At 61.9% G+C, this 40,475-nt stretch carries 43 protein-coding genes; 25 read left to right on the top strand and 18 right to left on the bottom strand.

Annotated features, from left to right (window positions below; translation table 11 throughout):
• Positions 1-167: transketolase-like TK C-terminal-containing protein (locus tag ACW5W4_RS16905; RefSeq protein ID WP_456690160.1), on the top strand; the 167-nt coding region annotated here is incomplete at its 5' end.
• Between the two features lie 260 nt (positions 168-427).
• Positions 428-1,492 (top strand): GTP pyrophosphokinase, encoded by a 1,065-nt coding sequence (locus ACW5W4_RS16900; protein ID WP_456690159.1) that lies wholly within the window; start codon positions 428-430, stop codon positions 1,490-1,492.
• A gap of 47 nt (positions 1,493-1,539) precedes the next feature.
• On the opposite strand, the gene ACW5W4_RS16895 is transcribed toward ACW5W4_RS16900, so the two are convergent.
• The gene (locus ACW5W4_RS16895; RefSeq protein ID WP_456690158.1) at positions 1,540-2,805 is read right to left on the bottom strand and encodes a Rid family detoxifying hydrolase; all 1,266 of its coding nucleotides are present in this window, start codon (positions 2,803-2,805) and stop codon (positions 1,540-1,542) included.
• A 301-nt stretch (positions 2,806-3,106) separates the two neighbouring features.
• Here ACW5W4_RS16895 and ACW5W4_RS16890 point away from each other — a divergent pair, with 301 nt between their 5' ends.
• Both ACW5W4_RS16890 and hchA read left to right on the top strand, forming a co-directional pair.
• Entirely contained in the window at positions 3,107-3,370 is a 264-nt protein-coding gene (locus ACW5W4_RS16890) for a hypothetical protein (RefSeq protein WP_456690157.1), read from the top strand.
• Between the two features lie 244 nt (positions 3,371-3,614).
• Positions 3,615-4,478: a glyoxalase III HchA gene (gene hchA / locus ACW5W4_RS16885; protein WP_456690156.1), complete on the top strand. Its 864-nt coding sequence runs from the start codon at positions 3,615-3,617 to the stop codon at positions 4,476-4,478.
• A gap of 170 nt (positions 4,479-4,648) precedes the next feature.
• Here the strand turns inward: hchA and ACW5W4_RS16880 are convergent, their stop codons facing one another.
• Positions 4,649-5,773 (bottom strand): anhydro-N-acetylmuramic acid kinase, encoded by a 1,125-nt coding sequence (locus ACW5W4_RS16880; protein WP_456690155.1) that lies wholly within the window; start codon positions 5,771-5,773, stop codon positions 4,649-4,651.
• 65 nt (positions 5,774-5,838) lie between these two features.
• On the bottom strand, positions 5,839-7,140 hold the full coding sequence (locus ACW5W4_RS16875; protein ID WP_456690154.1) for a peptidoglycan DD-metalloendopeptidase family protein: 1,302 nt from the start codon (positions 7,138-7,140) through the stop codon (positions 5,839-5,841).
• 114 nt (positions 7,141-7,254) lie between these two features.
• Between ACW5W4_RS16875 and tyrS the strand changes: the two genes are divergently transcribed.
• Positions 7,255-8,454 (top strand): tyrosine--tRNA ligase, encoded by a 1,200-nt coding sequence (gene tyrS, locus ACW5W4_RS16870; RefSeq protein ID WP_456690153.1) that lies wholly within the window; start codon positions 7,255-7,257, stop codon positions 8,452-8,454.
• Positions 8,455-8,603: 149 nt separating this feature from the next.
• Here tyrS and ACW5W4_RS16865 read toward each other — a convergent pair whose 3' ends face one another.
• The 4 genes from ACW5W4_RS16865 to ACW5W4_RS16850 all read right to left on the bottom strand — a co-directional run bounded on the left by ACW5W4_RS16865 (position 8,604) and on the right by ACW5W4_RS16850 (position 11,780).
• A complete protein-coding gene (locus tag ACW5W4_RS16865) occupies positions 8,604-9,407 on the bottom strand; it encodes a helix-turn-helix transcriptional regulator (RefSeq protein WP_456690152.1) in 804 nt (267 codons plus the stop codon).
• Between the two features lie 11 nt (positions 9,408-9,418).
• Positions 9,419-9,958, bottom strand: coding sequence for a YbhB/YbcL family Raf kinase inhibitor-like protein (locus ACW5W4_RS16860; protein ID WP_456690151.1), 540 nt, complete (start codon positions 9,956-9,958; stop codon positions 9,419-9,421).
• Between the two features lie 287 nt (positions 9,959-10,245).
• Positions 10,246-10,803, bottom strand: a complete 558-nt coding sequence (locus ACW5W4_RS16855) for a DJ-1 family glyoxalase III (protein WP_456690150.1) — start codon at positions 10,801-10,803, stop codon at positions 10,246-10,248.
• Positions 10,804-10,844: 41 nt separating this feature from the next.
• Positions 10,845-11,780 carry a ketopantoate reductase family protein gene (locus ACW5W4_RS16850; RefSeq protein ID WP_456690149.1) on the bottom strand — a complete coding sequence of 312 codons (936 nt, stop codon included), beginning with the start codon at positions 11,778-11,780 and terminating at the stop codon, positions 10,845-10,847.
• A gap of 190 nt (positions 11,781-11,970) precedes the next feature.
• Between ACW5W4_RS16850 and ACW5W4_RS16845 the strand changes: the two genes are divergently transcribed.
• Positions 11,971-12,453 carry a YajQ family cyclic di-GMP-binding protein gene (locus ACW5W4_RS16845; RefSeq protein ID WP_041993229.1) on the top strand — a complete coding sequence of 161 codons (483 nt, stop codon included), beginning with the start codon at positions 11,971-11,973 and terminating at the stop codon, positions 12,451-12,453.
• Between the two features lie 103 nt (positions 12,454-12,556).
• Here ACW5W4_RS16845 and ACW5W4_RS16840 read toward each other — a convergent pair whose 3' ends face one another.
• The 5 genes from ACW5W4_RS16840 to ACW5W4_RS16820 form a co-directional block, all read right to left on the bottom strand.
• A complete protein-coding gene (locus tag ACW5W4_RS16840) occupies positions 12,557-13,399 on the bottom strand; it encodes a nucleoside-specific channel-forming Tsx family protein (RefSeq protein WP_456690148.1) in 843 nt (280 codons plus the stop codon).
• 155 nt (positions 13,400-13,554) lie between these two features.
• Positions 13,555-14,934 carry an AmpG family muropeptide MFS transporter gene (locus ACW5W4_RS16835; protein WP_427262628.1) on the bottom strand — a complete coding sequence of 460 codons (1,380 nt, stop codon included), beginning with the start codon at positions 14,932-14,934 and terminating at the stop codon, positions 13,555-13,557.
• Between the two features lie 375 nt (positions 14,935-15,309).
• Positions 15,310-15,858, bottom strand: coding sequence for a peptidylprolyl isomerase (locus ACW5W4_RS16830; RefSeq protein WP_456690147.1), 549 nt, complete (start codon positions 15,856-15,858; stop codon positions 15,310-15,312).
• A gap of 26 nt (positions 15,859-15,884) precedes the next feature.
• Positions 15,885-16,460: a YajG family lipoprotein gene (locus ACW5W4_RS16825; protein WP_408792576.1), complete on the bottom strand. Its 576-nt coding sequence runs from the start codon at positions 16,458-16,460 to the stop codon at positions 15,885-15,887.
• Between the two features lie 11 nt (positions 16,461-16,471).
• Positions 16,472-17,614 carry a methyltransferase gene (locus ACW5W4_RS16820; RefSeq protein ID WP_456690146.1) on the bottom strand — a complete coding sequence of 381 codons (1,143 nt, stop codon included), beginning with the start codon at positions 17,612-17,614 and terminating at the stop codon, positions 16,472-16,474.
• A 147-nt stretch (positions 17,615-17,761) separates the two neighbouring features.
• On the opposite strand from ACW5W4_RS16820, the gene ACW5W4_RS16815 reads away from it, so the two are divergent.
• From ACW5W4_RS16815 to nqrM, 9 genes are all read left to right on the top strand, one after another.
• Positions 17,762-18,076 carry a BolA family protein gene (locus ACW5W4_RS16815; protein ID WP_408792573.1) on the top strand — a complete coding sequence of 105 codons (315 nt, stop codon included), beginning with the start codon at positions 17,762-17,764 and terminating at the stop codon, positions 18,074-18,076.
• 422 nt (positions 18,077-18,498) lie between these two features.
• Positions 18,499-19,842 carry a Na(+)-translocating NADH-quinone reductase subunit A gene (locus ACW5W4_RS16810; protein ID WP_456690145.1) on the top strand — a complete coding sequence of 448 codons (1,344 nt, stop codon included), beginning with the start codon at positions 18,499-18,501 and terminating at the stop codon, positions 19,840-19,842.
• A 3-nt stretch (positions 19,843-19,845) separates the two neighbouring features.
• Positions 19,846-21,075, top strand: coding sequence for an NADH:ubiquinone reductase (Na(+)-transporting) subunit B (locus tag ACW5W4_RS16805; protein ID WP_456690144.1), 1,230 nt, complete (start codon positions 19,846-19,848; stop codon positions 21,073-21,075).
• A complete protein-coding gene (locus ACW5W4_RS16800) occupies positions 21,065-21,853 on the top strand; it encodes a Na(+)-translocating NADH-quinone reductase subunit C (RefSeq protein ID WP_427262632.1) in 789 nt (262 codons plus the stop codon). Before ACW5W4_RS16805 ends, ACW5W4_RS16800 begins: the two co-directional genes overlap by 11 nt.
• A complete protein-coding gene (locus tag ACW5W4_RS16795; RefSeq protein ID WP_408747480.1) occupies positions 21,846-22,478 on the top strand; it encodes an NADH:ubiquinone reductase (Na(+)-transporting) subunit D in 633 nt (210 codons plus the stop codon). The genes ACW5W4_RS16800 and ACW5W4_RS16795 overlap by 8 nt, the downstream gene beginning before the upstream one ends.
• A 3-nt stretch (positions 22,479-22,481) precedes the next feature.
• Complete coding sequence (nqrE, locus tag ACW5W4_RS16790; RefSeq protein ID WP_427262633.1) at positions 22,482-23,078, top strand: NADH:ubiquinone reductase (Na(+)-transporting) subunit E; 597 nt, start codon at positions 22,482-22,484, stop codon at positions 23,076-23,078.
• 18 nt (positions 23,079-23,096) lie between these two features.
• A complete protein-coding gene (gene nqrF / locus ACW5W4_RS16785; protein ID WP_456690143.1) occupies positions 23,097-24,320 on the top strand; it encodes an NADH:ubiquinone reductase (Na(+)-transporting) subunit F in 1,224 nt (407 codons plus the stop codon).
• 3 nt (positions 24,321-24,323) lie between these two features.
• Positions 24,324-25,367 carry an FAD:protein FMN transferase gene (locus ACW5W4_RS16780; RefSeq protein WP_427262635.1) on the top strand — a complete coding sequence of 348 codons (1,044 nt, stop codon included), beginning with the start codon at positions 24,324-24,326 and terminating at the stop codon, positions 25,365-25,367.
• Between the two features lie 9 nt (positions 25,368-25,376).
• Positions 25,377-25,601, top strand: coding sequence for a (Na+)-NQR maturation NqrM (nqrM, locus tag ACW5W4_RS16775; RefSeq protein ID WP_041993275.1), 225 nt, complete (start codon positions 25,377-25,379; stop codon positions 25,599-25,601).
• Between the two features lie 58 nt (positions 25,602-25,659).
• Here the strand turns inward: nqrM and ACW5W4_RS16770 are convergent, their stop codons facing one another.
• The gene (locus ACW5W4_RS16770; protein ID WP_456690142.1) at positions 25,660-25,884 is read right to left on the bottom strand and encodes a hypothetical protein; all 225 of its coding nucleotides are present in this window, start codon (positions 25,882-25,884) and stop codon (positions 25,660-25,662) included.
• A 215-nt stretch (positions 25,885-26,099) separates the two neighbouring features.
• On the opposite strand from ACW5W4_RS16770, the gene dinB reads away from it, so the two are divergent.
• The 6 genes from dinB to rlmM all read left to right on the top strand — a co-directional run bounded on the left by dinB (position 26,100) and on the right by rlmM (position 32,720).
• Complete coding sequence (dinB, locus tag ACW5W4_RS16765) at positions 26,100-27,164, top strand: DNA polymerase IV (RefSeq protein ID WP_456690141.1); 1,065 nt, start codon at positions 26,100-26,102, stop codon at positions 27,162-27,164.
• Between the two features lie 56 nt (positions 27,165-27,220).
• Complete coding sequence (locus tag ACW5W4_RS16760) at positions 27,221-29,362, top strand: methyl-accepting chemotaxis protein (RefSeq protein WP_456690140.1); 2,142 nt, start codon at positions 27,221-27,223, stop codon at positions 29,360-29,362.
• A gap of 319 nt (positions 29,363-29,681) precedes the next feature.
• The gene (locus ACW5W4_RS16755; RefSeq protein ID WP_005893350.1) at positions 29,682-30,602 is read left to right on the top strand and encodes a transcriptional regulator GcvA; all 921 of its coding nucleotides are present in this window, start codon (positions 29,682-29,684) and stop codon (positions 30,600-30,602) included.
• Positions 30,595-31,215, top strand: coding sequence for an alpha/beta family hydrolase (locus ACW5W4_RS16750; RefSeq protein WP_456690139.1), 621 nt, complete (start codon positions 30,595-30,597; stop codon positions 31,213-31,215). Before ACW5W4_RS16755 ends, ACW5W4_RS16750 begins: the two co-directional genes overlap by 8 nt.
• A gap of 31 nt (positions 31,216-31,246) precedes the next feature.
• Positions 31,247-31,633, top strand: a complete 387-nt coding sequence (locus ACW5W4_RS16745) for a DUF423 domain-containing protein (protein WP_408792560.1) — start codon at positions 31,247-31,249, stop codon at positions 31,631-31,633.
• Positions 31,626-32,720 carry a 23S rRNA (cytidine(2498)-2'-O)-methyltransferase RlmM gene (gene rlmM, locus ACW5W4_RS16740; RefSeq protein ID WP_456690138.1) on the top strand — a complete coding sequence of 365 codons (1,095 nt, stop codon included), beginning with the start codon at positions 31,626-31,628 and terminating at the stop codon, positions 32,718-32,720. Before ACW5W4_RS16745 ends, rlmM begins: the two co-directional genes overlap by 8 nt.
• A gap of 76 nt (positions 32,721-32,796) precedes the next feature.
• On the opposite strand, the gene ACW5W4_RS16735 is transcribed toward rlmM, so the two are convergent.
• The 3 genes from ACW5W4_RS16735 to ACW5W4_RS16725 form a co-directional block, all read right to left on the bottom strand.
• Complete coding sequence (locus ACW5W4_RS16735; RefSeq protein WP_456690137.1) at positions 32,797-33,759, bottom strand: hydrolase; 963 nt, start codon at positions 33,757-33,759, stop codon at positions 32,797-32,799.
• A 16-nt stretch (positions 33,760-33,775) separates the two neighbouring features.
• The gene (locus tag ACW5W4_RS16730; RefSeq protein WP_456690136.1) at positions 33,776-34,681 is read right to left on the bottom strand and encodes a chemotaxis protein; all 906 of its coding nucleotides are present in this window, start codon (positions 34,679-34,681) and stop codon (positions 33,776-33,778) included.
• Positions 34,682-34,813: 132 nt separating this feature from the next.
• Entirely contained in the window at positions 34,814-35,479 is a 666-nt protein-coding gene (locus tag ACW5W4_RS16725; RefSeq protein WP_456690135.1) for a hypothetical protein, read from the bottom strand.
• Between the two features lie 39 nt (positions 35,480-35,518).
• On the opposite strand from ACW5W4_RS16725, the gene ACW5W4_RS16720 reads away from it, so the two are divergent.
• Together ACW5W4_RS16720 and ACW5W4_RS16715 are read left to right on the top strand one after the other, a co-directional pair.
• A complete protein-coding gene (locus ACW5W4_RS16720; RefSeq protein WP_456690134.1) occupies positions 35,519-35,725 on the top strand; it encodes a YheV family putative zinc ribbon protein in 207 nt (68 codons plus the stop codon).
• A gap of 110 nt (positions 35,726-35,835) precedes the next feature.
• The gene (locus ACW5W4_RS16715; protein WP_427262645.1) at positions 35,836-36,459 is read left to right on the top strand and encodes an FKBP-type peptidyl-prolyl cis-trans isomerase; all 624 of its coding nucleotides are present in this window, start codon (positions 35,836-35,838) and stop codon (positions 36,457-36,459) included.
• Positions 36,460-36,530: 71 nt separating this feature from the next.
• Here the strand turns inward: ACW5W4_RS16715 and ACW5W4_RS16710 are convergent, their stop codons facing one another.
• Positions 36,531-36,746, bottom strand: a complete 216-nt coding sequence (locus ACW5W4_RS16710) for a SlyX family protein (RefSeq protein WP_041995546.1) — start codon at positions 36,744-36,746, stop codon at positions 36,531-36,533.
• 14 nt (positions 36,747-36,760) lie between these two features.
• Positions 36,761-37,729 (bottom strand): WD40 repeat domain-containing protein, encoded by a 969-nt coding sequence (locus ACW5W4_RS16705; RefSeq protein WP_456690133.1) that lies wholly within the window; start codon positions 37,727-37,729, stop codon positions 36,761-36,763.
• A gap of 119 nt (positions 37,730-37,848) precedes the next feature.
• Here ACW5W4_RS16705 and fkpA point away from each other — a divergent pair, with 119 nt between their 5' ends.
• On the top strand, positions 37,849-38,661 hold the full coding sequence (gene fkpA / locus ACW5W4_RS16700) for an FKBP-type peptidyl-prolyl cis-trans isomerase (protein WP_427262647.1): 813 nt from the start codon (positions 37,849-37,851) through the stop codon (positions 38,659-38,661).
• Positions 38,662-38,812: 151 nt separating this feature from the next.
• Positions 38,813-40,216, top strand: a complete 1,404-nt coding sequence (locus ACW5W4_RS16695) for a sigma-54-dependent transcriptional regulator (protein WP_456690132.1) — start codon at positions 38,813-38,815, stop codon at positions 40,214-40,216.
• Positions 40,217-40,475 lie beyond the last annotated feature (259 nt).

The following is a 40,475-nucleotide window of genomic DNA, read 5'->3' as shown; positions in this document are numbered from 1 at the left end:
GTGTCGCCATCGAAGCCGGCATCGCCGACTACTGGTACAAGTACGTGGGCTTTGGCGGCAAGATCATCGGCATGCGCACCTTCGGTGAGTCTGCCCCGGCCGAGCTCTTGTTCAAGGAATTCGGCTTTACCGTGGAAAACGTGGTTGCGACCGCTGAATCCCTGTAACAGTCCCTGTAATTCCTGAACGTTGGGCCGCGCAGGCCCAATAGCCGGAAAATAAAACGCCCTCCATCGCAAGATGGGGGGCGTTTTTTTAAATGAATTGCATTGGTTAATTTTATTGATAATATTGTAATGCAATTTATAAAGCAGTGTTTGACATGAAGTTTTTTATAATTGAATGGTACATTTTTGTTTATATAATAAAATGCCATACTTCATGATATATTTTAAATTTTTATTTATTAATATAAGAGTGTATTTTTATGAGCGCGATAGAAGTATTCAATTTTGAAGAGCATGGGCGAAAGGCAAGAGAAGAGTTCTCAAAAGTTCGCCACCAGTATGAGGCATTAGCAACAGCAATAAAATTAATAATAGAAAATGCTCTAGAACACGAAAAACTATTGATTCACTCAATTGAATGTAGGGCTAAAGATTTAGAAAGTTTAGAAAAAAAGTGCAGAAAAAACAACGCATCTAGGCCTGAGGAACCAAAATATAGCGAACCATTAAAACAGATTACAGACTTAGCAGGCGTTAGAATAATAGCTTTCTTTTTAAAAACTGTTGAAGATATTCAATTGGTTTTGGAGAGAGAGTTTGATGTGATAGAAAAAATTGATAAATCAAGTATTTTACAAGAAGAAGAAAAATTTGGTTATCAGAGTATACATTTTCTCGTGAAATTAAAGCCTAATAGAGCTAACCTTCCTGAATATAAGTTATGTGAAGGATTAGTTTGTGAAATACAGCTTAGAACTATTTTGCAGCACTCATGGGCAGAGATTGAACATGATATACAATACAAATCGGTTGCGACTATCCCTAGGTCAATTAAACGACGGTTCATGGCTTTGGCTGGCATGTTAGAAGTGGCTGATAGAGAATTTCAGGCAATCCAGAAAGAAGATATAAGAATAAGGGATGCTGCAAGATTATCTTTGGAAAAAGGTGATGTCGTTGGAATAGAAATTACTCCAGACGCTTTGAAAGCGTATTTAGATAAAAACCTAGGGAAAGATGGGAGAATGAGTGAAGGAAACTATGATTTTACCGCTACACTTTTAAAACATCTTGGCTTTGACTCTTTTGAGCAGATTCAAAAGTGTATTAGTGGCTATGATGCTGACGCTATTAGCCGCATATTATTTGGTACGAGGCAAGGACAAATAGCCCGATTTGAATTGGTGCTTTTAGCTGGCATGGGACAATTTTATATAAAAAATCATCCTTGGAGTGAAAGTGATTGGCATACAGATATGTGCGAGAGATATTTGAAGGAAATGAAAAAAGGTAAGGTTAAAATAGGTAATTACGTTCCTGTGTAAAAAAACACCGGCCTAAGCCGGTGTCCTTTTATCGTTAACGAAACATCTTACGCCTGCGGCGGGGTGCTTTCCGCATTGGACATCACCGCATCCATCTGCACCAGGGCGCCGGCGGGTAGCTCGCTCACGCCGATGACAGTGCGGGCGGGCAGGTAGGCCGGGAAGTATTTGGTGTAGATGGCATCCACGTCCGCCAGATCCGCGATGTTCTTCAGCTGGATATTGACCTTGACGATATCGTCCATCACGTGGCCGATGCTCTCCACAATAGTCTTGATATGGCCGAGACACTGGGCGGTCTGCTCTTTGATACAGCCGGTCAGCACCTTGCCGGTGGCGGGGTCGATCGGCAGCTGGCCGGCGATATGGTTGTAGTGGGAGAAGGCGACGCTCTGGCAATGGAGCGGGCTGCGCGGTGCCTTGTCGGTATTGCGGGCACGGATCACCAGCTTGTGCCTGTCTTCCACCAGCTGCGGCGGGGTGCCGTCACCGTGGGAGACGACGGCATCCATTTGCACCCGGGCACCCAGCGGCAGGGCGGAGGCCACGATCAGGCTGCGGGCCGGCAGGTAGGCGACGGCGCGGGCGATGGCCGAATCCGGGAAGAAGGTGCGGTAGACCTCGTTGACGGCCTCCAGATCGACGAGGCTGGTCAGGTAGAGGGTCACCTTGACGATATCGTCGAAGGGCACATCTATGCTCTCCAGCACGTTTTTGATATTGCGCAGGCACTGGGCTGCCTGCTCGCGGATGCCGCCGTCAACCAGGGCGCCGGTGGCGGGATCCATGGGCAGCTGGGCACCGATATTGTTGTAATGGGAGAAGGCGACGCTCTGGCTGGAGAGCGGGTCTTGCGGGGCGCGATCGCTGCTTCGGGCAAGCTTCAGCAGCGGGCAGGGGGCCTGGGGGAAGGTGCCTTCCCCGTTGGAGAGCAGGGCGTCCATCTGCACCCTGGCGCCGAGCGGCAGACCGGCCACCGCCAGCACGGTGCGGGTCGGCAGCGAGTGGGGGAAGAATTCCCGATAGACGGCATTGACGGCATCGAGGTCGGCGATGTCAGTCAGGAACAGGGTCACCTTCACCATGTCCTCCATGCCGTGGCCGATGCTCTGGACGATGGCCTGGATATTGGTGAGGCACTGTCTGGCCTGCGCCTTTATATCGCCACTCACCAGCTTGCCCGTCTTGGGATCGACCGGTAGCTGGGCGGCAATATTGTTGTAGTGGGAGAAGGCCACGCTCTGGGTACAGGGCCCCAGATCCTGGGGGGCATTAGGGGTATTTCTGGCGGATTTGATGATGGTACCACTCATGGCGATACTCCTTTTTCGTTTTGGATGTAGGGTCACGCCACTCTTCTGTGCATTGCCGGGTATCTGATCGGCGGCGGATCCGACTCGTTTTATTGAGGCAACAGTTGCCCGTACCCGGCGTAGCACGACGGGGAAAAGGAAACATTGCCATCACTGTGTCGAGCCTGAATTCGCTGTCGCCAGCGCGGTCGAACGGACGATGGAGCAAGATTGGCTTGATGATGTCAGACAGGGGGATTCTAGGGGGCGGCTATCCGGGGATGCAAACCGGGATCCGGTTTCTATGAGGTGGCTCAACAGAGTGAAATATATTCACTTTGCGATTCAATTCATGACAAAAATACCAAATAAAGGTGATGGCGATCCCGCTTTCATGTCAGGGCAGAACCAGATAGCCCCTTATTGTCATCCATCAGGGTTACTGGGTGTGAATCATCCGTTAATGACTTTGACAGGATTGCAGGTTATTGCCCCGGTTTTGCATAGCTATCTATTTATCGTGATCCCGCAGGGCTGTTCAGTGCGACCAAAATATGCCTACGGTGAGCCGAAAAACAGCCATTGAAATAACATTCAGCCCCTCTGCATGGCAATAAGTAATGACAGAGAGGCGAGGGCAACCTTTAGCCCCTGATACTGCGGAAAAATGGACGAGCCGCCACGCCGGTTATGCCATATATTTTCAGCGGTGCGAATGCGGGCTGGCAGGAGGCAACAGCAGAGGGCAAGCGTGAGGGACGCTTCCCGGTTGCCTGGCCCCTGGCAGTCAAGACGATGAGAGCGAGTCAACCCATGATGGAGAGAGTCCCATGACCGAGAAGCTGATTGACGACAAGCAACCGACCCCGGATCCGGCAGAGCAGAATGCCTTTTTCCCTTCCCCCTACTCATTGAGCCAGTTCACTTCGCGCAAGTCGGATCTGGCGGGGGCCGATTATCCCGCCCCCTATCGGGGCGGCCGCTGGAAGATCCTGTTGATCGGGGCCGATGAGCGCTATCTGCCCACCGACAATGGCACCCTGTTTTCCACCGGCAACCATCCGGTCGAGACCCTGTTGCCTATGTATCACCTCGACCAGGCGGGCTTTGCCTTTGAGGTGGCGACCCTGTCGGGCAATCCGGTCAAGTTCGAGTGGTGGGCCATGCCGACGGAGGATGAGGCGGTGGTGGGCTTCTATGGCAAATACCAGGGCCAGTTCCGCCAGCCTGCCAAACTGGCCGATCTGCTGGCGCGGGTGCTGGCCCCTGATTCGGATTACCTCGGCGTGTTCATTCCCGGCGGGCACGGCGCCCTGATGGGGCTGCCCGAGAGCGCCGAGGTCAAGGCGCTGCTGGAGTGGGCGATGGCCCACGATCGTTTCATCATCTCCCTCTGTCACGGGCCGGCGGCCTTTCTGGCGGTGGCCAATCCGCACACGTTTGCCGGCTACAAGATCTGCGTCTTCCCCGATGCGCTGGATGCCCAGACTCCGGCAATCGGCTATATGCCTGGCCACCTCACCTGGCAGTTTGGCGAGAAGCTCAAAGAGATCGGTTTTGAGATCGTCAACAGCGGTATCTCGGGGGAGGTGTGCCGAGATCGCAATCTGCTGACCGGTGACAGCCCGTTGGCTGGCAATAACCTCGGCAAGCTGGCCGCGACCACCCTGCTGGAGGCGGTGGGCCGTCGATAAGGTCGCGCCCCTCGCAAGGGGGCGCTTGGCTGAGCAGAACAGGCTGGAAGTAAAGCAACAGGGCCGTCGCATGACGGCCCTGTTTTATTGGAGGCAGGCGGGATAGAGGGCACCGAGTACGGCCGGTCGGCTGGCGCCGGTGTCAGAATGGGGGGCTGGTGCCCGGCCCTTCAGGCGGGATAGAGGGCGCCCAGCACCGCCGGGCGACTGGCGCCGGTGACCGCAGGCAGGTTGCCGGGCTGGCGCGTCATAAAGCGCTGCGCCAGCCAGGCGAAGGCCGCCCCTTCCACCCAGTCGGGGGCGAGCCCCAGCAGGGCAGTGCTGGCGATACGCCAGCGGGGCAGCAGGGCGGCGAGCTCCCCTAGCAGCGGGGCGTTATGGGCCCCGCCGCCGCAGACAAACAGCTCGGCAGGCTCCTTCGCCTCATCCACCGCGGGCAGCTGGCGGGCGATGCTGTGGCAGGTGAGAGATTGCAGGGTGCGCTGCACATCTGCGGGGGCGTATGCGCTGCCTGCCAGTTCGCCATCGAGCCAGTCGAGCGTGAACATCTCCCGCCCCGTGCTCTTGGGATAGGGGGCGGCGAAGTAGGGGTGAGCCAGCAGTTTCTCAAGCAGCTCGGGCACAAGCCGACCGCTGGCCGCCCACTGGCCACCGGCGTCGTAGCTGGCGCCGTGGGGATGATGGCGGCGATACCAGCCGTCGAGCAGGGTGTTGGCCGGGCCGGTATCGAAGCCATATACCCCTGAATCAGAGCCGCCATCGGCCTGGCCCGGCAGCACAGAGATATTGGCGATGCCGCCGAGGTTCAGCACCACCCGCAGGGCGCCGGGTTTGGCAAAAATCCCCCGATGGAAGGCGGGCACCAGGGGCGCCCCCTGACCGCCGAGGGCCATGTCCAGGGTGCGAAAATCGGCCACCACGTCGATGCCGGTCAGCGCCGCCAGCAGGGCGCTATTGCCAATCTGCAGGGTGAAGCCGAGTTGGGGGCGGTGGCGCACTGTCTGGCCGTGAGAGCCGATGGCGCGGATATCCTTGGGAGTGAGCCCCGCCTTGGCAAGCAGGGCCAGGGCGGCGGCGGCAAATTCCTGCGCCACCCGGTTGTCGGCCACCCCCAGGCGGTCTATCTCGTTCTCCCCCGGGGTGCAGAGGGCGTGCAGCTCGCGCGCCGTTGCCTCCGGCCAGGGGTGGCAGAGGGCAGCCTCGACCCTCAGCTCATCGCCGTCGATCTCGATGAGCACGGCGTCTATGCCGTCCAGGCTGGTACCGGACATGAGTCCCAGATAACGCTCTGCCATGACAAGGCTCCTTGTGGTTGAGGGGGCGCGCGAGTCGCCCGTGTCGCCGGTCGCCGAGGTGGCCGTCAAGAGGCGTCCCGGCGCTGGGCGAGCTGCAACTGCGGCTGCTCCAGCTTGGCGAGCTGCTGGCGGGCCTGAGCCTGGAATCGGCTCAGGGCGTTGCCGCTCAGGGTCTCGGCCTGGGGCAGGGTCAGGGTGCGCGGGTTCTTGTGTACGCCGGCAACCAGAAACTCGTAGTGCAGATGAGCCCCCGTGACCCGGCCCGTGCTGCCCAGGAGGCCAATGGTCTGCCCCTGCTTGACCCGCTGACCCTTGTTGACGGTGCGCTTGGAGAGGTGCAGGTACTTGGTCACATAGTTGCCGGCGTGCTTGATGAAGACATAGTTGCCGTTGAACTGGTTGTAACCGGCGGCCACCACACTCCCCGACCCCGACGCCATGATGGGGGTGCCCACGGGGGCCACGTAGTCGATGCCGTTGTGGGGGCGGATCTTGCCGGTGACCGGGTGCAGGCGGCGCGGATTGAAGTTGGAGCTGATGTACTTGAAGTTGACCGGGGCGCGCAGGAAGCTCTTGCGCATCGCCTTGCCCGCCGGGGTGTAGTAGTTGCCATCCTCGCTCAGCACGGCGCGGTAGATCTCGCCCTGGTTGATGAACTCGGCGGCCAGGATGTCGCCGGAGGCGACCCGCTCCTCATCCTGATACTTCTCCTCGAACAGCACCCGGAAGCTGTCCCCCGGTTGCAGATCCTGGGCAAAGTCGATGTCCCAGCCGAAGATGGCGGCGAGATCCAGGATCTGATCCTCCGTCATGCCCGCCTCCACGGCGGCGCCCCAGAAGCTGGAGCGGATGCTGCCCTGGGCGCTCGCCTCCCGGGTGTCGAGCTCCAGGCGCACGGCTTTGGCCACGAAGCTGTCGTCCTTGCGGCTCACCTTGAGTGCCTGCTCCAGGCTGTGGGGGTAATAGAGGCTGTGCAGCTCGCCGCCCCGGGTGAGCTTGAAGGTGATCTCCTGGCCGGGCCTGAGCAGGCGCAGGGGATCGGCGGCCTTGAGCTGATCGATGAGGTGCAGGTCCGTGGTACTCAGGCCCAGGCGCTGGAAGATGACTCCCATGTTGTCGCCGCTGCGCACCTTCACCTGTTTGGTGACATAGCTCGGCTTGGGCGGGGTGACGGTTTGGTCAAGGGCGAGGCGAGCCTGTTCGTCCGCCAGCCCATCCTCGGCGATGCCGGCGGTGCGCTCATCGACCCGGGTGGCCACGGCGCGCTCGCTTGGCCAGGCCGCCAGCATCATCACCAGTATGCTCAGAATAAGCACCATCTTGCGGTGCCAGGTAGGAAGAGAGTTGAAGGCGTGCCAAATGACCATGGGAAGCTGACGAAGTTGAGCCGAGAAGAAGGTCGGAGTTTACCGCCTTTCCAATTGGCCTGCCATTCCAGTAATATGGCTGGCCCTGTGGAATCGTGATTGGAGAGTCAAAAAATGTCCCAGCTCGAGGTGGCGCTAGCCGAGATCAAGCGCGGAGCGGAAGAAATTCTGGTGGAAGAGGAACTGGTTGCCAAGTTGAAGGAAGGGCGCCCGCTGCGCATCAAGCTGGGGATGGACCCGACGGCTCCGGACATCCACCTGGGTCATACCGTGATCCTCAACAAGCTGAAGACCTTCCAGGATCTGGGCCACGAGATCATCCTGCTGATCGGCGACTTCACCGCCATGGTGGGGGATCCGTCCGGCAAGAACAGCACCCGCCCGCCGCTCTCCGAAGAGGCGATCAAGCACAACGCCCTCACCTATGCCGAGCAGGCGTTCAAGATCCTCGACCCGGCCAAGACCCGCATCGAGTACAACTCCACCTGGCTCGGCGAGCTGGGCGCGACCGGCATGATCAAGCTGGCGGCCAAGCAGACCGTGGCCCGCATGATGGAGCGTGATGACTTCAAGAAGCGCTACAGCGGCGGCCAGTCCATCGCCATTCACGAATTCCTCTATCCGCTGCTGCAAGGCTATGACTCGGTCGCGCTCAAGGCGGACGTCGAGCTCGGCGGCACCGATCAGAAGTTCAACCTGCTGATGGGCCGCGAGCTGCAAAAAGATGCCGGCATGGCCGCCCAGTGCGTGCTGATGATGCCACTGCTGGTGGGTCTGGACGGCGTCAAGAAGATGTCCAAGTCCGCCGCCAACTACATCGGCGTGCACGATGCCCCGGGGGAGATGTTCGGCAAGATCATGTCCATCACCGACGATCTGATGTGGAACTACTACGAGCTGCTCTCCTTCCGTCCGCTCTCGGAAATCGACGAGTTCAAGGCCGGCATCGCAGCCGGGACCCTGAACCCGCGCGACGTGAAGATCTGGCTGGCGAAAGAGATCATCGCCCGCTACCACGACGAGGCGGCGGCCGAAGCGGCCCACGAGGACTTCACCCAGCGCTTCTCCAAGAACGCCATCCCGGACGAGATGCCGGAGGTCGAACTGGCCCTGGAAGGGGACGGCCTGGCCATCGCCAACCTGCTCAAAGACGCCGATCTGGTGGCCACCACCTCCGAGGCGCTGCGCATGATCAAGCAGGGCGCGGTCAAGGTGGATGGTGACAAGCTGGAAGATGGCAAGGCACTGATCGCTGCCGGTACCGCCGTCTACCAGGTCGGCAAGCGCAAGTTTGCCCGGGTGACGGTGAAGTAAGCGCTTCCCCTCTGTCAGCTGGCTCAGGCTGGCCCTGAGATCAGAAAGGCCTCCCTCGCGGAGGCCTTTTCGTTGGTGAGGTTCGGCTGTCGGCTCACTCCCGTGCTGTTTGTCCCTCTGGCAGGGAGCGACTCCCGCTCGTTGAGGTGTCAGCCTCGGTTGGCTCGACGCCCTGGGCTGGCGGGAGGACAGGTACGCAGATATTGATGGGGGGTGAGGCCAAACTCTTGCCTGAACCGGGCGGCGAAGCGGCTCGGGGAGTCGTAGCCGCAGGCGAGGGCGGTTTCAAGCGGATTGAGCCCCTGCTGCAACAGGGTGAGGGCATGGCCCATGCGCACCTGGGTCAGCAGCTGGCGAAAACTGCGCCCCTCGGCGGCCAGCTTGCGCACCATGGAGGCGCGGCTCATGGCGAAGTGGGGGGCCAGGGTCTCAAGGGTATGGTCGGCGCCGGGCTCCACGCCAAGATAGCGGGCCAGCCGCTCCCCTAGCGTCATGGTGCTGGCGGGGAAGAGCAGGTCGAGGGCATCGGCGGCGCGCAGCTCGGCATAGAAGCCTTGGATCAGCTGGATCCGGGCCGCCTCGCTGAGGTGCTTGTCCGCCATGGTGGTGACGAGATCGAAGCAGAAGGCGAGCGCCTGGGTCACGTCGAGGCGCGGATCCCTGAGCGAGTCGGCCGGGGTGGGGGTCAGCCACTGGGCGGGGGGCGGGGTCAGCAGGGTCAGCACATGGGAGCTGAATTTGCCCTGCTCTGGCTGGTTGACGAAGGTGAGCTGGTGGCCGGCCGGGATCAGCAGCCAGCTCCCCTTGTCAACGGAGAGGCGCCGCTCCTGCCACCACAATTGCTTGTGGCCCTGCTGGACCCAGATGACTGTAGGTGCATAGATGAGCACCCGGTGCAGCGGCTGCTGGCGGATGCCGAGATAGTGATGCAGCTGCAGCAAGGGGGTGCTCATCCGGCGGGCTCCTAGGGGGTGACGAAGGTGGCGGTCAGGGTGGCCTTGCCCAGCGCCATGGCATTGAGCATGTAGCCTACCATGGCGGGCGGAGTGTCTGCCTTCACCGCCAGCGTCGCCTCTGGCAGGGCCCAGGCGGTGAACTGGTAGCGATGCATGCCGTGACCCGCGGGCGGGCAGGGGCCGCCGTAGCCCTGGCTGCCAAAGTCGCTCCTCAGTTCCAACCCCTGCTTGAGGGTGCCGGAGGCGTCGGTGGCAAGTGAACCCTGGCTGGCCGGCAGGTTCACCACCAGCCAGTGCCACCAGCCGCTGCCGGTGGGGGCATCGGGATCATGGGTGGTGATGGCGAGGCTTTTGGTGCCGGCGGGCAGGTTCTGCCAGCTCAGCTGGGGGGAGCGGTTCTCCCCGCTGCAACCAAAGCCGTTGAAGCTGAACCGTTTGTCCATCAACTGGCCTTCGTGGATGTCAGTGCTGCTCAGGGTCATGGCGGTGGCGGGCAGGGCTGCCAGGCAGAGCAGGGGCAGCAGGGCGGTCGACTTGGGCAATCTCATGGTGTGGTTCCTCGTGTGATGATGGGTTCACTTTAGCGAGACGAGGCCACAAAAAAGTCACACCTTGGCTCAACCTTGGTCAAAAACAGGGCTTTGATGAGCCTGTCTGTCATCTCTCTGGATCGGTGAAGAAGGGAGCATGAAAGGGCGCCGCCCGCCTCGGGGGACCTGTTTCACCATGACGGGGGGAGGCACAGGTCTTTCGGCAAGGAGTCCCTGCCTTGGCTGGCGGATGGTCGACTCGCACTGGCTGCGCCATCCGCCATCCGTCATCGCCGCATGGGCGATCACAGCACCATGGGGCCGGCCACGGCATCGGCCGCCTCGGCGCCCCGCAGCACCCGCACTAGAGCGAGGGCAAACTCGATGGCGGTGCCGGGACCCTGACTGGTCACCAGTCGAGACACACTGTCGATGACGACGCGCTCCTGGCTGAGCTGGGGGGCGGGGATGCGGGCCCAGAAGCTGGGATGACAGGTAACCCTGGCCTCCCCCAGCAGACCATGGGGCAGCAGCACCACGGCGGGGGCGGCGCACAGGGCCGCGCGCCAGCGGCCCGCCTCGGCCTGGGCCCGCAGCAGGGCGATGGCTGTGGGGTTATCCCGAATGCACTCGCTGCCGGGCAGGCCGCCGGGCACGACGATCAACTCGAACGCCCCTGGGGGCAGCTCGTCGAGGTGGCAGTCTGCCATCAGCTGCACGCCGCGGGAGGCGCGGATGAGGCGCTGACCGGCCGGGCAGCAGGAGGCGAGTACCACCTCGATGCCGGCGCGCACCAGCACGTCCTGGGTGGCGACGGTTTCTATCTCTTCCGAGCCGGGGGCGACCAGCAGCAAGACGCTCATGGGGTGACTCCTGTGAGGGACATGGGGCGAGCAGTCAAAGCTTAGTCCTGGCCCTGGCTGCGATCCTTGATGGCCTGATAGAGTCCCTGATTGACCGGCACCATGATGCCGTGTCGGGCGGCGCTGGCCAGCAGGAAGCCGGTGATGGCTTCTATCTCCGTCTCCTTGCCCTGCTCCAGATCCTGGTGCATGGAGGAGTAGTTGTCGGCGGTGAGCCCGGCGACCGATTGCACCCGCCGCGCCAGCTCCTCCGCCGTGGTGGCGATCCCCTCGGCGTTCATGACATCGGCCACCTCGATGCAGATCTGCTGCAGGGTGTCGGCAAAGCGCGGACCTGTCAGCTCGCCATTCTTGATGCGATAGAGGGCGGTGAGGGGGTTGATGGCGCAGTTGATGGCGAGCTTGTGCCACTGACGGCTGAGGATCTGCTCATCCCAGCTCGCCTGACCCAGGGCCTGGGCCAGTCGATCGGCCAGGGGAGCGAACGGGCGTCCCGCCTCGTTGACCGGGCCGAGCCAGGTCTCGCCCCGGCCGGTGTGACGAAACACGAAGTGGCCCTGCTGCAGGGCGCCATGGCTGGTGACGCCGGCGATGACGGGGTTGTCGGGGAACAGCTCGACCACGCGCTCGGCCACCCCCATGCCGTTGTGCAGCAGGACGATGGGCACCCGTTTGTCCAGCTTGCCTTTGAGCGGGAGCAGGGCCGGGATCACCTGGTCCGCCTTGGTCATCACCAGCAGGCGGCGGATGGCCGGGCGATCGGCCACGAAGGCGCGTGGGAGGGCGATGAGGGCATGCTGGCCATCCAGGCCGGTGAAATCGACGGCCGGGTGCAGGGTGGCTCTGTGGCGCTCGCGCAGCAGCAGCTGGGTGGGTTGGCCGGATTGGGTCAGCAGGGTGGCGAACACGCCGCCGAGTGCGCCACAACCGAGCAGGGACCAGGAGGGAGGAGGGGGAAGTTGGGATCCGCTTGGCATGATATGACTCGATCATCAGGGTGGGCCGTCCAGCCTGGGAGGGCGCCCCAGGGGGTGGAGGTGGACACTCATGGGTCTCACCTGTCGGCAATGGCAAGGATTCTAACAGAGCGTCTTTATCGAAATCAGCAAATTTGCCGGTTTTCTGGTAGATTTGGCCGCCAATAATGCAACATGAGGAGCCCCGGCCATGCCGTCATTCGATATTGTCTCTGAAGTCAAAATGAACGAGGTGTTGAACGCGGTCGACAACGCCAATCGTGAACTGGCCACCCGATTCGATTTTCGTGGTGTGGAAGCCAGCTTCGAGTTGAACAAGGAAGAGGTGAAACTGGAGGCGGATGCCGATTTCCAGCTCAAGCAGATGGTCGAGATGCTGCGGGGCGCCCTGCTCAAGCGCAACATCGAGAACAGTTCCATGGAGGTGGGCGACAGCGTTCACTCCGGCAAGCGTTTCCACCTGACCGTGAAGTTCAAGCAGGGGATCGAGAAAGAGACCGCCAAGAAGCTGGTGAAGCTCATCAAGGATTCCAAGATCAAGGTGCAGGTCGCCATCCAGGGTGACGAGGTGCGGGTCACCGGCAAGAAGCGCGACGATCTGCAGGAGACCATGGCCCTGGTGCGCGGCGCCGAGCTGGGTCAGCCGATGCAGTTCCAGAATTTCCGCGACTGACGTCGGATAAAGAGGGGATGACCCTCTTTATTTGGTCGAACCGACGCAAAAAAAACCGGAGCCTGGGCTCCGGTTTTTTTGTCTCTGTGAGTGACTGGTTCGATTAGAACTTGTAGGTCACGGAGAAGTAGTGGCTGAAGCCAGAGCTCTTCCAGGGGGTGCCATCCCAAGCGGTGGAACCATCTTTAGTACCATAGGCATCCATGAAGTACTTCAGGCCATAGCCGACGGCGTAGCGGTCTGAGTGCCAGTAGATGCCGTGGAAGGTCGCCATGTTGTCACTGGTGCGATCGGCACGGCTGTGTTTGTCCATATCGAAGGCGTAATCCAGGTAACCCTGGTAAGAGACGAAACTGCCGTTGCCGAAGGTGTAGAAGGGTTTGAACCAGTTCATGGCGAACCAGTAGCCGTTCCAGTCACCTTCTTCCTCGGTGAAGAATTTGTTTTCGGTGGAGTGGCGAGCATACAAGTTCATGCCCACTTTGCCGAACCAAGGTACCTGCACATCCGCACCCAGACCAATCATGTTCTCCATCTGGTTGTCGCCGATGTTGTTCAGAGAGGCGATATACACCTCTTGCACCGGGCCAAAGGAGAGATCCTTGCCAGTCAACGCATCCAGAGACATACGGGGCGCAAACTTCATGAAGAGGTTCTGATCTCTGTGCTTATCGCTGTGGCGGGAGTCGAAGATATCGAATACATCGACATAGCCATACAGATCAAACAGACCGGAGCGACCACCGAATTCCATTTCTAAATAGGTGTCGTTGTAATCTTCGGCACCGGCAGTGAACGGACGCTGGTCGATGGTGTGCATCACGTTGAACTGCATCCACTTGTAATCGTTCTTGTGGATGTCGCCGCTATAGTCAGCAGCCATAGCCGGAGTGGCGGAAGCCGCCAGCAGACCAGCAGCGATCAGAGTCTTGGTAAATTTGGCCATTTTATTGGTCTCTTGTGCGTTAGTTGAGGTTTTCCGTAGCCTGCCCACAAGGAGCGGAGGGATTCTAGCCAAATAAATTCAGCGGATAAACGCTCAAGAGGGAACTTTCTCTGGAAGTGTGAATCTAATCACCCCTAATTTTGCGCAAACGCTTGCTATTTGTCCGGTTTCGGTGACAAGGCCATGTTTCGTCTGGCAACCATTGCGATCAGCAGCAGCACCGGGATGCCGAGCAGGCTGGTGGTGACGAAGAAGGTGCTGTAGCCGAACTGCTCGACGAAACGGCCGGAAAACCCGGCAAGCAGCTTGGGCAGCAGCAGCATCACAGAGCTGAACAGGGCGTACTGGGTCGCCGAGAAGGCGACATTGGTCAGGCTCGACAGATAGGTGATGAAGGCGGCCGTGGCGATGCCGGCGCTGAGGTTGTCCAGGGAGATGATCAGGGTCAGCAGCTCCAGGTTGTGGCCGAGCTGGTTGAGCAGGGCGAACAGGAGATTGGTGCTGGCGGTGAGCAGGGCCCCCAGCATCAGGATGCGCAGGGTGCCAAAGCGCATCACCAGGATCCCCCCCAGGCTGGCCCCCACCAGGGTCATGATGACGCCGTACACCTTGGTGATGGTGGCCACCTCCGTCTTGCTGAACTGCATGTCCACATAGAAGCTGTTGGACATGACCCCCATCACCACATCCGAGATGCGATAGCAGGCGATGAGCCCCAGGATCAGCAGGGCCGAGCGGCCATGGCGGGCAAAGAAGTCGGCGAAGGGGCACCAGATGGCCTCATAGGCCCAGGCGCCGAGTCCCGCCAGGGGGGTGGGCCAGCCATGTTGCAGCAGGAGGGCCTTGCGCTGGGCCTGCTGCCTGTCCTGGCTCGCCACATCGATGTCGGGCTCGTGACAGCAGAGGGTGGTGACCAGACCTATGCTCATCATCCCCGCCATCAGCAGATAGGTGAGCTGCCAGCCGCGGTAATCATAGACGCTGTTGCTGCCGAGCCAGGCCGCCAGCGCCAGGGCGCCCGCTCCCGCCATGATCATGGCGAGCCGATAACCCGTCATGTAGGAGGCGGCCATGGCCGCCTGCAGGCGTTCGGGGGCCGACTCGATGCGGTAGGCATCGATGACGATGTCCTGGGTGGCGGAGGCGAACGCCACCAGCAGGGCGAACAGGGCGAGCTGGGCCAGCTGGGTCTTGGGATCGCAGAAGGACATGCCGACCAGGGCCGCGGCGATCAGCAGCTGGGAGAAGAGCATCCAGCTGCGGCGCCGGCCGAGCAGGCGCGACAGCAGGGGCAGGGCCAGCCTGTCCACCAGGGGAGACCACAGCCACTTGACCCCATAGGCGAGAGCGACCCAGCTCATGTAGCCGATGTCGGTCAGGCTCACCTCGGCTTCTCGCAGCCAGAAGGAGAGGGTGCCGAACACCAGCAGCAGCGGCAGACCGGAGGAGAACCCCATGGCAAACAGAATAAGGACGCGGGGCTCGAGATAGACCCGCAGGGATTCTCTCCAGCTTGGTTTGCTGACAGCGTTCAAGTGCCTGACTCCTCGAAAAAAGTGAGCCATTTTGGCAGGTTCATGGTGCCGCGCCAAGGCGGGTGCTCAGATTGCGGGGATATTGTGGGGAGAAAGAGGGCGCCGATCTGCCCGGGTCTTGCCGCCGTTGCGCCGGCAAATGGGGCTGGGCCTGTGGTGGGAGGTGGCCTGGGGGCGGCCTCGTCATCGGCAGGGTTGCGGTCAGAGGGGGACGGCCGGGGGCGTCTCTCCCGTGTGCCAGAAATTGGCGACTGGCCTTAGATTGGCGGGGCAGGGTCTGGCGGCCGTGAGGGATAGGGCTGAGTCGATGCTGCTCTGGGGCCCGGGGGGGGGGGCGAGCGATGCAAGGCGGGCCCGGCCGGGCCCGCCTTTGGCTCAGTTGGCGAGCAGGCTCGCCTTCTTGAGGATGATGGTGCTGGTGGGCACGTCGTTGGCGCGCAGTATGGGGCTGTAGCCCGTCTGCACCTGGGCCAGCTTGTCCAGCACCTCCATGCCCTGTACCACCTGGCCGAATACGGTGTAACCGGCGCCGGCATTGGCGTTGAGGTTGTTGTTGTCGGCCAGGTTGAAGTAGAACTGGCGGGTGGCGCTGTCTGCTTCTCGGCTGCGGGCCATGGCGATGCTGCCGCGGACATTGGGCAGCCCCCCCTTGGACTCGTTCACCACGGGATCATAGGTGGGCAGCTGCTGGAACTGCTGGTTGTAGCCGCCACCCTGCACCACGAACCCCGGGATGACCCGGTGGAACAGGCTGCCGTCATAGCTGCCATCGGCCAGGTAGCGCAGAAAGTTCTTCACCGTCTGGGGCGCCGCCTTGGGGGCCAGCTCCACCACTATGTTGCCGTGGTTGGTCTCCAGATTCACCTTGGGGGCGGCGAAGGCCAGCGGGCAGACCAGCAGGGCCAGTAACATCAGCTTTTTCATCGCATATTTCCTTGGACGTTGAGGGATCAGGCGCTCGGTTGACCCTTGAGGTAACCGCGCAGCTGCTCGTCGGCCATGATCTGCTGGATCAGGTTGCCGAGCTGCTGGTTCAGCACTCGCTCCAGATCGGCGATGCTGGGCTCACCCGGACCCTCCTTGCTGGCGCTGGCATTGAACACCTTGGTCAGGCGGCTGCCCTGAAAATCGGCCATCACCTGCAGGCTCACCTTGGACTTGGTGACATAGGTGAAGGTCTTCTCGTCGACCCTGACCAGGGCGTCGTTGACCTGCAGGGTGAGGTGGGTGGTGCCGCTGCTGCCCACCTCCAGCCCCTGGCCGCGCAGCCCTTCGCCCAGACGTTCGACCAGCAGGGTGTTGAGGGGCTGTTCGCTGCGGATGTAGACGGGGGCCTTCTCTTTTTGCTGGATGGCGAACACATGTGCGGCGGCGCGCTTGTCGATGCCCTCCATGGTGATGCGGTTGCCGGAATAGTATTGCTGGTTCGCCGGGATCACCTGGGGATTGAGCAGTGCCGTCTCGGGCCAGTGGGTAGCGCAACCGCCAAGCAGCAGGGCGGCGAGCAGCAGAAAGGATGATTTCATGATGGAGTCCTCTAGCGTTTGATGGCTTTCAAAATAACGAATTTATTATTGGATGCAACGACTTGCGCATTGGCAAACAGTCGCTTGAGCTTGTGGTGATAGTCCAGATGGCGGTTGCCCACTATCCAGAGCTCGCCCCCTTTGGGCAAGACCCTGTGGGCATCCTGGAACATCTGCCAGGCGATATGGTCCGTGATTGCCTGCAACTGGTGAAACGGCGGATTGCAGAGGATGCGGTCCGCATAGCCGCTCGGCAGGCCGTCCAGGCAGTTGTTGACCAGGAAGTGGGCCTGCGGCAAGGCATCTGGCAGATTGTGCTGGACGTTGAGCCGGGCCGAGGCCACCGCCATGTAGGATTCGTCGATGAAGGTCACCTCCACCTCGCTGTCTCGCGCCAGCAGGGAGAGGCCGAGCACCCCATTGCCACAGCCCAGATCGATCACCTTGCGGGCGCTGTGAATGGGCAGGTTGGCCAGCATGAAGCGGGCGCCTATATCCAGGCTGGTGCGCGAGAAGACGTTGGCGTGGTTGTGGATCTGCATCCCGCTCCCCTCCAGGGGCCAGACGGTCGGGAAGGGATCGACCAGGGGAGGGCGCTCGGCGGGGGCGCTGGCGACGGTGCAGTGAATGAGGCGCGCCTTCTTCCAGGCGAGCGACGTGCGGGTCTCCCCCAGATAGTGTTCGAACAGCCTGAGGGTGGAGCTGTGGATCTCCTTGGCCTTGCCGGCGGCCAGGATGCGGGTCGCCGGGGTGACCACGGCGCGCAGGGCCAGCAGCTGCTGTTCGAGCAGGGCCTGATACTTGGATACCTTGATGATCACCAGAGACGGTGCCTCGGGCAGCGGCGCCAGGGCGTCCTGAATGCGAATGCCGGCCGGATCCAGGCCGTTGTCCGCCAGGTTGGCCAGGGTGCCCTGCTCGCTGACGAAGGAGTCGGTGACGCACAGGGGCTGATGGCCGTGGAGGAAGGCGGCCAGGGCGCCGAAGCTGTCATTCATGATGATGACGGGGCCGCTGCCGGTCGGAGGCTGCTCGGTCAGGTGCTGGATCAGGTACTCATCGGCGGCATCCCAGGCCTGCAGGGGATCCTGCGCCTGGCGCGGGTAGCGCAGCAGGGTCAGGCGGCAATGGTCTGTCTCGAGGTGGGTCTGCATCGAACTCTTTGTCTCACGGCTGGATCGGATGGCGCTATTCTAGCGGCGGCGCCCCGATTCACCAATCGCCCCGCCGTGCAAGTTCTCCCTGCTCCTCAAAGCCGATAGAATGAGGGCCCATATCCTTTCCCTCTGTCGGAGTTCCCCATGAAGATGCAAGAGACCATCCAGGCCCGCCTCAGCGAGGCCCTGTCACCCAGCCACCTGGAGGTGCTCAACGAGAGCCACATGCACCGCACCGAGCCGGGGGCCGAGAGCCACTTCAAGGTGATCGTCGTGAGCGAGGCCTTCGTCGGCCAGCGCCTCATCGCCCGTCATCGCCAGATCAACCAGTTGCTGGCGGAGCTGTTGGCTGGCCCGGTTCATGCACTGGCACTGCATACTTATACGGCCGAGGAGTGGCAGCAAAAGGGGATGGCGCCGCGCACCCCAGGCTGCGTCAGCAAGCTGGGCCCCCAATAAACCCAGGGCGCGGCCCGGGGCGCTGTGATGTTCTTTTAACATCGCGGTCACCCCTTGCCATTTTATCGAGCGTTTTTTGGACGCTACGCCATCAATTTTTCTAATCTTGCCGGCGCGATTTCGGTAAATACCCCTTAGGTGGTACTTCATCCCGGCGGCGGCGGCATACGGGATTTTCATGCCGACGGGCCGGGCACCAGCCCAAGCTAATTTTGTGATAGGGGGTTAATTTTCCCCATTTGGCGTGGCAGTCATCAAGCCGGAAGTGGTAAACTCAAGCGCTTTTGAAACACCCTGTATGTTGCTGATTTGTTGTTTGTTTGTATTCAGCTAGCCATGTGCCGCGTGTGTTCAACAACTCGTCGTGATGTATTTCTCGGCGCTAACCATTCTCTCTCCCCGTAACGGTAGTGCAAGTGAGTATGATTACAATTAAAAGAGGACTGGACATCCCCGTGCTGGGTGCGCCAGAGCAAGTAATCTACGATGGCCCGGCCATCACCCGTGTTGCTACACTGGGCGAAGAGTTCGTGGGGATGCGACCTACTATGTTTGTCAAAGTAGGGGATCGCGTCATTAAAGGTCAGGCGCTCTTCGAGGACAAGAAGAACCCTGGCGTTAAATTCACGGCTCCCGCCACCGGCGTAGTTTCAGAGATCAACCGTGGTGCCAAACGCATTCTGCAATCCGTGGTCATCGACATCGATGGGTCTGACGAGCAGGTGACCTTTGAGCACTTTGCCTCCGCCGAGCTGGTCAAGCTCGAGCGCAGCAAGGTGCAAGAGATCCTGGTCGAGTCAGGTCAATGGACTGCGCTGCGTACCCGCCCCTTCAGCAAGGTGCCCGCCGTCGGTTCCGAGCCCCGCGCGATCTTCGTGACCGCCATGGACTCCAACCCGCTGGCCGCCAGTGCCGAGCTCATCATCAAGGAGCAATCCCAGGCCTTCATCGACGGTCTGACCCTGCTCAGCCGCCTGACGGATGGCAAGGTGTATGTGTGCAAGGGCGAAGGCAGTCTGCCGCAGGCTTCCGTCGCGCAAGTCCAGGAAGAGGTCTTCGTTGGTCCTCACCCCGCGGGTCTGCCGGGTACCCATATTCACTTCATCGATCCGGTTGGCAGCCACAAGATCCAGTGGCACATCAACTATCAGGATGTGATCGCATTCGGCAAGCTGTTCACCACTGGCCAGATCTTCACCGACAAGGTGATCGCCCTGGCCGGCCCGAACGTGGTCAAGCCGCGTCTGCTGCGTACCCGTCAGGGTGCCTGCATCAGCCAGCTGACCAACAACGAGCTGCGTGCCGACGAGAACCGTATCATCTCCGGTTCCCTGCTCAGCGGTGCCAAGACCGATGAGGCGCACGACTATCTGGGTCGTTACCACAATCAGGTCTGCGTACTGGGTGAAGGGCGCGAGAAGGAGTTCCTGGGCTGGATCAACCCCAGCGCCAGCAAGTTCTCCATCACCCGCACCACCCTGTCTCACCTGGTGAAGGGCAAGCTGATCAATTTCACCACCACCACCAACGGCAGTGATCGTTCCATGGTGCCTATCGGCAACTATGAGCGCGTGATGCCGCTGGACATCCTGCCGACCCTGCTGCTGCGGGATCTGGTCTCCGGTGACACCGACAGCGCACAAGCGCTCGGTTGCCTGGAGTTGGATGAGGAAGATCTGGCGCTCTGTACCTTTGTCTGCCCCGGCAAGACAGAGTACGGCCCCATCTTGCGTGAGTGCCTGACCAAGATCGAACTGGAAGGTTAAGCGATGAGTTTCAAGCAATTTCTTGAAAAGATGGAACACCACTTCGAGCCGGGTGGCAAGTACGAGAAGTACTACGCCCTGTACGAGGCGGCCTTCACCATCTTCTATACCCCGGGTTTGGTAACCCGTAACGCCGCCCACGTCCGTGATGCGCTCGATCTGAAGCGCATGATGATCATGGTGTGGCTGGCTGTGTTCCCGGCCATGTTCTGGGGCATGTTCAACGTCGGCAACCAGGCCATCGCCGCCATCGCGCACCTCGGCTCCGCCGCCGGTGCCGCCTCCTGGCAATATGGCCTGGCCACCCTGCTGGGGGCCTCACTGGATCCGGCGGTCGCCGGCGTCGGCAGCAAGATGCTGATCGGTGCGGCACACTTCTTCCCCATCTATATCACCGTCTTCATCGTCGGTGGTTTCTGGGAAGTGCTGTTCGCCATGATCCGCAAGCACGAGATCAACGAAGGCTTCTTCGTGACCTCCATCCTGTTCGCCCTGATAGTGCCGCCCGAGCTGCCCCTGTGGCAAGCCGCCCTGGGTATCACCTTCGGTGTGGTCATGGCCAAGGAAGTGTTCGGTGGTACCGGCAAGAACTTCCTGAACCCGGCCCTGGCGGGTCGTGCCTTCCTGTTCTTCGCCTACCCGAGCCAGATCTCCGGCGACGCCGTCTGGGTGGCCGTTGACGGCTTCTCCGGCGCAACCGCCCTGAGCCAATGGTCTCAAGGTGGCCAGATGGCACTGATCAACGGTGCCACCGGTCAGGCCATAAGCTGGATGGATGCCTTCCTCGGCAACCTGCCTGGCTCCATCGGTGAAGTCTCCACCCTGATGATCCTCGTCGGCGCGGCCATGATCGTCTACATGCGGATCGCCTCCTGGCGCATCATCGCCGGCGTCATGATCGGCATGGTGGTGACCTCCCTGCTGTTCAACGTCATCGGCTCCGACACCAACCCCATGTTCAGCATGCCCTGGCACTGGCACCTGGTGCTGGGTGGTTTTGCCTTCGGCATGGCCTTCATGGCGACCGATCCCGTCTCCGCTTCCTTTACCAACAAGGGCAAGTGGTGGTACGGCGCCCTGATCGGTTTCATGGTGGTGCTGATCCGTGTTGTGAACCCCGCCTTCCCGGAAGGCATGATGTTGGCCATTCTGTTTGCGAACCTGTTTGCCCCCTTGTTTGACCATTTCGTGGCGCAGGCGAACATCAAGCGGAGGATCAGTCGTGGCGTTTAATAAAGATTCAACCGTCGGTACCGTCAGCATAGTGGCGGGCCTGTGCCTGGTCTGCTCCATCGTGGTCTCCGTGGCCGCCGTGGGTCTGCGTCCGGCCCAGCAGCTGAACAAGGCGCTGGACAAGCAGAGCAACATCCTCTCCGTTGCCGGCATCGATACCGCCAGCATCGCCAAGAGCGAACTCGGCAAGCTGTATGGTGACAAGATTGAAGCGCGCCTGGTCGACCTGACCACGGGCGAATTCGTTGACGGCGACGCCGACGGCTTCGATTTCAAGCTGGCAGCCAAGAACCCGGCCGAAAGCACTCGTCTGGCGCCTGCCGACGACAAGGCCGGTATCCGTCAGATCTCCAAGCTGATGCCGGTGTTCTTCGCCAAAGACAGCGAAGGCAAGGTCGACAACATCATCCTGCCGGTGTACGGCCAGGGTCTGTGGTCCACCATGTATGCCTTCGTCGCCGTCGCGGCCGATGGCCAGACCATCAAGGGCATCACCTACTATGACCAGGGTGAAACCCCGGGTCTGGGCGGTGAGGTCGAGAACCCGGCCTGGCGCGAGCTGTTCGTCGGCAAGAAGCTGTTCGATCAGGCCGGCCAACCTGCGCTGCGGGTGATCAAGGGCCATGCCCCTGAAGGTTCCGAGCACGAGATCGACGGTCTCTCCGGTGCCACCCTGACCAGCAACGGTGTCCAGCACTCGTTCGATTTCTGGATGGGCCCCCAGGGCTTCGGTCCTTTCCTTGCCAAGATCCGCGCAGGAGAACTCAACAATGGCTGACAATAGCGCAATGAAAAAACTGCTGTTGACGCCGGTGCTCGGTAACAACCCCATCGCCTTGCAGGTGCTGGGTGTCTGTTCCGCCCTGGCCGTTACCAGCCAGATGAAGACGGCGTTCGTCATGACCCTGGCGGTCATGTCGGTCACCGCCTTCTCCAACCTGTTCATCTCTCTGATCCGTCACCAGATCCCCAACAGCGTGCGCATCATCGCCCAGATGGCGATCATCGCATCCCTGGTTATCGTGGTTGACCAGGTGCTCAAGGCGTATGCCTATGACATCTCCAAGCAGCTGTCGGTGTTCGTCGGCCTCATCATCACCAACTGTATCGTGATGGGTCGTGCCGAAGCCTTCGCCATGAAGAGTGCCCCGCTGCCCTCCTTCCTGGACGGTATCGGCAACGGCCTGGGCTATGGCGCCGTGCTGCTGACCGTGGCCACCGTGCGCGAGATCCTGGGCTCGGGCACCTGGTTCGGCATCGAGCTGCTGCCGCTGGTAAACAATGGTGGCTGGTATGTGCCCAACGGCCTGCTGCTGCTGCCGCCGAGTGCATTCTTCATCATTGGTCTGATCATCTGGGGCGTGCGCACCAAGGATCCCAAGCAGGTGGAGGCGAAGGATTAAGGTATGGAACATTATCTGAGTCTGTTGATTCGTTCGATTTTCATCGAAAACCTGGCCCTCTCTTTCTTCCTGGGCATGTGTACCTTCCTGGCGGTATCCAAGAAGGTCAAGACTGCCATGGGTCTGGGCATTGCCGTGGTTGTGGTGCAAACCATCGCCGTACCGGCCAACAACCTGATCTACAACTTCGTGTTGAAAGACGGTGCCCTGGTCTCCGGTCTGGACTTGAGCTTCCTGAGCTTCATCACCTTCATCGGTGTGATCGCGGCCCTGGTACAGATCCTGGAGATGGCCCTGGACAAGTACTTCCCGGCCCTCTACAACGCGCTCGGCATCTTCTTGCCGCTCATCACGGTGAACTGCGCCATCTTCGGTGGCGTCTCCTTCATGGTGCAGCGTGACTACAACTTCGTGGAGTCTGTGGTCTATGGCGTGGGCTCGGGTGCCGGTTGGATGCTGGCCATCGTGGCGATGGCGGGGATCCGCGAGAAGATGAAGTACTCCGATGTGCCGGACGGCCTGCGCGGTCTGGGCATCACCTTCATCACCGCGGGTCTGATGGCGCTGGGCTTTATGTCCTTCTCTGGTATTTCCCTGTAATCGGAAAAGGAATCATAAATGGAAATTATTCTGGGTGTGGTCATGTTCACCGTGATCCTGCTGGCCTTGGTGGCAGTCATTCTGTTCGCCAAGTCCAAGCTGGTGACCGCGGGTGACGTGACAATCAGCATCAACGGCGACCCGGCCAAGGCTGTCACCAGCCCGGCGGGTGGCAAGCTGCTCGGCGTGCTGGCCGGCAGCGGTATCTTCGTCTCCTCCGCCTGCGGCGGCGGCGGCTCCTGCGGTCAGTGCAAGGTGCGGGTGAAATCCGGTGGCGGCGACATTCTGCCGACCGAGCTGGATCACATCAGCAAGGGCGAGGCCCGTCATGGCGAGCGTCTGGCCTGCCAGGTCACCGTACGTTCCGACATGGACATCGAACTGCCGGAAGAGATCTTCGGGGTGAAGAAGTGGGAATGTACCGTCATCTCCAATGACAACAAGGCCACCTTCATCAAGGAGCTCAAGCTGCAGATCCCCGATGGCGAGAGCGTGCCGTTCCGCGCCGGTGGTTATATCCAGATCGAAGCCCCGGCTCACCACGTCAAGTACAACACCTTCGATATTCCCGAGGAGTATCGTGGTGACTGGGATCGCTTCAAGATCTTCGATCTGGAGTCCACCGTGAAGGAGCCGATCATTCGTGCTTACTCCATGGCGAACTATCCGGAAGAGTTCGGCATCATCATGCTGAACGTGCGGATCGCGACCCCGCCCCCCAGCAACTGGACCGCTCCTCCCGGCCAGATGTCCTCCTACATCTTCAGCCTCAAGGCCGGGGACAAGGTGACCATCTCGGGTCCGTTCGGCGAGTTCTTCGCCAAGGACACCGACGCCGAGATGGTGTTCATCGGTGGTGGTGCCGGCATGGCGCCGATGCGCTCCCACATCTTCGACCAGCTGCGTCGCCTGAAGACCAGTCGCAAGATGAGCTTCTGGTACGGTGCCCGTTCCAAGCGCGAGATGTTCTATGTCGAAGACTTCGACATGCTGGCCGCCGAGAACGACAACTTCCAGTGGCACGTCGCCCTGTCGGATCCGCAACCGGAAGACAACTGGGATGGCTACACCGGCTTCATCCACAACGTCTTGTTCGAGAACTACCTCAAGAACCATGAGGCGCCGGAAGATTGCGAGTTCTACATGTGTGGGCCTCCCGTCATGAACGCGGCCGTCATCAACATGCTGAAAAACCTCGGCGTTGAAGACGAAAACATCCTCCTGGATGACTTTGGTGGTTAATCCATGCACAGTGTTGTAAAGACCTGGCTAGCCTTCGGGCTAGCCTTTTTCTTGGCGGGGTGCGGCCAGGAGAACGTCAAGACCCATCCGGAGATCCACATCACCGGCAGCACCATGGGCACCTACTACTCCATCAAGGTGGCGGACGATGCCATCCAGGACGAAGCCGGTTTCCAGGCCGAGGTCGATGCGCTGCTGGAGCGGGTGAACGATCAGATGTCCACCTACCGGCCCGAGTCCGAGCTGTCGCGTTTCAACCAGAGCCGTGACAACCGGCCCGTGGTGGTCTCTCGCGATACCGCCCGCGTGGTGACCGAGTCCCTCCATCTGGGCCGCGAGACCCGGGGCGCGCTGGACGTGACCGTGGGCCCCCTGGTCAACCTGTGGGGCTTTGGCCCGGACAAGCGGCCGACCAAGGTGCCGTCCGACGAGCTGATCGCCCAGACCCGGCAGAAGACGGGGTTGGGCAATCTGCACGTGATCACCTCGGCCGATGCCGATACCCTGCAAAAGGACATCCCGGATCTCTATGTGGATCTCTCCTCGATCGCCAAGGGGTTCGGGGTGGACAAGGTGGCCGAGTACCTGGAAGCCAGGGGCTCGCGCAACTACCTGGTGGAGATAGGCGGCGAGCTACGCCTCAATGGCGTCAACGGCAAGGGTCACCCCTGGCGCGTCGCCATCGAGAAGCCGACCGCCAATCTGGGCTCGGTACAGGAGGTGATCCAGGTCGGTGACAACGGGGTTGCCACCTCGGGGGATTATCGCAACTATTACGAGATGGATGGTCAGCGTTTCTCCCATACCATAGATCCCGCCACCGGCAAGCCCATCCACCATCGACTGGTGTCGGTGACAGTGGTCCACCCCTCCTGCATGACCGCAGATGGGTTGGCCACGGCGCTGACCGTGATGGGGCCCGAGAAGGGCATGGCCTATGCCACCGAACAGGGGCTGGCCATCTTCATGGTGACCAAGACGGATGAAGGGTTCGAGGAGACTTACTCTCCCGCCTTCCAGCCATTTCTGACCCGCAATCAGGGGTAAGGATTGAATATGCAGATTTTTCTGATCACCTTCGGGGTGTTTCTGTTGGTGGTGGTCGGCATGGCCATCGGTTACATCTTCCAGAAGAAGAGCATCTCCGGCTCCTGTGGCGGCCTTGGCACCATAGGGATAGAGAAGGAGTGCGACTGTCCGGAACCCTGCGACAATCGCAAGCAGAAGATGGCCAAGGAAGAGGCTCGCCGCAAGATGCTGGAAGAGCACAGGATCATCTGATTGCAAACAGGCCATCTCCGGATGGCCTGGCTTTTTGACCCCTAGGGCCGGAGCCCCGTCAGTAGTCGTAGCGGGTGCACCCCTTCTCCCGGTACTCCCGCTGCCAGCGGGCCAGTTCTTCCCGGGTGCCCAGGGTATCTCCCCTGGCAATGCTCTGCTTGAGTATGAGTATCCTGTCGTGCAACCAGCGGCACTCGGCGGTGGGATGCAGCTTGGCACTCCCCAGCATGGGCCAGAGCAACAAGCCCGCGATCAGCCCCCGATATTGCCATCCTCTCTTCATATCGCCTCCCGAATCTTCCCTTGTCGCGTCTTGCAGACTAGTTCACTGGCATCCGTGGTTCCCCTATGGCCCCCTGAATGGGGCTCTCCTGAGCCGCGCCGGCACGAGGGGAAGGGATTGGGGCATCCCAGGTCGCGTCATGCGCGGATCCGGCATGGCATCCAGGGGCGCGCTGGGGTAGCATGGGGTTATCAACTGTTTATTTGTACAGTGTCATGCGCAAGATCATTCACATCGATATGGATTGTTTCTTCGCCGCCGTCGAGATGCGCGAAAACCCGGCCCTGCGGGAGGTGCCGCTGGCCATCGGCGGCGCGGCGGACCGGCGGGGGGTCATCTCCACCTGCAACTATGTGGCGCGCCGCTTCGGGGTGCGCTCTGCCATGCCCACCGCCCTGGCGCGCAAGCTCTGTCCGCCCCTGGTGCTGCTGCCGGGACGGATGGCCCTCTACAAGGAGACCTCGACCCGGATCCAGGCCATCTTCCACCGCTACACGGATCTGGTGGAGCCCCTCTCCCTGGATGAAGCCTATCTGGATGTGAGCGCCAGCCCCCACTGCGGCGGCAGCGCGACCCTGATGGCGACGGAAATCCGCGCCGCCATCAAAGCCGAGCTGGGGCTGACCGCCTCGGCCGGGGTGGCGCCCAACAAGTTTCTGGCCAAGCTCGCCTGCGAGCGCCGCAAGCCGGATGGCCTCTTCGTCATCGCCCCCCAGGAGGTGGATGAGTTCGTGCGCAACCTGCCCCTTGGCAAGATCCCGGGGATAGGGCGCAAGACGGCGGAGCGGCTCGAGTTGCAGGGACTCTATCTGTGCGAGGATGCGCGCCAGCTCAGTGACGAGGAGCTCAAGGGGCGCTTTGGCAAGCTGGGGGCCATGCTGGCCGAGCGGATCTGGGGGCACGACGACAGCCAGGTGCAGCCGACCCGGGTGCGCAAGACCATAGGGGTGGAAACCACCCTGGACGCGGATGTCCATGACGAGGCGGCCTGCTGGGCCGTGCTCAGCCGACTCATCCCCGAACTGGAGCTGCGCTTTGGCCAGCGTTGCCCGGCCGACCAGATCATGGGGCAGGGGATCAAGCTCAAGTTTGCCGATTTCCAGCAGACCAGCGTCTACCGCAGCCACGGTGGCTACTCGGCCACCCTGTTCCACGATCTGCTCCATGAAGGCTTGGCACGGGCGGAGGGAAAACCCATACGGCTCCTGGGTTTGGTGGTGGGCCTGCCGAGGGAGGGAGAGGTGAACCAGCTCAGCCTGGATCTCGATACGGGAGGTTAAGTTTTTGTTGTTGCCACCGATAACCTGAAGACGACTGCACTAAAAGGATCTTTCGCATGTTTTCTCTCTCGGTCCAGGGGCGCATTACCCTGATTGCGGGCTGCTCCCTGTTGCTGAGTGCCGCCACCCTGGTGGTCTCCTCCCTCTACACCGGTTCGCGCATGCAAGAGGAGGTGATGAGATCCACCACCACGGAGGCCGAGCTCGCTGCCACCCGCTGGATGCAGGCCATGGGCTCCGAGCAGGCGGCCAGGATCACCAGCTATCTGGACGAAGCCTACTTCAGGGCCACCCTGCTGGCCCAGAGCCTGCTGTTCCAGCGCCAGAACGCCGCCGACAACTTCACCCACTCCGAGGCGCTGCGTGGCGCCATCAACCAGCAGCTGCACAGCGCGGTCACCCACTCCCCGAACCTCATCGGCGCCTACGCCATCTTCGAGCCGGATCAACTGGATGGGGAAGATGCCAACTACCAGGGCTCGACCGAGCTGGGTTCCAACGACAAGGGGCGCTTCTCCAGCTACTGGGCCCATGTGGGGGACAAGGTGAGCCTGGAGGTGATGGACGAGGCGACCCTCAATGATGCCAGCCCGGATGAGTTCGGCACGCCCCAGAATGAGTGGTATCGCTGCAGCCTGCGGGAGCAGGCGCTCTGCCTGCTCGAGCCCTATCTGGACGACGTGGGGGGCGAGCAGGTGCTGATGACCTCGGTCACCACGCCGCTGCGCGAAGAGGGGGCCTTGCTTGGCATGGTCGGCATGGACATCTCCCTGGCCAGGTTGCAGACGCTGGTGCACGAGATGGAGCAGACCCTCTATCAGGGCCAGGGGCGTATCTTGCTGCTGAGCCAGGGTGGCCGGGTGGCGGGCGCTGCCGGGTTTGACATCCGCCCCGGGGAGGTGCCCGGCGCCCAGGATCAGGCACTGCTGACCGAGATCGGTGGCTGGTTGCGTCAGGGCCAGCCCCTCACCCAGTGGAGCCAGGATGGCGCCAGCCTGCAGAGCTTCATGCCGGTCGCCATGCGCGGCACCTCCCAGCGCTGGGGCATCTATATCGATCTGCCCCGCGCCGTGGTGCTGGCCTCGGCCAACCAGCTGCAAGGAGAGCTGGCGGCCCAGGCCAGGAACAGCGTCTGGTCTCAGCTCGGGGTCGGGGGGGCCATCACCCTGGGGGCCCTGCTGTTTATCTGGTGGATGGCCCATCGCATCGTGGCCCCCATCCGCGCCGTGGTGGCGCGACTCAAGGACATCGCCTCGGGGGAAGGGGACCTCACCCAGCGCATCGATATCCAGCGCAGTGACGAGATTGGCGAGCTGGCCGATGGTTTCAACGGTTTCCTCGACAAGCTGCAGGTCACCATAGGCGACATCATCACCACGGTGGGCGGCACCCGGGCCAGTGCCGCCGAGGCCGCCGTGGTGGCTGACAGCACCAGCGAGGGGATGCAGGCCCAGTACCAGGAGGTGGATCTGGTGGCGACCGCCTTCGAGGAGCTCAGCGCCACCGCTCTGCAGGTCTCGGGCCATGCCAGGGCGGCGGTGGCGGCGGCCGATGAGGCCGACAGCGCCGCCCAGGAGGGCAAGTTCGTGGTGGCCGATACCCAGGAGGCCATGGCCAGGCTGATGGCGGTGATCAGCGAGGCCAAGCCGGAGGTGGAGCGACTGTCGGCCAACAGCGAGAACATCAACGACATTCTCACCGTGATCCAGAGCATCGCCGAGCAGACCAACCTGCTGGCTCTCAATGCCGCCATCGAGGCGGCGCGGGCCGGGGAGCAGGGGCGCGGTTTCGCCGTGGTGGCAGACGAGGTGCGCAACCTGGCCGGTCGCACCCAGAATGCCATCGTCGAGATCCAGGCCCTCATCCATCAGCTGCAATCGGGCACGCAGGGGGTGGTCAAGGCGATCATGAGCGGTCACAGCCAGGCGGATCTCACCCTGGGCAAGGTGGACTCCTCGGTGCGGGTACTCGAGCAGATCATCTATGCGGTGGGCACCATACACCAGATGAACGAGCAGATAGCCAGGGCGGCGGGGGAACAGAGCGGCGTGGCCGATGAGATCAACCGTAACGTCAGCAACATTCGCGACGTGAGTCACCGCATTCGCGAGCAGGCGGCGAGCGCGGCCCAAAACAGCCGGGCCCTGGCCGCCCTGGCGGATCAACAGCAGCAGCTGGTCGGTCAGTTCAAGGTGTGACGGCGGCACCCCGGCGGACCATGGGGAGCCAATCCATTATTTTTTCAACAAAAAAAGGCGCCATCCATGGGAGGCGCCAAACACATTCAGATGACAGACTGGGTCAAAACCTTGCGGCCAAAACCCCTCTTCCCGCAGAGGAAGAAACACAACACCACAATCGGAAGCCGGCTCAAAAAGCACATGTGAACCACACGGAGCAGAAAAAGTGAGCCATATGACAACGGATTGCGGGGCGAATTATGTTTATTCGCTGGTCGGCCCGCAACCGACAAATTATAATGCCGTCCATTAGAAAAACTCATCGTTGGCTGGTGTCATGTCTCGTCGTTTACCCCCGCTCAATGCGCTCAAGGCTTTCGAAGCGGCGGCGCGCCACTTAAGTTTTACCCGGGCAGCCGAAGAGCTGTTCGTGACTCAGGCTGCCATCAGCCACCAGATCAAGGCGCTGGAAGAGTACCTTGGCATCAAGCTGTTTCGGCGCAAGAACCGCTCCCTGCTGCTGACCGAGGAGGGGCAAGGCTACTTCCTCGACATCAAGGACATCTTCGCCTCCATCTCGGAGGCCACCGACAAGCTGCTGGCCCGCAGCGCCAAGGGGGCCCTCACCGTCTCCCTGCAGCCGAGCTTCGCCATCCAGTGGCTGGTGCCGCGGCTGGTGCGTTTCAGCGAGCGCCACCCCGACATAGACGTGCGCATCAAGGCGGTGGACATGGACGAGGGGGCCCTCACCGATGACGTGGACGTGGCCATCTACTACGGCCGCGGCAACTGGCCTGGGCTGCGCTGTGACAAGCTGCACACCGAATACCTGATCCCCGTCTGCTCCCCCCTGCTGCTGACCGGCCCCAAGCCGCTGCGCACCCCGGAGGATCTGACCCGTCACACCCTGCTGCACGACACCTCCCGCCGCGACTGGAAGGCCTGGTTTCGCCAGCTCGACATCGATGCGCCCAACGTCAACCAGGGGCCCATCTTCAGCCACTCCACCATGGTGATCCAGGCGGCGATCCATGGTCAGGGGGTGGCGCTCGGCCACAGCGTGCTGGCTCAGCCCGAGATCGAGGCAGGGCGCCTCATCTGTCCGTTCGAGCAGGTGCTGGTGAGCAAGAATGCCTTCTACCTGGTGTGTCAGGAGCAGCAGGCGGATCAGGGCAAGATAGTGGCGTTTCGCGACTGGATGCTGGAGCTGGTGGAGCAGGAAGAGGCCCGTCGCCGGGCGAGGCTGGCCGATGCCTGATCCGATCCGGGAGGGGGCGGCGGACGCCCCGGTGCGCATCCTGCTGGCCCATGGCGCCGGCGCCGGCATGGAGCACGCCTTTCTCGCCGAGCTGTCACGGCGGCTGGCGGGGCCCGAGCTTGAGGTGATTCGCTTCAATTTCCCCTACATGGACAAGCGCGCCCAGGACGGCAGGCGCAGGCCGCCGGACCGGCAGCCGGTCTTGCTGGATCATTGGCGCCAGATGGTGCGCGAGTTTGCCCATCCCCGGCTCTATCTGGCCGGCAAATCCATGGGGGGACGGATGGCGGCCGAGATAGCCGATGAGGTGAATGCTGCAGGATTGCTCGTTCTCGGGTATCCTTTCCACCCTCCCGCCAAGCCCGATGCCTGGCGCGGCGAGGTGCTCAAGACGATCGCGACGCCAACCCTGCTGCTGCAAGGGGAGCGCGACAGCTTCGGCAGCCGCCTCGAGCTGGCCGATTTTCCCTTCTGTGCCAAGGTCGATGTGCGCTGGCTGACCGATGGCGATCACGGTTTCAAGCCGCGCAAGGCGAGCGGTTTGACCGAGTCGGACAACCTGGCGCAGGCGGCGGCCCATATCAGGGCCTTCATCGGGGCAGGGGCCATCTGATCCGTTTTCCCTGTCGAGAAGGAGTGTCTGGATGCGAACTCATCCTGTCTGGTTGGTGCTCGCCGGCCTGTTTGGCCTGACGGCAACCATGCTGGGGGCCTATGGTGCCCATGGCCTGGCGGCGAGCGGCGTCACGCCGGCCAAGCTGGCGGCGTATCATAGCGCGGTCAACTATCAGTTCTTTCATGCCCTGGCCCTGCTGATGCTGGGCTGGTGTGCACCGCGCCGCCGTGCCGTGACGGTGGCGGGCGTTGCGTTCACGCTGGGGATCCTGGGATTCTCCGGCAGTATTTATGCCATGGTGCTGCTTGGCAGCAAGGGGCTGGGGCTTGTGACCCCGGCCGGTGGCCTCTGTTTTATGTTGGGATGGGCCGCCCTTGTCTGGGTGGGCTGTCGTCTTGGAGGAAAAAATGAATAATCTGCTGCTTTATTGCCGCCCCGGTTTTGAGAAAGAGGCGGCGGCAGAGATCACCGAGCGTGCCAGTAACATGCAATGCTACGGTTTCGCCCGGGTCAAGGACGACAGCGGTTACGTGATATACGAGTTGTATGACGAGGAGCAGGCCGATCTGCTGGCGCGCAAGCTGCCGTTCCGTGAGCTCATCTTCATCCGTCAGATGCTGGTGGTGACCCACGAACTGAAGGACCTGGACGTGGCGGATCGGATCTCCCCCATCATCGAAGCGGCCCGTGATTACACCATCTGTGGCGATCTGCGGGTGGAAACCGCCGATACCAACGAGGCGAAAGAGCTGTCGGCCTTCTGCCGCAAGTTCACCGTCCCCTTGCGCCAGGCCCTGCGCAGCAACGAGATCCTGACCAAGAAGGAGACAGGCAACCGCCCCGTGTTCCATGCCTTCTTCATGGCCAACGATCACCTGCTGCTGGGCTACTCCTACTCCTTCAACAACTCCGAATTCCACATGGGCATACCGCGCCTGCGCTGCCCGGCCGATGCACCGAGCCGCTCCAGCCTCAAGCTGGAAGAGGCCTTCTATGTGTTCGTGCCCAAGGAGGAGTGGAGCCGTCGTCTCACCTCCGGCATGAAGGCGGTGGATCTGGGGGCCTGCCCCGGCGGCTGGACCTATCAGCTGGTGCGTCGCGGCATGATGGTGACTGCGGTGGACAACGGCACCATGGCGCCCTCCCTGATGGAGACGGGCCAGGTGAAGCACCTGCGTGACGACGGTTTCGTCTGGCGTCCCGGCAAGAAGAACATCTACTGGCTGGTGTGCGACATGGTGGAGAAGCCGGCGCGGGTGACCCACATGATCGCGGACTGGTTCCGGGAAGGGGACTGCCAGGAGGCCATGTTCAACCTCAAGCTGCCGATGAAGAAGCGCTATGCCGAGGCGGTGCACAACATAGAGGTGCTGCGGGATCTGCTCAAGCAGATCGACAACGCCTTCGTGATCCAGGCCAAGCAGCTCTATCACGACAGGGAAGAGATCACGGTGCACGTCTACAACAAGTACTGGGTCTCCAAGCTCGAAGAGAAGATCTGACGGCGACACCCCGAGAAGACAGAAACAAGAAGACCGGCGCGAGCCGGTCTTTTGCATTGCTCCTGGGAGAGTACTGCTATTCCTGCTCGTCGAGCCACTGGCCGAGCCGCTCCTCCAGCCAGAAGCGGGGTCGCCAGGGGGGACCATAGACGAAGCCCACATGGCCGCCTTGCTGGCTCAGCTCATAACGCACCTGGAGTGAGAGCTGCTCCGGGCGCGGGATCACCTCCCGGGTCATGAAGGGATCGTCGGCGGCGTGGAGGATCAGGGTCGGCACCGGGATCCGGGCCAGCAGCGACAGCCCGGAGCAGCTCTGATAGTAGTGCTCGGCGCTGTCAAATCCGTGCAGGGGAGCCGTCACCTTCTGGTCGAACTCGTGCAGGGTGCGAATGGCCCTGATGTCCCTGGCCCGAAACGGGGCCTGGGGATGGCGCGCCAGCTTGCGCAGCAGGTGGGCGCGCATGGTGCCGAGCAGGTAGCGCTGATAGACCCTGGAAAAGCCCTGATTGATCCGGTGCGAACAGGCATCGAGCCGCATGGGGGCCGAGATCACGGCCGCCGCCTTGAGGGCGGGAGGGCAGGCCCGGGCCAGGAGGTTGACCAGCATGTTGCCCCCCAGGGAGTAACCCACCGCCAGCAGCGGCTTGCCCGGGAAGCGGCGGGCGAGTTCGGCGATCAGGGCCTGGGCATCCTCGATGGCGCCCGAGTGATAGGCCCCCAGATGACGGTTGGGCTCGCCGCTGCAGCCGCGAAAGTGCATCAGCACCGCCTGGTCGCCCCGACGTTGCAGGTGTTGCAGCATGCCGCGGGCATAGTGGGACTCCACGCTGCCCTCCAGCCCGTGAAACAGCACGATGAGCGGGCGGGCATCCGGGCTGATGGGGCCGCTCCAGGCGAGATCGACGAAGTCGCCGTCCGCCAGCTCGAAACGCTCGGCGACGTAGCGCGCCGGCCTGCGGCGCAGCCACTTGGGCAATATGGTCTGCAGGTGGGGGTTGCGGGCCCACCAGGGGGCGCGAAAATGGCTCTCGGTCAGCATCTTGATCCCGGCCGGCTCAGGGCTGGTTCACCAGGCTGTCATGATGCTCGGCGCCGCGCAACATGGCCTGGACCAGTTCATTGGCCTCGAACTTGGTGAGCGCCTCGTGGGCACCGACCTGATGGGCCTGCTCGACGCTGATCTCGCTCGACAGCGAGGTGTGCAGGATGATGTAGGCCCGGGCCAGGCGGGCATCATTCTGGGCCTCGAATGCCAGCTCGTAACCATCGAGCCCCGGCATCTCTATGTCGCTCACCAGGATGTCGATGGGGGTGCCCTGGCTGGCGCGCTCCTGCATCAGGGTCAGGGCATCCCGGCCATTGGTGCACACCTCATAGGGGATGTTGATGTAATCCAGGGCGGCGGTGAGCTGCTTGCGGGCCACCGCGGAGTCGTCCACCAGCAGGATCCGCATCGGTTTGATGCGCTCGCGCTGCACGTCGGTCAGCACGGGGTAGAGGTGGCTGGGGTCGTCCGGATAGACCCGCGACAGGATCAGCTCCACATCGAGCAGCTGGATCAGCTGATCCCCCACCCGGGTCACCCCGGTCACGAACACATTGTTGCCAAGGGCCGCGGGAGGGGGCTCTATGTCGCGCCAGTTGCACTCGGTGATCTTGTCAATGCCCCGCACCAGAAAACCCACCAGGGTACGACGACAGTCGGTGATGATGATAAAGCAGTTCGCCATCTCCTCCTCGCTGATGCGTCGATAGCCCACCGCCATCGCCATGTCGATGACGGGGATGGTGGTGCCGCGCATGTTGGCGGCGCCGAGCACGGTCGGATGAGCGTGGGGCAGGGCGGTCAATCGGGTATAGGGCACTATCTCCTTCACCTTGAGGGTGCCGATGGCGAATGACTGTCGGGCGGCGAGGTGAAACAGCAACATCCCCTGGGATTGGTTGGCCTTGCTTTTCATGGCAAAAGTCCTGTGGTCAAGAAAATAAGGGCAAAACGGTGCGGGCCCGGGTTCATGCAAGATGGCCCTGCACTGTTAGCGACCGCGCTCGGAAAATCTGTAATCTTCCCTGGGCGCTGCCAGGGTTCTCCCTCATCCAGGCTGGCCGTCGGCGAGGGGGCAACCGAGCCAGCGCTGGCTGGCCTGCTCCAGCGCCGCCGGGGCCAGGCCCAGCTTGCCGGCGAGGGTGGCCGCCTTGTTGCCCCCCTTGAGCAGGCGCAGGGCCTGCACCAGCTGCCACTGGCTGGCGAGGGCATCGGCATCGACCAGGGCGCCGCCCAGCCGGTTCCAGGCGGCCTCGGCCCCTTCCTCTCCCCGGGCCAGGGCCTGCCAGGCCAGCTGCAGCTCGCCATGGGCCTGAGGCTGGAGCGCATGATGCAGCAGCTCATCGTGGATCACCTGCAGCCGCTGGCCATAGGGGCCCTGCCACTCCCGTGGTCGCTGCCAATCGGCCAGGCTCGCCAGCAGGCTGCTGAGCAGGGGGCCGGGCGTCAGCCAGCCCGCCTGGCTCGGTTGGGGCAGACGCAGGGAGCAGCGCACGCGGACATAGCGGCAATCGGCCAGGGGGGTGAAGGCCGCCAGCGCCTCGGCCGGCAGCCAGAAGGCGCTGCCCGCGGGGATCAGCAGTTCATGCTGGCCAAGGCGCAGCAGGGCCGCCCCCTGAACCAGATGCAGCAACTGGCCCATGGGGGCTCGCTTGCGGGCACCGGCGTGCAGGTAGCGGGGGGAAAAATGCTGACATTCGATGGCGTGATGCATGAGTAAATCCTGATATGATGCTGCCCGGAGGTAACAAAAATGGAAACCAGACGTAAAAAACGCTTCATTGCCGGGGCGACATGCCCGGCGTGCGGCAAAATTGACACCATGATGCTGTATCTGGAGCATGGAGTCGAGAAGGTGACCTGCGTCCAGTGTGGCGATACCCAGGTGCAGACCCAGGAGGCGGTGGCCGAGGCGAGCCGTCAGGCGGAGCAGGTGATCGGCGTCTTCCGGCCGGAATGATGGCGCCCAGGCGCAGCCCCTTCGGCTCGGGCTCGGGTCGCGCCATATGCTTGCCCCGCATTTTAGGGTATTCTGGGGCGGTTTTTTCTCTCATTCGCAGGATCACTGACATGAAAGTAGCTCCCCTGAGCGTAGTTACGCTGGAATACACGGTCACCGACGAGCACGGTGAAGTCATCGACAGCACCATCGGCAAGGAGCCTCTGGTCTATCTGCACGGCACTCGCTATCTGGTCTCCGGCCTCGAAGCCGAGCTGGAAGGGCGCAGTGTGGGCGATGCCTTCGAAGTGACCCTGGCACCGGCCCAGGCTTACGGTGAATACGACGAGACCCTGGTACAAGAAGTGCCGGGCGAGCTGTTCGACGGCATGGAAGTGTCCGAAGGGGATACGTTCGTCGCCGAGACCGACGACGGCCACCGCCCGGTGACCGTGGTGGAAGTCTCCGAATCCTTCGTCAAGGTCGATGGCAACCACCCGCTGGCCGGCGTGACCCTGGCGTTCAAGGTGGAAGTCAAAGAGGTGCGTGCCGCGACCGCAGAAGAGCTGGCTCATGGCCATGTGCACGGTGCCGGTGGCTGCGGCCATGACCACGGTCATCACCATGATCACGACCATGATCATGAGGGCGGCTGCTGTGGCGGCGGTCACCATGGCCACAGCCATGATGACGCCGAGGAGCAGGGCGGTTGCTGCGGTGGCGGCGGCTGCGGTGGCAAGGGCCACCAGCACTGATCCCGGGCCTGGTCCCATGATGAAAAAACCCGCGACAGACGCGGGTTTTTTTATTGGGCGAAGGGGCGGGCTCAGTAGTGGGGTGGCGGCGTCTCTTCGGCCATGCTGGCGATCTGGCTCGGCTGCACGCCCTGCAGTTTATCTACCAGCAGCTGGATCTGGTGCTTGAGTCGATCCAGTTCGCGGCCCTGGGTGGTGACCTCGTCATTGAGCTGCTCCACCGTGTACTCGGCGAAGGCGAGGCGGCTTTCCAGGGTCTCGATGCGATCGTTAAGTTGCTGACTCATGGGCCTTTAGGTCCTTACTTGATGGTCCAGATTTCCGCCAGGCCGCTGGAGCTGGCGCTGACGAGGTGGCCATTGTCGCGCAAAGCGGCGGCGTACACCACAGCGCTCGGCGGTTTGACCCCGGGGCGGGGAGCCACCTGCCAGTTGGCCAGGGCCTTGCCATCCTTGACCCGCCACAGGGTGAGCTTGCGCGACGGGGCGCCCGTGATCAGCCAGTTGCCCTGGTTGGCGAAGCGGGCGCTGGTGTAGACCTCGAAGCGGGATGACTTGTCGAGGCGGCTCAGGGCCTTGCCGCTGACCAGATCCCAGATGCGGCCGCTGCGGCTGTCGGCGGTGAAGGCGTAACGGCCAGACTCGTCCAGACGTACCATCACCACCCGGCCCTCGTGATTGAAGCGATGCAGCACTTGGCCGCTTTGGGTATCCCACAGGTAGGCGCTGTAGTCGTTGCCGCCGGTCAGGGCGTAGCGGCCATTGGGGGAGAGATCCACGCTGTTGACCTGCTCGGTATGGCCGAGAAACTGTATCCGGCGCCCGCTCTGGGTGTCCACCAGCTCGGCCTTGCCATCCTCGCGGCCGATCAGCACGGCGCGGCCATCGCTCGAGATGGCGATGTCGCGCAGTTTGGATTCGGGCAGGGAGTAGTAGCCCTGGGCCTGGCCGTTGTCGAGCCGCCAGATGGCGAAGGTCTCCAGGCTCGCGATCACCGCATGACTGGCCCCCGGGCCGAAGCGGGTGATGAAGACCTGCTCCTGCGCCTTGTCCGACAGGCGCCAGCGCCACAGCTGCCGGTCGTGTTCCAGATCCCAGGCCAGGGTGCCCTGCTCCAGGCTGGAGACCAGGGCCAGCTTGCCATCCGGGCTCAGATCGGCGCTCACCGCACCGGCGCTGGAGAGGGGGATCTGGCGATCCGAGGTGGGCTCGGCATCGCAGCCTGTCAGTATCAGACAAACCCCGATCAGATAAATGGCACTTTTTATCATTTTTCCTGTCTCATGCTTTCGTTACCTGGGATCCCGGCGTTAGTATAAGGCGCTTATCACGATAAACCTCTCATTTCACGAAGGAACCGAGAGCGGTATTTAGAGTTTTGGAGAAACTGATGAACAATTTTCTGAAGGTGTCCCTGCTGGCCGCGGCGGTTGCCGTTGGTCTGACTGCTTGCCAAAAAGATGAGAAACCTGCTGCAACCAACACCGCAGAGGTCAAGGCAGAAGCCAGCCAGCCGGCAGAGGCGCCCAAGGCGGATGCCAAGAGCTTTGAGGAGCAATCTGGTTATGCAATTGGCCTCTCCATGGGTCGCTATATCGCCAACACTCTGGAGCGTCAGCAAGAGCTCGGTATCCAGCTGGATAACGCCGTCATCCTCAAGGGGGTGACCGACGGTCTGGACAAGAAGGCGGACATGAAGGATGAAGAGATCCAGAAGGTACTGCAGGCCTATGACGCCAAGATCAACGAGCTGACCAAGGCCAAGGCCGACAAGGACGCCGAGGAGAACCTGAAGAAGGGTGAAGCGTTCCTGGCCGCCAACGCCAAGAAAGAAGGGGTGAAGAGCACCGAGTCCGGCCTGCAGTATCGGGTCGAGAAGATGGGCGAGGGCGCCAAGCCCAAGGCCACCGACGTGGTCAAGGTGCACTACACCGGCACCCTGATCGACGGCACCAAGTTTGACAGCTCCGTCGATCGCGGCGAGCCGGCCACCTTCCCGCTCAACCAGGTGATCCCGGGTTGGACCGAAGGGGTTCAGTTGATGCCTGTTGGCTCCAAGTTCAAGTTTTTCCTGCCCTCCAAGCTGGCCTATGGCGAGCATGGTGCCGGCTCCATCCCGGCCAACGCCGTGCTGGAATTCGATGTCGAGCTGCTCGCCATCGAGGCGCCGGCCGCCGAAGGGGATGCCGCCGCCAAGCAGTAAGGCGACGGGTAAGAGGCGAAACGGCTCCTTCGGGGGCCGTTTTTATGGGTGCTGGTCGGCCAGAGTACAAGAAAGAGGCGATCGCAGGCTTGAGTCCGTGGCGATAGCCCAGCAAAATAGATAAGCAAATCAATCGCAAGGATGAATCGCCGTGGCGGAAAACAAACCTCGCGTACTGCTGGTGGAAGACACCCGCAGCCTGGCCGTGGTCTATGAACAGTACCTGCGTCAGGAGGGGTATGAGGTCATGTCCGCCGACTGCGGGCAGCGGGCCATCGAGCTGATGCTGGCCCAGCCGCCGACCGTGGTGCTGCTCGATCTGGAGCTGCCGGACATGTCCGGGATGGACATCTTGCAGCAGATCACCGAGCAGCAGCTGCCCAGCGCCGTGGTGGTGATCACGGCGCACGGCTCGGTGGACGTGGCGGTGGAGGCGATGCGGCTGGGGGCCTTCGATTTTCTGACCAAGCCCTTCGATGGCAAGCGGCTGTGCGCCACGGTGCGCAACGCCGTCAACCATCAGCAGCTCAGCTTCCTGGTGGCCCAATACCGGGAGAACTTCGAGCGCAGCTCCTTCGCCGGTTTCATCGGCGCCTCCCTGCCGATGCAGGCGGTCTATCGCATCATAGAGAGCGCGGCGCCGAGCAAGGCGACCGTGTTCATCACGGGGGAGAGCGGCACCGGCAAGGAGGTGTGCGCCGAGGCCATTCACCAGTGCAGCCCCCGCAGCGAGCGCCCCTTCATCGCCCTCAACTGCGCCGCCATTCCCCATGACTTGATGGAGAGCGAGATCTTCGGCCACGTGAAGGGATCCTTTACCGGGGCCCAGGGGGATCGCAAGGGGGCCGCCAGCCTGGCCGATGGTGGCACCCTGTTTCTGGACGAGATCTGCGAGATGGATCTCGACTTGCAAAGCAAGCTGCTGCGCTTCATCCAGACCGGGACCCTGCAACGGGTCGGCAGCGGCAAGCTGGAGACGGTGGATGTGCGTTTCGTCTGCGCCACCAACCGAGATCCCCTGGCCGAGGTGAAGGCGGGGCGCTTTCGCGAGGATCTCTACTATCGACTCCATGTGATCCCCCTCAGCCTGCCCCCCCTGCGCGAGCGTGGCGAGGACATACTGCTGCTGGCGCGCAACCTGCTGCAGAGCTACGCCAGGGAAGAGAACAAGCGCTTCAAGGATTTCGACGCCGAGGCGGCGCGGGTGCTGCTCGATTACCCCTGGCCCGGCAACGTGCGCGAGCTGCAAAACGTGGTGCGCAACATAGTGGTGCTCAACGACAGCGAGCTGGTGAGCCCGGCCATACTGCCGCCGCCCCTCAACGGAGGGCGCAGCCTGCAGGCCGGCGTCGCCCTGAGCGCCGCGACCGACGGCTCTGCCCCCGCCCAGGCGAATGCCCCGATCCGCCCGCTCTGGCTGGTGGAGAAGGAGACCATAGAGCAGGCCATCGCCAGCTGTGACGGCAACATCCCCAAGGCGGCGGCCCTGCTGGAGATCAGTCCCTCGACCATCTATCGCAAGAAGCAGAGCTGGGAAGAGACGACTATGACGTGAGTGGTGGGCCTGGGCTCAGGGCTGCCCTGCCGGAGATCAGTCCCCCAATCCACCCATTTATCGCAATAAGCAGAACCGGGAAGAGGCGAGCCAGGCCTGAGTGGCGGGCCAGGGCCCGTGGTGACGGCAATATCCCCAGGGCGGCCCTTATTCGCCATCCTGAGGAGATCAACCTGTGTACGGGGCGGCCACCAGCCCGCCCCGCTGCGTTGGTGACGTGGGTTAGTGTTTGCCCAGCCTCATGCGCCGGCTCAGCCCC

It is taken from the genome of Aeromonas crassostreae (genome assembly GCF_054052445.1).
Note: the sequence above shows the minus strand (reverse complement) of the source record. Positions and strands in the feature narration are given on the sequence as shown.

What these genes read in the sequence shown, in the direction of transcription:
- ACW5W4_RS16810 (WP_456690145.1), top strand. Translation starts at nt 18,499, where the DNA reads ATGATTACAATTAAAAGAGGACTGGACATCCCCGTGCTGGGTGCGCCA.
- ACW5W4_RS16770 (WP_456690142.1), bottom strand. Translation starts at nt 25,884, where the DNA reads ATGAAGAGAGGATGGCAATATCGGGGGCTGATCGCGGGCTTGTTGCTC.
- ACW5W4_RS16880 (WP_456690155.1), bottom strand. Translation starts at nt 5,773, where the DNA reads ATGGCAGAGCGTTATCTGGGACTCATGTCCGGTACCAGCCTGGACGGC.
- nqrM (WP_041993275.1), top strand. Translation starts at nt 25,377, where the DNA reads ATGCAGATTTTTCTGATCACCTTCGGGGTGTTTCTGTTGGTGGTGGTC.
- ACW5W4_RS16830 (WP_456690147.1), bottom strand. Translation starts at nt 15,858, where the DNA reads ATGAAAAAGCTGATGTTACTGGCCCTGCTGGTCTGCCCGCTGGCCTTC.
- ACW5W4_RS16725 (WP_456690135.1), bottom strand. Translation starts at nt 35,479, where the DNA reads ATGCATCACGCCATCGAATGTCAGCATTTTTCCCCCCGCTACCTGCAC.
- ACW5W4_RS16780 (WP_427262635.1), top strand. Translation starts at nt 24,324, where the DNA reads ATGCACAGTGTTGTAAAGACCTGGCTAGCCTTCGGGCTAGCCTTTTTC.
- ACW5W4_RS16895 (WP_456690158.1), bottom strand. Translation starts at nt 2,805, where the DNA reads ATGAGTGGTACCATCATCAAATCCGCCAGAAATACCCCTAATGCCCCC.
- ACW5W4_RS16735 (WP_456690137.1), bottom strand. Translation starts at nt 33,759, where the DNA reads ATGCTGACCGAGAGCCATTTTCGCGCCCCCTGGTGGGCCCGCAACCCC.
- ACW5W4_RS16720 (WP_456690134.1), top strand. Translation starts at nt 35,519, where the DNA reads ATGGAAACCAGACGTAAAAAACGCTTCATTGCCGGGGCGACATGCCCG.
- ACW5W4_RS16710 (WP_041995546.1), bottom strand. Translation starts at nt 36,746, where the DNA reads ATGAGTCAGCAACTTAACGATCGCATCGAGACCCTGGAAAGCCGCCTC.
- ACW5W4_RS16795 (WP_408747480.1), top strand. Translation starts at nt 21,846, where the DNA reads ATGGCTGACAATAGCGCAATGAAAAAACTGCTGTTGACGCCGGTGCTC.
- ACW5W4_RS16855 (WP_456690150.1), bottom strand. Translation starts at nt 10,803, where the DNA reads ATGAGCGTCTTGCTGCTGGTCGCCCCCGGCTCGGAAGAGATAGAAACC.
- dinB (WP_456690141.1), top strand. Translation starts at nt 26,100, where the DNA reads ATGCGCAAGATCATTCACATCGATATGGATTGTTTCTTCGCCGCCGTC.
- ACW5W4_RS16750 (WP_456690139.1), top strand. Translation starts at nt 30,595, where the DNA reads ATGCCTGATCCGATCCGGGAGGGGGCGGCGGACGCCCCGGTGCGCATC.
- ACW5W4_RS16715 (WP_427262645.1), top strand. Translation starts at nt 35,836, where the DNA reads ATGAAAGTAGCTCCCCTGAGCGTAGTTACGCTGGAATACACGGTCACC.
- fkpA (WP_427262647.1), top strand. Translation starts at nt 37,849, where the DNA reads ATGAACAATTTTCTGAAGGTGTCCCTGCTGGCCGCGGCGGTTGCCGTT.
- ACW5W4_RS16820 (WP_456690146.1), bottom strand. Translation starts at nt 17,614, where the DNA reads ATGCAGACCCACCTCGAGACAGACCATTGCCGCCTGACCCTGCTGCGC.
- hchA (WP_456690156.1), top strand. Translation starts at nt 3,615, where the DNA reads ATGACCGAGAAGCTGATTGACGACAAGCAACCGACCCCGGATCCGGCA.
- ACW5W4_RS16860 (WP_456690151.1), bottom strand. Translation starts at nt 9,958, where the DNA reads ATGAGATTGCCCAAGTCGACCGCCCTGCTGCCCCTGCTCTGCCTGGCA.
- ACW5W4_RS16705 (WP_456690133.1), bottom strand. Translation starts at nt 37,729, where the DNA reads ATGATAAAAAGTGCCATTTATCTGATCGGGGTTTGTCTGATACTGACA.
- ACW5W4_RS16845 (WP_041993229.1), top strand. Translation starts at nt 11,971, where the DNA reads ATGCCGTCATTCGATATTGTCTCTGAAGTCAAAATGAACGAGGTGTTG.
- ACW5W4_RS16745 (WP_408792560.1), top strand. Translation starts at nt 31,247, where the DNA reads ATGCGAACTCATCCTGTCTGGTTGGTGCTCGCCGGCCTGTTTGGCCTG.
- rlmM (WP_456690138.1), top strand. Translation starts at nt 31,626, where the DNA reads ATGAATAATCTGCTGCTTTATTGCCGCCCCGGTTTTGAGAAAGAGGCG.
- ACW5W4_RS16875 (WP_456690154.1), bottom strand. Translation starts at nt 7,140, where the DNA reads ATGGTCATTTGGCACGCCTTCAACTCTCTTCCTACCTGGCACCGCAAG.
- ACW5W4_RS16730 (WP_456690136.1), bottom strand. Translation starts at nt 34,681, where the DNA reads ATGAAAAGCAAGGCCAACCAATCCCAGGGGATGTTGCTGTTTCACCTC.
- ACW5W4_RS16805 (WP_456690144.1), top strand. Translation starts at nt 19,846, where the DNA reads ATGAGTTTCAAGCAATTTCTTGAAAAGATGGAACACCACTTCGAGCCG.
- nqrE (WP_427262633.1), top strand. Translation starts at nt 22,482, where the DNA reads ATGGAACATTATCTGAGTCTGTTGATTCGTTCGATTTTCATCGAAAAC.
- ACW5W4_RS16840 (WP_456690148.1), bottom strand. Translation starts at nt 13,399, where the DNA reads ATGGCCAAATTTACCAAGACTCTGATCGCTGCTGGTCTGCTGGCGGCT.
- tyrS (WP_456690153.1), top strand. Translation starts at nt 7,255, where the DNA reads ATGTCCCAGCTCGAGGTGGCGCTAGCCGAGATCAAGCGCGGAGCGGAA.
- nqrF (WP_456690143.1), top strand. Translation starts at nt 23,097, where the DNA reads ATGGAAATTATTCTGGGTGTGGTCATGTTCACCGTGATCCTGCTGGCC.
- ACW5W4_RS16755 (WP_005893350.1), top strand. Translation starts at nt 29,682, where the DNA reads ATGTCTCGTCGTTTACCCCCGCTCAATGCGCTCAAGGCTTTCGAAGCG.
- ACW5W4_RS16900 (WP_456690159.1), top strand. Translation starts at nt 428, where the DNA reads ATGAGCGCGATAGAAGTATTCAATTTTGAAGAGCATGGGCGAAAGGCA.
- ACW5W4_RS16825 (WP_408792576.1), bottom strand. Translation starts at nt 16,460, where the DNA reads ATGAAATCATCCTTTCTGCTGCTCGCCGCCCTGCTGCTTGGCGGTTGC.
- ACW5W4_RS16865 (WP_456690152.1), bottom strand. Translation starts at nt 9,407, where the DNA reads ATGAGCACCCCCTTGCTGCAGCTGCATCACTATCTCGGCATCCGCCAG.
- ACW5W4_RS16850 (WP_456690149.1), bottom strand. Translation starts at nt 11,780, where the DNA reads ATGCCAAGCGGATCCCAACTTCCCCCTCCTCCCTCCTGGTCCCTGCTC.
- ACW5W4_RS16815 (WP_408792573.1), top strand. Translation starts at nt 17,762, where the DNA reads ATGAAGATGCAAGAGACCATCCAGGCCCGCCTCAGCGAGGCCCTGTCA.
- ACW5W4_RS16760 (WP_456690140.1), top strand. Translation starts at nt 27,221, where the DNA reads ATGTTTTCTCTCTCGGTCCAGGGGCGCATTACCCTGATTGCGGGCTGC.